Genomic DNA, 57,671 nt, shown 5'->3' with positions numbered 1-57,671 from the left:
GTCGTTGATTGGCCATTGTTTGAATATGATGAAGGTATTCATCGTTGGAAGGCAGCCCACCATCCATTTACCATGCCTAATGAAACAGATGTGCATTACTTAAATGAGGGGGAAGATCCGCATAAAGCGCATGCCCAAAGCTATGATATCGTTTTAAATGGTTATGAACTAGGCGGCGGTTCTATTCGTATCCATACCCGGGAACTCCAAGAGAAGATGCTCAAGGCCTTAGGGTTCACCTTAGAAAAAGCCCAAGATCAATTCGGCTTCTTGTTAGATGCTTTAGATTTTGGTTTTCCACCTCATGGCGGTTTGGCAATCGGTCTTGATCGTTTTGCCATGTTACTATCTGGTCGAGATAATATTCGGGATGTCATTGCCTTTCCAAAGAATTCTAAAGCAACTGAGCCAATGACAAATGCGCCAATGCCTGTGGCAGCAACACAGTTAGATGAATTAGGGATTGAAGTTGAAAAACCACTCAATTAATAAGTAATAATTGTGTCCAATTAGATTGAGCAAAACGCTTCTTTTTATGTGAACAACCAAGTATAATCATATTTGGAGGTGGGTAGATGGCCGACAAAGATATTGAACTAAAAAATAAGTTAACACCTGAACAATATGCTGTGACCCAACAGGCCGCAACGGAACATCCCTTTACAGGAGAATATGATAATTTCTTTGAACCAGGGATTTATGTTGATGTGGTCAGTGGTGAGCCTTTATTTTCATCCAAAGATAAATTTGATGCTGGTTGTGGGTGGCCGGCGTTTAGCAAACCTATTGTTAAATTACAAGAAAAAAGAGATCGTTCTTTATTTGTGGAACGAACTGAAGTGAAAAGCCCTCAAGCCCAGTCTCATTTGGGTCATGTATTTTCCGATGGGCCAATCGATCGGGGTGGCTTGCGTTATTGTATTAATTCCGCCGCGCTAAAGTTTATTCCAAAAAATCAGTTAAAAACCGCTGGTTATGGTGATTACGTCCAACTTTTTGATTAGGGAGATGACAATATGGCAGTAGAAACAGCAATTTTTGCTGGTGGTTGTTTTTGGTGTATGGTCCAACCTTTTGATACCCATCCAGGTGTAATTTCAGTTGTATCTGGTTATACGGGTGGTCATGTGGCTAATCCCACCTATGAACAAGTGACTAGCCACACGACTGGTCATACAGAAGCGGTTAAGATTACATTTGACAATGCCATCATGAGTTATCAAGAACTGGTCGCTATTTATTGGCAAGTGACTGATCCCACTGATGCTTCAGGTCAATTTCAAGATCGCGGCGATAATTATCGCCCGGTAATTTATGTCAATTCTAAAACCCAACGTCAAATCGCCACTGATTCTAAAGCAGCACTTGCTGCCAGCCAACGTTTTACAAAACCAATTGTGACGACGATTGAAGCCGCTCAACCATTTTATCCAGCGGAGACTTATCATCAGGATTTTTATAAAAAAGACCCTATGCGTTACGCGATGGAAGAGTCTGGTGGGCGGCAAGCTTTTATTAACGAACATTGGTCTGACCAAACTTCAAAATAAACGCGCATACTGAATTAAATGCTGAATCATCTGAGTCGTATTAGGTGATTCAGTTTTTTGTGTGGCTGTTAGTTTAGTTAGGGCCAGGAAAAAATGCATCTCACCTAGTTCATGTGATAGAATCAAAGCAAGTTAAAGTTTCACAAACAATATCTTGATAACATAGAATTGAGGCCCTGTATTTTATGGAAGAGCTAGATAGAATTATTCGCAGGCATCAAAATCTCTCAAAAGCCACTAGTGCTTTCTTTTATGCATTATCGGTTGCCTTTGCATTAAATTTCTTTTGGGAACCCGGCGGTATATATGCCTCTGGTATTACTGGGGCAGCGCAATTGGTCTCCACGGTAACTAGTCATAGCCCTATTCACTTATCAACGCCACTGATGATCACAGTTTTAAATGCTCCCTTATTTATTTTAGCCTGGCGGAAAATTGGCCATCATTTTACATTGTTTACAATTTTGTCAGTTGTTTTATCTAGTTTATTTTTAAAAATGATTGCCGTTAACAAATTGACGCCAGATCCGATAATCTGTGCGATTTTCGGGGCTATTTTTAATGGTATCGGGACGGGGTTGGCCCTACGCAATGGCATTTCAACTGGGGGCTTGGATATCATCGGCATTACCCTACGGAAAAAAACCGGCAAAAGTGTCGGCACCATTAATATTGCTTTTAACGTATTGATTTTAATTGCGGCGGGATTTATTTACAGTTGGCCCCATGCGCTTTATAGTGCCTTGGGTATTTTTATCAATGGTCGGGTTATTGATATGATTTATACGAAGGATCGCCGGCTGCAAGTTATGATCGTCACAGGTAAACCTAAAGCTGTGATCACCCAAATTCAAAATGAAATGCCTCGGGGCATCACCATTGTGCACGATGCTGAAGGGGCCTATAAACGCCAAGAAAAAACGATTCTGTTTACCGTTATTTCGCAGTTTGAAATTTATGATTTGGAAAATGCCATGAAGCTGGCAGATGCGAATGCCTTTGTCAGTATTACCAGCGCCGTTAAAATAATTGGACGCTTTATTGAACCCAAGCAGTAATGGGATGAGGAAAGGATAAAAACTAATGATTATAGGCTCACACGTTTCAATGAAAGGCAAAACCATGTTACTAGGGTCTGCCCAAGAAGCTGCCAGTTACCAAGCAGATACGATGATGGTCTACACTGGTGCCCCCCAAAACACCCGGCGTAAAGCAATTGCTGACATGAATATTCCTGCCGGTCAGGCGTATATGGCTAGCCATCATATTCAATCAGTCGTTGTCCATGCCCCTTATATTATTAACCTTGGCAATACAAAAAAACCGCAAAACTATGCTTTTGCGGTTGAATTTATGAAAGCTGAGATCAAGCGAGCAGATGCCCTGGGTGCTAAACAAATGGCCTTTCATCCCGGGGCCCATGTTGGGGCTGGGGCAGCAGCAGCGATTGCCCAAATCTCTAAGGGGTTAAATGAAATTATTACCCCTGAACAAAATGTGCACATCGCTATTGAAACTATGGCGGGGAAGGGGACAGAGGTAGGCCGCACTTTTGAAGAGATTGCTCAAATTATCGATGGTGTTACCTTGAAAGATAAAGTGAGTGTAACCTTTGATACGTGTCATACAAGTGATGCGGGATATGACATTAAAAACGATTTCGATGGGGTCCTGGCTGAATTCGACCGAGTGATTGGCCTAGATAAATTACAACTGGTCCATTTAAACGATTCTAAAAATCCCCAAGGCGCGCATAAAGATCGACATGCCAACATTGGGTTTGGTACCATTGGGTTTGAAGCCCTGAATCACGTGGCCCATCATGATGCCTTAAAGGCGACGCCAATTATTTTAGAGACACCTTATGTGGGTGAAAAACGTGAATTTGCACCCTATGGCTTTGAAATTGCCATGTTGCGTGCCGGTCAATTTGATCCGGACTTATTGCAAAAGATTGCAGATCAAGGTTAATTATTTTCATAGGTATCTAAGTTTAAAGACTCCATGATAATGGTGGCGGTTTCTTCAATGGATCGATGGGCCACGTTAATAACCAAACAACCTAATTTTTTGTATAGCTCATTGGCATATTTTAGTTCCTCTTTAATTCGATCCATATCCGAATACGTTGTGTCAGGATTTAAGCCATAAGCAATCATCCGCTCGCGACGAATGTTATTTAACACTGAAGGATCATTGGTTAAGCCAATGATTTTTTTTGGATCAACTTTCCAAAGTTCATCTGGAATATGAGCCTGGGGTACCAAAGGTAAGTTAGCCACTTTGATATTTTTATTGGCCAAGAATAAAGACAGCGGTGTTTTTGATGTTCTAGAAACACCTAAAAGAACCACATCCGCTTCCAAAAAGCCCTTAGGATCCTTCCCATCGTCATAAAGGACTGCAAATTCCATTGCGGAAATACGGTCAAAATAGCGGGCGTTAAGATGATGAACAGCACCAGCTTCATAAGTTTGGGTCAAACCCGTCCGTTTAGAGACCTCTGTTAATAAAGGGGTAATATAATCAAAAGACACAAGGCCGTTTTGTTCACAAAAGTTGGTGATTTTAGCTGCTAAACCCTTAGTCGCTAATGTGTGTACGACGATGGCATGGTCTGCTTTAGCTTGGTCCAATATTTTGTCTAGTTTTGAATCGGTATTTACAAAAGGAAAGCGACAATAAATGGGCTTAATCTGGGGAAATTGGGCCAGTGCAGCTTGTGCTAAATTAAACCCGGTTTCGCCTACAGAATCAGAGATAATGTAGAGCATGATTCTATTTGGATCAGTTTTGGCATCAGACATTTTTTAGCCTCCAATAGTTATTCTTAATGAAATTTTACCATAGTTTAAAAGAAAGCGTTCACCTCCAGTTATTTTTTAATTATTTCAACGAACGTTTGTTGTTATATCAATCCTTTCATGTAACCGTTAAAACTTTCTGCCAATTATCCCATAAATCTCATTGACCGATAAAGCCTCTTTCGATATAATATACAAGAACGGTTTGCAGGACACTCTTTTGCATAGCGTTACATTCAATTGGAGGGAGGGATTTTCAAATGTCAAAGACAGTGGTTCATAAAAACGAATCTTTAGATGATGCTCTTCGTCGCTTTAAGCGTTCTGTGTCCAAAAGCGGCACACTCCAAGAATACCGCAAAAGGGAGTTTTACGAAAAGCCAAGTGTAAAACGTAAGCTCAAGTCAGAAGCGGCTCGTAAGCGGAAAAAATTTTAAGGATTGAGGAAATGATCCTGTGAGTTTATTAGCTACGTTAAATGAAGATATGAAAACTGCCATGAAGGCCCGGGATAAGGATCGGTTGGCTGTAATTCGAATGTTGAAGACGGCTGTAACCAATGATCAAATCAAATTAGGGCATGATTTAACTTCTGAAGAAGAACTTGTTGTCTTATCGCGTGAATTAAAGCAACGTAAGGAATCTTTAGCTGACTTTCAAAAAGCCAATCGTCAGGATTTAATCGACCATGTAAATCATGAAATTGAGATCGTGGCTGCTTATATGCCTAAACAATTAGCTGATCAGGAAGTTAAAGATTTGGTTTTAGCAACGATTGATAAAGTTGGTGCTAAATCTACGAAGGACTTCGGTAAAGTTATGGGTGCACTAATGCCGCAAGTTAAGGGCAAAGCCGATGGTGGCAAAGTGAATGCTTTTGTGAAAGAAGCATTGACAAATCTATAATTGATTCGTGAATCGATTTGATAGAGACTAACGTAAAAGAGATTTTATGTTAGTCTCTTTTTTTGAACCAATTAAGCCGCAAATTTCTAACATACAATCTGGTATATCTTATGGTATGATACTCGTATAAACTATTGAAGGAGCTTGATGTATTGACAGAAACGTTGAATGCAGAACGGACATTTGAAGTGCCCGATGCGACCAAAACAGCCAGCCTTTTAGGCGTCAATGATCAATATTTAACGCTTATTGAAGAAGGTTTAAATGTAGTATTGCATCCTTTTGGTCCCGCCATTAAGATTTCTGGAAAATCTGATCAGGTGGATCAAGGCTATGCAGTCTTAGACAACTTATATAAAGTTTTAGAAAAGGGCATCAGCATTAGCAGTGCAGATGTAGTTAGTGCGCTGAAAATGGCCACTAAAGGCACCTTAGAGTATTTCCAGGATTTTTATAATCAAGAAATTATTACCGATGCTCGACACCGGGCAATTCGCGTTAAAAATTTGGGCCAGCGGCGCTACGTTGACTCTATTGACCATAATGATATTACCTTTGGTATCGGTCCCGCCGGTACTGGTAAAACATATATTGCAGTGGCTAAAGCCGTCTTAGCACTGAAAAAAGGCCAAGTTCAACGTTTGATTTTGACGCGGCCAGCGGTGGAAGCCGGGGAGAATTTAGGCTTTTTACCGGGGGATCTGAAAGAAAAAGTAGATCCTTATCTCCGCCCAGTCTATGACGCACTTTATGCAATTATGGGTCAAGATCAAACCAATCGCCTGGTAGATCGGGGCACAATCGAAATTGCACCGCTAGCTTATATGCGGGGTCGGACTTTAGAAGAGGCCTTTGTGATTTTGGATGAAGCGCAAAATACCACACCAGCACAAATGAAGATGTTCTTAACACGGCTGGGATTTGATTCTAAGATGGTTATCAATGGTGATATTACGCAAATTGACTTACCTCACAATCAAAAGAGTGGCTTAGTTGAAGCTCAGCAAATTTTAACTGGCGTGAGTCATATTGGGTTTGTTGAGTTTACTGCCAATGATGTGGTCCGTCATCCAGTTGTTGCCAGTATTATTGCGGCTTATGCCGACCAAGATTTAAAACGTCAACATTGAACCGGAGGAAAAGATGAATCTAACAACCTATGATGAAGATCAGTTATTAACAGCAGCCGAAATGAAAATGGTCGTTGAACTGGTGGATTTTGCAGCCACAAAAATTGATTTACCGGCAGATACAGAAATGTCCATCACTTTTGTTTCCCCTGAAGAGATTCAAAAGGTCAATCAAGATTATCGCCAGGTTGATCGACCAACAGATGTGATTAGCTTTGCCATTGAAGATGAAGATGATGGCATTGAAAGTTTAGAAGCACAATTAGGTATTCCTAGAAATATTGGCGATTTAATTATTGCGCCCGCAATTGCCAAAGAGCACGCGACTAATTATGGCCACTCTTATCATCGGGAACTGGGCTATACGGTTGTTCATGGCTTCTTACACCTTAATGGCTATGATCACATCAAGCCTGAAGATGAAAAGAAGATGATCGCCCTGCAAGAGGAGATTCTAGAAAGCTATGGCCTTAAAAGATAAACCCCAAACTAAGAAGAATCATCATTTTTTTCAGTCCTTGAAACACGCTGGTTCGGGTGTTTTATTTGCCATTCGACACGAACGAAATTTACGACGAGACTTAATTGTGGCCGCAGTGGTTTTTATTGCGGCCTATTTGTTAAGATTGCCCGGCACTTCATTTTTATGGCTGGGGTTAGTTATATTTTTAGTTTTTCAGGCTGAACTTTGGAATAGTGTCGCGGAATATTTGGTTGATTTATCAACCAAACGCAAATTCAATCCCTTGGCCAAGGTGATCAAAGATTTATCGGCGGGTATCGTTTTATTAACAGCACTTTTTTCAGTTGTCGTTGGTCTAATTATTTTTTTACCAGCATTACTACAGGTGCTGCGTACACAGTTGGGGTGGTAATTTTTGGAAATAGCAACTTTAATTGCCCAAGCCAAAGCCGTGCGGACAAAGGCATATGTACCATACTCACACTTTGCTGTGGGTGCGGTGGTTTGGACGGATACAGGTCAGGTTTTTGCCGGGTGTAATGTGGAAAATGCGTCATATGGATTAACTATATGTGCTGAACGTAACGCTATTTTTCAAGCTGTGAGTCAGGGACATCAACGGTTGGCGGGTTTACTTTTGATTGGCCCCACAAGTCAATTATTGATGCCTTGTGGGGCCTGTCGGCAAGTAATGTCTGAATTTATGCAGCCTACCGCTAAGATTCACTGTGTTTATGGTACAGATTTGATAAAGACGTATACCATGGCAGAAATATTACCAAACTCATTTAATAAGGAGAACTTAAATTTTGACTGAACAAACAACAGAATTTCACTCTGGTTTTGTGGCTATTTTAGGCCGTCCCAATGTGGGCAAATCCACATTGATGAATCGCATGATTGGTGAAAAAGTTGCCATTATGTCGGACAAAGCGCAAACGACCCGTAATAAAATCAATGGTATTTATACAGACAAGGATGCCCAGATTGTCTTCGTGGACACGCCAGGTATTCATAAACCGAAAAATGACTTAGATGAATACATGGATGATGCCGCTGTTTCCACGTTAAAAGAAGTTGATGGGATTCTTTTCATGGTGGCTGCTGATGATAAAATCGGCCCTGGCGATCGCTTTATTATGAATTTATTGCAGGATGTTAAAACACCGGTTTTTCTATTGATCAATAAAATTGATTTAATCCATCCTGACAATTTACCTGAGATCATCCAAGGCTATACTGATGTTTTAAACTTCAAGAACATTTTTCCAGTTTCAGCCACCATGGGCAATAATGTTCCAGAATTATTACAAGAGGTTAAAGCCTTGTTACCCGTTGGCCCCAAGTATTATCCGGATGATCAATTAACTGATCATCCGGAATATTTCGTCGTTTCCGAATTAATTCGTGAGCAAGTTCTCCATTTGACCCGCGATGAGATCCCCCATGCGGTGGCTGTCGTTTTAGAATCCATGAATCAACGCGTTAATGGTAAATTACAAGTTGAGGCGACTATTTTTGTGGAACGAGACAGTCAAAAGGGGATCGTCATCGGCAAGGGCGGCTCAATGCTGAAAAAAATTGGGATCAATGCCCGCCGTGAAGTCGAAAATTTAGTTGGTGAAAAAATCAATTTAAAACTTTGGGTCAAGGTTCAAAAAAATTGGCGGGATGATCCCTTGTTCTTGCAGAGATCAGGCTATAATCTAAAAGAGTTCAAGTGATGTTATGGCAACACAATCTATTGAAGAATTTAACGGTCTAATTTTATTTCGCCGGGATTATCGGGAAAAAGATTTATTGGTCAAAATTATTACGGACCGTTTTGGAAAAAAGATGTTTTTGATTCGGGGCGGTAAAAAACCAAAGAATCGATTGGCACCAGCAATTTTACCATTCACCTATGGCACTTATATTGGGGATATTCGTGATGGCTTATCTTTTATTCGGACCGCAAAAGATACACAACATTTTTGGAACATCAGTCAAGATATCGGGCTGAATGCATATGCCAGTTATATTTTAGGCTTAGTGGATAAGGCTTTTAGTGATGGTGAGTTATTGGGGGAATGGTATCCCAAAGTGACCAAGGCTTTGCAGTTGATCGATGAAGGCTTTGATGCGCAAATCATCACTCAGATTATGCAAGTTCAATTATTGCGGGTCTTTGGGGTTCAACCAGGGCTTGAAAGCTGTGTGGTCTGTCAAAGGACGGATCGGCCCTTTGATTATTCAGAAGCCTATGGTGGTTTGTTATGTGATATCCATTGGCATTTAGATCCCAACCGGTTTCACGCCAGTCAACGGGCCATTTATTTCTTACGCCTATTTTCGGCTGTTGATTTGTATAAAATTAATTCAATTAAAATGAAAACAACGACTAAAAATGAATTAAAACAGATGATTGATACAATTTATGATGACACAGTGGGTATCTATCTTAAAAGCAAGAAGTTTTTAGATGATATGGCCAATTGGCCGACCAATATTTTGAAGACACCCCCTGAGGATTCATCCAAAACCTAAAGTTTGGTTTGACTTTTAGTAAGAATCTTTGTAACATTACTAAGTAAATATTGACATCGAAGAAAAGGGTAATCATTAGCACAAAAGTTTAGCGATTACGGACTAGTGTAAGCCGTATCTTTTGAATGATTATTGGCATTTTGGAGTCAATTTAATGAAGTGTAGACATTTCTTGTCTGAATTAGGGTGGAACCGCGATAATTCGTCCCTATACTGGTGGACCAGTATAGGGTTTTTTTGTGTCTACAGTTTAAGTCAATATAAAAGGAGAAATTTGAATGACTGACAAATTGACAGTACAAGAGATTGTTCTGAAGTTACAGCAATTTTGGGGCAGCAAAGGTTGTATGTTAATGCAAGCCTATGATACCGAAAAAGGGGCTGGTACCATGAGTCCATATACTTTTTTGCGAGCAATTGGACCGGAACCTTGGAACGCAGCTTATGTTGAGCCTTCAAGACGACCGGCAGATGGGCGTTATGGTGAAAACCCTAATCGTTTATACCAACATCATCAGTTTCAAGTTGTCATGAAACCCTCTCCTGAAAATATCCAGGAATATTATTTGGATAGTTTAAAGGAATTAGGGATCGATCCACTGGAACATGATATTCGCTTCGTAGAAGATAACTGGGAGAACCCTTCAATGGGCTGTGCCGGTGTGGGTTGGGAAGTTTGGCTAGATGGCATGGAAGTGTCTCAGTTTACGTATTTCCAAGTTGTGGGTGGTTTGAGCGTAAAACCAGTGACTTCTGAAATCACTTACGGTTTAGAACGGCTTGCGTCTTATATTCAAAACGTGAATTCAGTTTTTGATTTAGAGTGGGGCGATGGTGTTTTATATGGCGATATCTTCAAAGAACCTGAATATGAACATTCTAAGTATTCCTTTGAAGAAAGTAATCAAGAAATGTTATTGCAGTTTTTTGATGCCTATGAAAAAGAAGCTAAACGCCTAATCAAACTTGGCTTAGTCCATCCAGCCTATGATTACGTTTTGAAATGCAGTCATACTTTTAATTTATTAGATGCTAGAGGTGCCGTCTCAGTCACAGAACGGGCTGGCTACTTATCTAGAATTCGGAATATGGCCCATGCCATTGCTAAAGCCTTTGTGGAAGAACGTGAAAAACGTGGCTTCCCATTACTGAAATATGCACAAGCACAAAAGGGGGAGTCAAAGTGAGTCACGACTTTTTATTAGAAATTGGATTAGAAGAGATGCCCGCCCATGTGGTCTCACCAAGTATTGACCAATTGGCCCAACGGACGCAAGATTTTTTGAATGATCAAAAATTGGAATTTCAAAGTATTCAACCTTATTCAACACCCAGACGCTTGGCGTTACTCATTTCTGGATTGGCTGACAAACAAGCTGATGTTCACGAATCCTTACGGGGGCCGGCCAAACAAATTGCCCAAGATGATACCGGCAATTGGACCAAGGCTGCCCAAGGCTTTGCGCGGGGCCAAGGGGCAACACCAGATGACTTGACCTTTAAAGAAATTAAAGGCAAAGAATATGTCTTTTTAGAAAAAAATGTGCCTGGAAAAGCTGCAGCTACGATTTTACCAGGCCTAAAAGAAATCATTATGGCCATGACTTTCCCAACGCGGATGCATTGGGCTAATTATGATTTTGAATATATTCGGCCGATTCACTGGTTAGTGGCTTTATTAGATGATCAAGTGATTCCTTTTGAGATATTAGATATTCAAACTGGCCGAACAACACAAGGTCACCGTTTCTTAGGCGAAGCGGTCACCTTAAAAACTGCCGATGACTATGAGCAAGCTTTAAAGGATCAGTTTGTGATTGCCAATGCTGATGACCGAAAAGAATTGATCGTTGATCAAATCCAAGAGTTAGCAAGTGATCATAATTGGCAGGTGGATTTGGATGAAGATTTATTAGAAGAAGTTAACAATTTGGTAGAATATCCCACAACTTTTTCGGGTAATTTTGATAAGAAGTATTTACAAATGCCTGATGAAGTTTTGATTACTTCTATGAAAGATAACCAGCGTTATTTTTATGCCCGAAGCCAGTCTGGTGAACTGTTACCAATCTTTATTGGTGTACGTAATGGCAATCGCGTTCATTTGGATAATATCATTGCTGGGAATGAAAAAGTATTGGTCGCCCGCCTAGAGGATGCCCAATTCTTCTATGAAGAAGATCAAAAGAAATCTATTGCCGATTACGTTGGCCAACTTAAAAATGTTTCCTTCCATGATAAGATTGGTTCCATGTATGATAAAATGCAACGCACAAGTCATATCGCCCAATTTCTTGGCGTTGAATTTGGTTTATCCACTGATGAATTGGCTGATTTAAAGCGGGCTGCAGCTATTTATAAATTTGATTTAGTGACTCAGATGGTGGGGGAATTTCCGGAATTACAAGGTATTATGGGTGAAAAATATGCCTTACTTAAAGGTGAAAAGCCAAGTGTTGCCACTGCGATTCGCGAACATTATATGCCGACTAGTGCCACTGGGAAACTACCTACAACTAATGTGGGGGCGGTGTTATCAATTGCTGATAAATTAGATAGTATTTTGAGCTTCTTTGCCGTGGCACTGATTCCAAGTGGTTCTAACGATCCTTATGCTTTGAGACGGCAAGCCTTTGGAATTGTCCGTATTTTAGAAGCCAAAAAATGGCATTTTCCTTTGGCTAAATTTCAATCAGAAATTAAACGTGGCTTAGTCAAGGCTGGCATGCTGGCCAATTTGGATTTAGATGCACATCGTTCTGAAGTGACGCATTTTATGTTGGATCGGGTGAAACAATGGTTTAGCAATCAAAATATTGATCATGACCTTATTGATACTGTGGTGGCTAATCGTCAACAAGACATCGCAGATATGTTCAATGCTGCTCAAGTTTTAAGCAATCATCGCGATGATGCGGACTTTAAAAATACCGTAGAAGCTTTGACACGGGTCATGCGCTTAGCTGAAAAAGCTGATTTTGATATCAGCGCCTTGGATGTGGATCCAAAGCTATTCCAAAATGATACTGAAAAGAATTTATATGTCGCTGTTGAAAAAATTCGGCACACGGCAGCCGATAAATCATTGGAGACCATTTACCAAGAACTAGAAAGTTTACGGCCATTGATCAATGATTATTTTGAAGCCAATATGATTATGGATAAAGATCCTAAGATCAAGGCCAATCGCTTGAAGCAATTAATGATCATTACACATTTGGCGATGACCTTGGGTAACCTGAATGAACTAATCGTTAAATAAGTTTATTGGTTGCAATTATTAATCAAACGTAGTATGATATAAAAGTATTATTATACGTTAATCAAGTCGCATTCATTTATGTATGCGGCTTTTAGTTGCTTAACAGGAATTAAAGGACGTGATGAATTGGCCAGAATTCCTGAATCGGTTATCGAAGATATTCGTGGACAGATTAATATTGTTGATGTAATTAGTCAGTATGTACAGTTAAAAAAGTCTGGTAAGAACCTATTTGGCCTTTGCCCATTTCATGAGGAAACGGCGCCTTCATTTACGGTTTCAGAAGACAAACAGATTTTTCACTGTTTTAGTTGTGGTCGTGGTGGGAATGTTTTTAAATTCATCATGGATATTGATTCCGTGACATTTCCTGAGGCAGTTATCAAAGTTGCTAAATTTGGGAATATTCCAATTGATGCCCAATATCTGCAACAGGACAGTACGCCAGTCAATGAAGCCGATCGCAAATTACGAGATTTATATCAACAAGCCCAACAGCTTTATCATCATGTCTTAGTGAATACGCAATTAGGGCAACCTGCTTTGCAGTATTTGCATCAACGGGGCATGACTGATGAAACAATTGATCAATTTAGCGTAGGTTTTGCACCAAACAATAATTTATTAACCTTATTCTTTAAAGACAAGCAAGTTGATGCTGAAACGTTGGCGGCATCTGGCTTATTAGCCACGAACCGGGAGAATCAATTTTTGGATCGGTTCGTCGAGCGGGTGATGTTTCCTATTAAAGATCAAGGGGGCCAGGTCATTGCTTTTTCGGGCCGGGCGCTGCATAAAGATCCCAACCAACCGAAGTATTTGAATAGTCCTGAAACAGCACTGTTTAATAAACGTAAAGTGCTTTTTAACTATGATTTGGCGAAAGCAGAAATCCGCCAAGAAAAAACAGTCTTGTTATTTGAAGGCTTTATGGATGTGATCTCCGCCTTTCAAGCAGGTGTTAAAAATGGGGTCGCTTCCATGGGGACTAGCTTGACTGACGAGCAACTATACATGTTGCAACGCACCACGAATCATTTAGTGATCTGTTACGATGGAGATACCCCAGGTGTTAAAGCCGCTAATCGGGCTGTAGATATGTTGATGCCACAAAAGAATTTGGATATTGGGGTTATCGTGCTACCGGATTCACAAGATCCAGATGAGTATATTAAGACCAAAGGGGCCCCAGCGTTTGTTAATGTGATTCGCAATTCTGAGCAATCCGCGTTACGCTTTAAATTAGCATATTTAAAGCGGGATGTGAACTTGAGTAATGACAAATTTAAATTTGATTACTTAAGTCAAGCTTTAGATTTGTTGAAAGACCAAGCGACGCCGGCAGAACAAAGTCTGTATATTCAAGAATTAGCGAATGACTTAGGCATTGAAGCTAGTGCCATTAAGACACAGCTGGATGAATTACGACCCAAACATTCGGGTAATGGTTTGACGGCAAAAGGGAAGTTCCAGCGCCAAGTAGAACCGCAACCGGTTGGCACCTTACAAAAGCCAAGTGCTCCGGTGAAATATAGTCAATTAGAACAGGCTGAACGACTGTTGTTATATTACGCTTTACATGATGAAAGTCTGTGCCGCCAGTTGATTAGTGAACCTAATTTTAAGTTTGAACACGATACCTATCAGACGATTTTTGAATTATGGTTGACCTTTTTGACCAACCATGATAATCATTTGGTTTCTGCTTTCATTGACCAATTACCGCCGGATATGCAAAACGTGGTGGCTGATTTAGAAATGAGTGCTTTTCCTGATGCTAGTAATAATTTAGTCATTACCGATTTATTGCAGGTAATGGCGCATCAGGATGCTAAGAAACAATTAAGTGATGCGCAAGCAGCTTTAAAAATTGCCAATGAAACCGGCAACGTTGATGAACAGCTGCATTGGACAAATGAAATCATCAAATTGTCTAGGGATTTGAAGGGAGCTTGATAATCATTGACCAAATGCTTATTAATTGGTTAAAAGTTCTACATTTTGATAAGGGGGAAAACATTTATGGCTAAAGAAAAAGTAACTGCCAAAAATAAAGAATATGATAAAGCCGTCAAAGAACTAATTAAGGCTTATAAACCCAAAAAACAAATTTCGCAAGAAGAGTTAACGACCCAATTGGTCCAACCGTATACGTTGGATAGTGAAGCCATTGATGATTTATATCAAAAAGTAGAAGATCAAGGAATCAGTATTCTTGATAAATTTGGTGAACCCACTGCGATCAGCTTAAAGAAAAATAAAATCACTAAAAAAGAGATGCAAAACTTGTCTGCGCCGACTGGGGTTAAAATCAATGATCCTGTTCGGATGTATCTCAAAGAAATTGGCCGGGTCCCACTATTAACGGCTGATGAAGAAGTCGCTTTGGCTCTTAAAATTGAGCAAGGTGATGAAGAGGCCAAACAACGTTTAGCAGAAGCTAACTTGCGTTTGGTAGTTTCCATTGCAAAACGTTATGTGGGCCGGGGTATGCAGTTCTTGGATTTAATTCAAGAAGGTAATATGGGCTTGATGAAGGCCGTTGAAAAGTTTGATTATCGCAAAGGTTTTAAGTTCTCCACCTATGCCACGTGGTGGATCAGACAGGCCATTACCCGTGCGATTGCTGACCAAGCTCGGACGATCCGGATTCCGGTGCATATGGTTGAAACTATTAATAAGTTGATCCGAATTCAACGCCAATTATTACAAGATTTAGGCAGAGAACCAACACCAGAAGAAATTGGCGCCGAAATGGATATGCCAACTGATAAGGTTCGTGAGATTTTGAAGATTGCCCAAGAACCAGTTTCTTTGGAGACCCCAATTGGCGAAGAGGATGATTCACACCTTGGGGATTTCATTGAAGATGCGGATGCCACTAGCCCTGAAGATCACGCTTCTTATGAGCTGCTAAAAGAACAGTTAGAAAATGTTTTGGATACGTTAACTGATCGTGAAGAAAACGTCTTAAGATTGCGTTTTGGGCTTGATGACGGCCGAACTCGGACTTTGGAAGAAGTTGGGAAGGTCTTTGGTGTAACTCGGGAACGGATTCGCCAAATTGAAGCTAAAGCATTACGGAAATTGCGCCACCCATCCCGTTCAAAACAATTGAAGGATTTCTTAGAATAAAATGATTTAATTTACGCCGGACTCATAAATATGAGTCCGGTTTTTTTGATAATCATTAAGGAAATCGCGATAACTTAGCATTTTCATGTTTTAAAACTTGGTTCTTTGCTATAATGAGAGTTAGAAAAAATGGATGGGAAATTCAATCAATGAAAATATCAAAACGATTAAAACATATTATTGCCTTAGTCCCTAAGCATGCCCGTTTGGTGGACATTGGGTCTGATCATGCTTTTGTCCCTATTAAACTAGCCCAAACCGGTCAAATTGATTTTGCGATTGCCAGTGAAGTTGCGGCGGGTCCTTTAGAAATATCTAAGCAAAATATTGCGGCTCAAGGTGTATCTGCTCAAGTCCAAACTAGATTAGGCAGTGGTTTTGACCCTTTCACACCGGCGGATAGACTTAATACTTTTGTGATTGCGGGGATGGGCGGTGAACTTATGACCAGTCTTTTAGAGGCCGCCGATCCGGCATTATTGCAACCGGCTACGCTGATTTTAGAGCCCAACAACCAGGAGAAATTAGTGCGTCAATGGTTAAACCAACATCAAATGGGGATTAGCCAAGAAGAAATTGTAGCTGAAGATAATCATTACTATGAAATTATCGTTGCGCAACCACAGACCCAAACAAAGCCACTGACAGCAACAGATCTGCAATTTGGTCCCAGGTTACGGCGCCAAAAATCTGCGGTTTTCGTTGAAAAATGGACACATCGCTTACAAGTTGATGAACAAGTTTTAGCGCAACTTAGCGCGGCTAAAACAGTTGATTTTACGCGGGTACGGGAATTAGAATTAGATGTTAAGGCTATTAAAGGGGTGTTAGCTTAAATGACTACTGGACAAGATTTAATTGATCAAATTGAAACATTCGCACCATTAGGTTTAAGGGAACCCAAGGATCCTACTGGGCTACAGTTAGGTGACCCAAACCAAACAATCAAGAAAGTATTAGTGACATTAGATGTGCGTCCTGAAGTCGTCGCCGAAGCCATCGACAAACAAGTAGACTTTATCTTTGCCCATCATCCGGTGATGTTTCGACCAGCACACAATTTAGACACTCGAAATCCCCAAAATAAAATGTATGCGGACTTATTGGCACATCACATTACGGTTTATGCAGCCCATACAAATTTGGATAAGGCTCAAGGGGGAATGAACGATTGGTTGGCGGCGGCACTACATCTCGAAAATATTCAAAATATTCCTAGCAATGAAGCGGATACGTTATACAAGTTCGTTGTTTTCACACCCATTGCTAATGCGGATTTAATGCGCAGTGCTTTAGCTGATGCTGGGGCTGGTGAAATCGGCAATTACAGTCATGCCAGCTATACATTAGCTGGGCAAGGTCGTTTCTTACCAGAAAGTGGTGCTAACCCCACCATCGGTGCACAAGGCAAACTAGAAACGACGCAAGAATCCCGGATTGAAGTCTTGGTTGCTGAGACTAAATTACAGGCTGTGGTCCAAGCCATGCGCCAGACACATCCTTATGAGGAACCAGCTTATGACATTATTCCTTTAAAGAATTCTGCCTCAACCATCGGCTTAGGTCGTGTGGGCGATTTAGCACATCCCCGGAGTATTCTAGAGTTTGCTGAACAAATTAAACAAGATTTTAAGCTGAGCGGCTTACGCATTATCAGTCATAATCGCCAGCAAAAAATTCAAAGGGTAGCAGTTATTGGGGGCGATGGGGGTAAGTTTTACCCTTACGTGTTAACAACAGGTGCTGATATTTTTGTGACCGGCGATATTTATTATCATGTTGCCCATGACATGCTGGCCAATGGTTTGGCGGCCATTGATCCTGGTCATCATATTGAAAGCATTGTTAAACCCCAAATGACAGCTAAGATTCAAACTTGGGGTCAACAATTCGGTTGGGATTTAACAGTCATACCATCTGAACTATCAACGGATCCTTTTTATTTCATATAAATATATTATTTGGAGGTTTTGTAATGTCCGCCTATAAAAATTTAGTGCCTAGATTTTTGCGTTATGTCAAAGTAAATACGCGCTCTGACGAGTTTTCAGATACAATTCCGTCTAGTCCTAGAGAAGTCGCTTTTTTAAAGGATTTAGCCAAGGAATTGACCCAAATTGGGTTAAGTGAGGTTAATTATAACCCTGAGAATGGTTATGTTACCGCCCTACTACCAAGCAATACCACAGCCGTCGTCCCAACCATTGGGTTTATTGCCCATGTGGATACGGCAGACTTTAACGCAGAAGGCGTCAATCCCCAAATTCATGAAAATTATGATGGCACTTCTGTTATCAAGTTAGATCCAGCGGGTAAATATGTATTAGATCCTGCGGAATTTCCCAATTTAAAAAATTATCAAGGACATACCTTAATTACCACTGATGGGACGACCCTGCTTGGTGCAGATGACAAAGCCGGTGTGGCTGAAATCATCACTGCTATGGAATATTTGATCAACCATCCTGATATTTTGCATGGTGATATTAAGGTAGGATTTGGTCCAGATGAAGAAATCGGGACAGGCGCTGATCATTTTGACGTGCAAGCTTTTAATGCCGATTTTGCGTACACCGTAGATGGGGGACCCTTGGGACAATTGGAATTTGAGACCTTCAATGCCGCTGGTGCCCATGTGGTCATTGCTGGTAAAAATGTGCATACTAGTGCGGCAAAGGGGGTCATGATCAACGCTATCCAATTGGGTATTGATTTTCAAAATGCCTTACCTCAAGATCAAACACCTGAAACGACTTCTGGCAGGGAAGGTTTTTACCATTTGATGCGTTTTGAAGGTACCGTCGAACAGACGACCCTGGATTATATTATTCGTGATTTCAAAAGAGATGGTCTTGAGACCCGTAAAGCTATCATGCAGCAAGTTGCAGATGATTTGAATCATCAGTATCAAAATAGAATTCAACTCACGTTAAAAGATCAATACTATAACATGGTCGATATTATTAAAGAACACATGAGTGTCGTAGAAATTGCCGAAGCAGCCATGCAAGCTTTGAATATTACACCTGATGAAACACCGGTTCGCGGCGGAACAGATGGGTCCAAACTATCGTTTATGGGCTTACCAACACCTAATTTATTCGCCGGTGGTGAAAATATGCACGGCCGCTACGAATATGTATCCACGGATACCATGGAAAAGGCCACTGATGTTATCTTGAAAATTAGTGAACTAAATGTGCAGCAACACTAAATTACGCTAACTTGCACCATTTTAGCGTTAAAAAATAAGCGTAAAAATGGACCAGCTCATCTGATGAACTGGTCCATTTTAGAAAGTGGGAATGATCGTGAAATCTGACGGTTATCTGGTAAAACCCTTAAAGTCTACTCAAGAGATCAACGACCTATTAAGTGCCATTGATACCATGACTTTTGCCAAACGTAATCGTTTTTTGTTTTTGCTGGGGATCAATACGGGCTTGCAGGCCAGCGACTTGGTCCGTATGCATGTTAGCGATATATTATATAGCTCAGCACCTATTGTTTTTGAAGAAACAACGCGGCGCCCCCGACAATTACATCTAGAAGCAATTCAGGCACAAATCAAAACCTATACTCAAGGCATGGCCCCAAGTTATTGGCTCTTTCCATCTCGTAAGCGCAATAAACAAGGCTATGTGGATCATATCAAAGTTCGGGCAGTCTATCAGATGTTTCAAGTACTGGCTAAATTGACTGACCGCCAGGACCTCGGTACTCAGACAATGCGGAAGACCTATGGCTACTTTTATTATTTGCGGACTAAAAATTTAGCCAATTTGCAACAGCAATTCAATCAGTCTACAGCCGCCTATACGTTACAATATATTGATTGGCAGGTTGAAGATGAGGCTAAGAGCCAAGCTTTAGATTTGGGGCTTTAAAGATTAGTGTCGGTTTTAAAATTTAAAGGTGAGAGATCACAAGCTTTGATCAACAAGTCACTGTATAAGTTGGCCATTTCCGTCTTAGCATAGTGGCTGTTGGCAAAGCTGGCCTGGGTACAAATTTTAGCGGCAGCTGCCGTATCTTTTGCTACTTTTAATGCTTGATCAGTTTTAGCAATGCTATTTAAAAAATGACTGAGCGTTTTATTTTGCAAAGTGATTAAACTGGGCATAAATTGACGGAAATGGCTGTCAATCAGCACACTTAATTGTTTGGCCTGCCAATACGCCGAATTAGCATCAAACTGTAAGACGCCTGTTTGATAATCTGGCGGTGTTTGGGTCAAACCTGCAAAGAAGGGAACAAATAAACTTTGAGCAGCCACCCCCATGGCTAGCCAATGGATATCTCCCACACCGGCTTGACTGGTTGGCCGCATTTGTAAAATATGCGCTTCTTGCGTTTTGGCTAAGCTGATTGGTCGAAATTGATGCTGCTCAGAGGTGCCTAATGCGCCAGTCGGGTCGTATTTTGTTTCGTCAAAGTGACTGCTTAACACATGGATGGCATCTTCTACGTAAAGGGGCCGATTGGCTTTTTGAATAAAAGGTAGGCGATCTTGGGGGTTGTGGGCTAATGTTGGGCTTAAGTAGCGTTGGCCATCCCAAACCCGCGGTGTATTATAAACCCGATCAGTCGCATCATCAGTGCCGAAAATCTGTCTAAAGTTAAAACTGGTATGCTTTTGCCAAAGCTGATGCGTTAGACAGAAATCTCGGATAGTTGGGGCAAATAAAAAGTCAGCAGATTCAAAATCAATCGTCTCAATGGCCAGTTGGTTAGCGACCACGGCATAACTGTCATCCGGGATGCGTTGGGCGACCCATTGGTGACCGGAACCGGTTTCTAGATACCAAGCTTCTTGTTGGTCAGCAAATAAAATGCCATTAGACTCACTGGTCCCATAAGTTTCTACTAATTGACCCAGTCGTAACACGCCAGCTTTAGCGGACTTAACAAAAGGTAAAACGACGGTTACCATTGCTTCTTCAGCAATCCCTGTGGGCACTAGAGGATCGAAGGCTAAAACCCGGGGATTAGCATAAGCACTTTCTGTGGCGCTCATAGCAACGCCATATTCATTAATACCATCTTCTTCAAAAAGGCCATAAGTCGATGTCCATTCTGGCGTAGCGGTATATTTGGCCCAACTTTTTGGCAAAGTTAGTTTCAACCCTGTATCCTTTGATTCAAATACCTGTGGCTGTGGGTATTCTTCATGGGGATGGACCACAAAGTGTTTGGGCCAAGCGGCCTTGCTATCTTCATTGCGGCCAATTAAAATACTGCCATCGCCAGTGGCTTTTTTGCCAATTAAAATACTAGTACAACTAGAAGGGTTAATCACGAGAAAAAACACGTCCTTTGATAAAATTTATTATAAAGCATAGAGTCTATGCGTTAAAAACGGTATAATAGTAAAAACAAAAAAGGAGAGATATATCATGCCATTAATTCATGTTGATTTATTAGAAGGGCGCACACCAGCGCAATTAAAGAACTTAGTTAAAGAAATGACTGAGGTTGTCACTAAAAATACCGGTGCGCCTGCAGAACATATTCATATCGTTTTAAATGAAATGAAAAATGATCATTACGCTGTCGGTGGCGTATTGCATAGTGATGAAAAGTAGAGGTAACCAATGACATATTATCATTACGGGACCATGCAAACAAATGCCCAGCATCATTTGGAAATTGGCGGCGTAGATACCCTGGACTTAGCCCAGACGTATGGGACACCGCTTTATGTTTATGACGTAGCCTTAATTCGCCAACGTATTCAGGCCTTTAAAAAAGTATTTGAAGATCGTGGTCTTGATTATCATATCAGTTATGCCAGCAAAGCATTCTCCGTCTTGGCCATGTATCGCTTGTTAAAAGAAGCGGGAATTGGCGCTGATGTGGTTTCTGGTGGTGAGATTTACACAGCCCAGCAAGCTGGTTTTGAGATGAGCCAAACGTCTTTTAATGGCAACAATAAAAGCCGCGCTGAATTGGTCCAGGCTGTTGAAGCAGGTGTGGGCCATATTATTTTAGATAACTTTCACGAAATCGATCTGTTAGAAGAAGTATTGACTGCTGCTGATACTAAAATGAAAGTTTTATTGCGTTTAGCACCAGGCATTTCGGCCCATACCCATGAATATGATATGACCGGTCAAATTGATTCTAAATTTGGTTTTGATATCCAAAGCGGGCAAGCTGAAGCTGCTTTGACCAAAGTGTTAGCGGCTAAACATTTAGTGTATCAAGGTATTCATGCCCATATTGGCTCGCAAATATTTGAAACAGTTGGTTTTGAAAAAGCGGCAGATGCCTTAATCAAAATGGCAGTTTTGTTCAAAACTAAATTTGATGTGACCACTGAAGTTATTAATGTGGGGGGCGGCTTTGGGGTCCGTTATTCCACGGCGGATACACCCTTAGCCCCACAAACTTATGTTGAAGATATTGTCGACGAAATTAGCAGACAAGTTAAGGCTAATGATTTGACCATGCCAGCTATTTGGATCGAACCTGGCCGTTCGATCGTCGCTGAAGCAGGGACAACCCTTTACACGATCGGTTCTAGAAAAGACATCCCCGATGTACGCAGTTACTTAGCTGTCGACGGTGGCATGGGAGATAACATTCGCCCCGCGTTATATCAAGCTAAGTATGAAGCTGCCCTATGTAATGATCCTGAGGCACAACCTACGCAGACGGTTTCTATTGCCGGGAAGTATTGTGAGTCTGGAGATATGTTGATTTGGAATCAGCCACTACCCCAGACTAAACCTGGAGACGTATTAGCGACTTTTGTAACTGGTGCGTATGGTTATGCCATGGCGAATAATTATAACCGTAACCCCAGACCTGCAGTGGTATTTGTGGAAAATGGGCAAAGTCAATTAGTCGTTCAAAGAGAAAGTTTCGCAGATTTGATTCATTTAGATAAGTAACAAGCAAATTGTTAGTGCGCGTTGCGGCTGGGTTGTCTGGGCGCAACGCTTTTTATGTCAAAAAAAGTCACAGCCAAATTGGCTGTGACGAGGATTATCATTATAAGTTAGTTGGCAACGTAATTGGAAATCGTGACATTGTTACCAGGAATCCATTGGTTCAGCCCTACGTTATACCAAGTCGTGCCATCATGGGCCGTGGTAACTTGTAGTGCCTGCCAGCTAGTACCTGTATTTAAAACTTGGCTAGTGGCATAACCGCCAGGGATCATATAGACTGTTGTTGGTGTATTGACGGTAACAACAGCGTTATATTCGAAAGCAACACCATTATCATAAACGCGATCACTCTTATTGACCATAAAGTCTGCATTGACCCATTGACTGTCACCAACCTTGAACCAAGTGCCTACTTTTGGATCGTAGTTTGTGTCTTGAATTTTCCAAGCAGAGCCAGTTGGCAGATATGCGCCAGTTTTGTCACCGTTAGGGGATGCATAAACCGGAATACCTTCGCCAGGGATATAGTTGACATAACCAACTTGCTCTGCCGCTTGAACGGTACCGGTCGTATTGCCAGCACCAAAGCCGACAATACCTAAGCTAAAACCAACGATACCCATTAAAATCAGTTTGATCATTTTGTTTGTTTTCATAATATATCCCTCCTATCTATCTGTAACTTAATTGTAACATTAATGTCTTAATAATGTAATGACAATTTTGTCACATCCTTTATCTTTAACAATTCTTAAGATTTTGGTTTTATAAAGCGCTATCAAAATATCCGAGATAATCGTTGTACTTTCGGCTAAAAAAAAGTTATACTTACTAATAGATATTAAAGGAGGTTTTCACATGGCAGAAGAAGACAAAAATGAAGTAACCCCTGAAGCTGAAACGACTACTAGTGCTGATATCAAAGATCGTATTCTAAGTGCCCTTGAGACCGTTATTGATCCTGAATTGGGATTAGATATTGTGAACTTAGGCTTGATCTATGATATCAATTTAGATAAAGATGGGTTTTGTACCATCAACATGACACTAACGACAATGGGTTGTCCCTTATCCGATTTATTGACTGAGCAAATTCATCAGGCCTTGGCTGCGGTACCAGAAGTTAAGGATGTTAAAGTTGAATTAGTTTGGTATCCACAATGGACAACAGAACGCATGAGCCGTTATGCACGAATCGCTTTAGGGATTCGTTAAACCAACAGGTTAGGACTGGGTGCAAATTTGCGCCCAGTTTTTTTCATGGTCTTATTCACAAAACTTGTCAGTAGATTTAAGATTTCCTATACTGTAGAAGTAAGACCCTTCAAAATTTCATTTTATAAGGAGTTTTTTTCTTGAAAAAAGCAGCATGTACTTCTATTTTAATTGGTAAAAAAGCCAGTTTGACTGGTTCAACGTTAATTGCTAGAAATGATGATACCTTCTTGCCAATCTCGCCCCAAAGATTTTATATGCACCCTGCCGTTAAAAATGAGCCTGGCCGAATATTGAAATCATATTTAAATGACTTTCAAGCTGAACTACCCAGCAATGGTTATCGGTATAATGCGGTTCCAAACGTCAACTACAAAGTAGAGGGCTATTATGAAGAAAGTGGCATCAATGAAAAAAATGTTGCCATGAGTTGTACAGAAAGCACTTACGGTAATGAACGCACATTGGCTTATGATCCGTTGAATCAAACCAGTGGTTTAGATGAAGACTGCATGCAAAACATGGTGTTGCCCTTTGTAGACTCAGCCAGAGATGCTGTGGCTTATTTGGGCAAACTTATTCAGAAGTTTGGTTCTGCTGCTGGCAATAGCGTCTTGTTCAGTGATGTCAACGAAGTTTGGTATATGGAAATTGTGACGGGGCACCACTGGCTAGCCCAACGCATTCCGGATGATTGTTATGCGGTGGCTGCCAATCAAGTGGCGATCCAATGGGTTGATTTTGATGACCAAGCTAATTTTATGTATTCCGAAGGCATTGAAGCATTTGTGACCAAGCATCATTTAAATCCAGATTTCATTGGGTTTAATTTCCGGCATATTTTTGGGACAGATACGCAAAAAGATCGGCACTATAATACACCCCGGGTGTGGTATGCCCACCATTTGTTTGATGCGCAATTTCCTGAAATGCCAGAATCTAGTGAATTACCTTTTATCGTCAAACCAAAACGTAAACTAGGTATTGAGGATATTGAAAGACTATTGGGGTCTCATTACAATGAAACTCGCTTTGATCCTTTGGGTCAAGGTAGTGAACATGATAAGTTATTGTACCGCCCAATTGGGTTAAATCGGACGCAAAATAGTCATATTTTACAAGTTCGTCAAAATGAGCCTGCTTTGATGTGGTTAAATCTGGGGATGCCCGCATTTAGTCCTTACGTACCATTTTATTGTGATGCCAATGATACGGCACCCAGTTATGAACAGACGCCAATGACTTGGGATATGAAGAGTGCTTATTGGTTATTTAGAACATTATCCATGTTAGTGGAAGCCCATCACGCTGAATTTATCCAACAAGATATTGATTATCTAAAGGAAGTTAAACGGCGTAGTCATGCGTTAATTGCAGAAATTGATGCCAAAGCTGCTGATTTGACCGGCGAGGCATTAACGGCATTTTTAACACAACAAAACTATCTCATCGTGGATACTGTGTTTACTATGACGCAGGATTTAATTGGCAAACTCGTGATTAACGGGTTGGAATTATCTAAATTGACTTTTAATATGGATAAAAATCTTTAAGCATTAAAAAAAGACCATAACTGAAATTGTGATTTCACCATGGCCTGATAAATAACTTAACGTTAATTGCTGTTCATAAATTTCATAAGCTTATCCGTTTCTTCAGGAGTCGCTTGCTTTTCCCCAGACTTTAAATCATGAATTCGTTCAACGGAAAAATGACTAGAGAAGGCAAATTGAGCATCGCTCATGGATGTTCGCTCTTGAAAATGAATGATAGCTTTGGCGAGATTATTTAAATCTGACAAATTGAACACGCTCCAATCTTTGAACTTATGTACCAACACCTTAAGCATAGCATTATTACAATGATTTGCAAAACGTTTGCAATATTTTAAGGAGGCAATCGCATGGCTGATGACAATGACGCGTTGAAGGACTTTCCTTCACAAGAATTCAATGCTTTTTCAACGACTAAAATGGCTAAATTCTTGCTTTATACCAAGAATACATCTATGGCCCAGTTGCGAGAATTTTTCGGCCGGGATTTTAATACCGTTGTTAAGTTTAGAGCAGCGCAATTATTTATTTTTGAGAAATCAAAACAAATACCGGTTGAAATGAATAAAATTATTGTGCAATTTCCAAATCGCAGCTATAAAGTAATTGATGCTGATTATTATCATAAAAATTTTAATGAACCTTTAGTTTAGCAGAAACAAAAAAGTTGACCAAAATTGATCAACTTTTTTTGTTTTAGAAAACAGCAAATTTGGTTACCGGCCAGTACCTAAATTTCACGATACCAACAATATCAGCTCGTTTGATGGTGCCAATCATCCGACTATCTTTAGAGACACTGCGGTTGTCACCCATGACGAAATATTGATTTTTGGGGATGTGATCGCCTTTGTTGAAGAGCCCTTGGTATGTAAAGTCATTGGTGAATAAAGTACCAGTGGGTAGTTTGTTCTTATAGGCATTTAAGTAGGGTTCCTTCAGCTTTTTACCGTTGATATACATGGTATCATTTTTAGAAGCCACGTTGTCACCAGGCAGGCCAATAACTCGCTTGATATAAAAGAAGCCAGGTTCATCAGGAGCTTTTAAAATTACAATATCACCCCGTTTGATGGTGCCGTGGCGCAGGGCCATTACCCGATCCCCAGATTCAAAGGTAGGTGCCATGGAAGGGCCTTCAACCATATGCTTGGCAAGGACCTGGGTCATTAAAAGCCGGCCAATTCCGAAGAAAACCAAAAGTAATATCACCATTTCTAGAAAAAAACGCCAAAGTGGGATGTCATCAGATTTGGAAGTTTTCTTTTTCAAATCTTTGCGTTTCAAAAACAAACAGCTCCTCTACAATTAACTAGTTACGTAGTTTTCATATTACGCTAACTGAGGGTCAATGAAAAGAGCCAATCATCAAAAGATAGTTAATTGATTCAGCGGCCAGTAACGAAATTTGACGACTCCAATGATAGCCGATTTCTTGATGGTACCCAACATGCGACTGTCTTTAGAAATATTGCGATTGTCCCCCATAACGAAATATTGATTTTTAGGAATGTGATCGCCTTTATTAAAAAGACCTTGGTATGTAAAATTTTGAGTGAATAGGGTGCCTGCAGGTAATTTTTGTTTATAGGCATTGAGGTAAGGTTCTTTAAGTTTGTTGCCATTAACATAGATAGTGTCGTTTTTGGCAACCACATTGTCTCCTGGTAAGCCAATGACGCGTTTGATATAAAAGAAACCAGGTTCATCGGGGGCTTTTAACATCACGATACTGCCGCGTTTGATGGTGCCATGGCGTAGAGCCATGGCACGATCGCCATCAGCAAAGGTGGGGGCCATAGATGCCCCCACAACTTGCCGTTCTGCTATCACATAAGTTGTTAGTAGACGACCAATTCCAAAAACGACTAAAAAGACAACGACTATTTCTAAGAAGAAGCGCCAAAGTGGGATATCAGTAGTTTTTAAATTAGATTTTTGCTGTTTTTTTAGTTTCAATATCATCCCATCCTTAATTAAAATTAATCATGACATCATTATTCTAATCATACCTGAATAAAGCGCTTCCGAAAAGCCTTTTTTGGTCATCAAAAAACGACCCACAATTGTGGATCGCTTGAACAAAATGCGCCCTATCAAAAGACGGTAAATTTATTAAGTGGCCAATAACGTAATTTGACGACCCCGATGATGTCCGATTTCTTAATGGTACCCAACATCCGGCTATCTTTTGAAACATTACGGTGATCACCCATCACAAAGTACTGGTCTTTAGGAATATAATTTCCCTTGTTAAACAGGCCTTGGTACGTAAAGTCATTGGTGTAAAGGGTGCCGGCAGGGAGTTTTTTCTTGTAAGCATTTAAGTAAGGTTCCTTCAACTTCTTGCCATTGATATACATGGTATCATTTTTAGAAGCAATATTTTCACCAGGCATCCCCACGACCCGCTTGATATAAAAGGCACCCGGTTCGTCAGGGGCTTTTAAGATGACGATATCCCCTCGGTTAATACTGCTGTGACGATTAGCAATGATCCGATCACCGGATTCAAAGGTGGGTTGCATGGAGGGGCCTTCGACCTGTTCATTGGCAAAGACAAAGGCCATTAACAACTTCCCAATACCAGCGAAAACTAATACTAAGACAACCAATTCAAGGAAAAAGCGACCTAAGGAAGCATCATCTTCTTTTTTCACTGGTTTTTTGGTAGTTTTACGATTCAAAAATAGTCACGTCCTTAGTGAGTTAAAATATTTAATACAGTTGGTGCCATTTGAGCCACAGAAATTGTTTGATCAAAGCGAACTTTAGCCCGTTTTAAATGACTGATGTTTTTAGGGACCGGCAAGCTGATAACATTTGAAACAGCTTGGATGGCCTCAAAGCCGCTTTCAAGTGGTTTATGAGCGGTTAATGCCCACAAAACTGTTTCAGGGAACTTATAAGGATTGGCGGTGGATAAAATCACCATTGGGGCTGTATCTTTGGTATCCTTGAGATAGGCCATTGCCCCATGGGTGGCCACGGCAGTATGGGGATCGATGGTATAATTAGCTTGGGTTTGCGTTTGCCGAATGGCCGCTAGGGTTTGGGCTTGGTCAGTGTCATAAGCCACAAAGTCAGCGAGTTTGGTTTTGGCAGTTGTCGATAGGGTAGCACTGCCGGCAGTTTCAAATTCTTGCATAAAGGCGCTCAGGGCAGTAGGGTCTTCATCTAAGACTTCAAATAACAAGCGCTCCAAATTACTAGACACTAAGATATCCATTGACGGGGAGCTAGTGACGTGAAAGGCGCGTTTCTTATTATACTGACCTGTGTGGAAAAAGTCAGTTAAGATGTTATTCTCATTTGAGGCACATAGCAAGCGTTTGATTGGCAAACCGAGTTTTTTAGCATACCAGCCAGCCAGAATATCCCCAAAATTACCTGTTGGCACACTAAAGACAACCTCATCATTTAATGCGATGGTTTTATTTTGAACCAGTTGGCCATAGGCAGCAAAATAATAAACAATTTGCGGGATCAAGCGGCCAATGTTAATGGAATTGGCAGAAGAAAACTGAATATTTTGGGTGGCCAATTGGGCTTGAATAGCGCTATCGTTGAGAATGGCTTTAACGTTGCGTTGGGCATCATCAAAGTTACCATCGATGCCCAGTACGTTCACATTGTCGCCGGTTTGGGTGACCATTTGTTGTTTTTGAATGGCGCTGACACCATCTTTGGGATAAAAAATGATGATGCGGGTATTAGGTACATCCGCAAAGCCAGCCATGGCCGCTTTACCGGTGTCCCCAGAGGTTGCGGTTAAAATAGTGATTTGGCCATCATAATTATTTTTTGTCATGGCCGTGGTCATTAAGTGGGGTAATAATTGCAGCGCGATGTCTTTGAAGGCCAGGGTTGGCCCATGATAAAGTTCTAAGTAGTTCACATTGCCAGCTTGATGGACGGGGGTGATCAAGTTAGTATCAAATTGATCCCCATAAGCAGCAGTGATGCAGGCTTTTAACTCCGCCTCAGTGTAATCGTCTAAAAACAATTTTAAAATTTGTAGTGCCAAATCCTGATAGCTTAAACCTACTAAATCTTTTAAGGGTGTGGTCAGTTTTGGAAAAATGACGGGTACATATAAACCACCATCAGGTGCCAAACCTTGTAAAATAGCCTGTGAAGCTGTTAAACTATTACTTTCATTGCCACGGGTACTACGATATTGAAGGGTCATGCCATAAACCACCTTATCTTTAATCTAGTCAGACAAAAATTAGTCTTTGATTAATTTTACAATACTTTTGTTTATTTTGATATTGTTTCAAGGTATCTTTATAATAGATATGACATAAAATTTCGGAGGTCAACATGGATATAGAAGACAAAAAGAAAATGGCAGCCTTAGCTGCTTTGGATCGAATTCAAGATGGCATGATTATTGGCTTAGGTACGGGGACCACCGTGCAGTACATGTTGGAAGGTTTAGCCACGCGAATCAAAAACGAACATTTGGACATCACTGGTATTTCGACGTCTGATCGGACCACCAACGCGGCCAACGAATTAGCTATTCCAATGCATGATCTGGATGATGTGCCTTATATTGACTTAACCATTGACGGTGCGGGGGAGATTGATAAGCACTTCCAAGGCATCAAAGATGGGGGGGCTGCCCATGAATATGAAAAAATGGTGGCGATTTCGTCTAAAAAGAATTTTTGGATCGTAGATGATTCCAAATTAGTAGATACTTTGGGCCATAATATTCCGCTACCCGTTGAGGTTGTGCCTTATGGATCCACAAAAGTTTTCAAACGTTTAGAAAATGAAGGCTTAAATCCTAAATTTAGAATGGTGGATAAAGACCATTATTATTTGACCCATGAACATAATTATGTAATTGACTTACATTTACAATCAATTGTCCATCCCCATCATTTGGCCGAGTGGTTGGCCCATCAAGTAGGTGTGTTAGAGCATGGCTTGTTTTTAGACATTGTGGACGAAGTATTTGTCGGCACGGACAAGGGTGTTAAGAATTTAGTACCTAGTCGTGAAAAGCGTTATTAAAACCGATGACAACTGATATTTTTGCCAGCGGCTACTTGCAACAACTGAAAAAGTTTCGGCAATTATTTCAAACTATTCCGGCTATTCAACAGCAAATTGATGTTATATTTGGTGTTTGTTTGAATCTGAGTCAACGGCAATTGCCAAATCAAAGCTTACCTTTTTTAGGCTTGAGCCAAAGTACTTATCTTGAGGCCTTGGTGGCGCTGGGGCAAAATTTGACCTGGCAGCAACGTGCTTACGACCAACAAGTCCAACAAGTTCGCCAATTAGATCATTTACTGCGGAATTTTCGTGATTTTATTGAAAACCAATTTGGTATTTGGTCATTACAGACACAAAGCTTGTTACGTCGCTGGGTGCAGTTGTTTCCAGGTTTAAGTTATCTTGAGGTGATGGCTGGCAATGCGTTGTTTTCTTATGGGATGACTCAACTGCAGCAAAAAGTCGTTACAACAGATGATTTAAGCTGGGGCAAAACCAGCCCCACCGGCCGCCAACCTTGGGTACCTGTACAGTCTTTAGATGCGGTTGAAGCTGTTAAAACTTATGGTCCCAAAGTCGATGCGCTGGTTATGATTTGGAGTCAAGATAAGAACCCCATTGATGTCGCTGTTTTACAGGCATTTAAACAATATATGGCCCACAAAAGCTTTTTTGTGTTGGGTGAATATCTTGGCGCCACCAATAGTCTTGAGTTTTGGCGGACAGCACCTTTTGTCAACGATAAGGCGATTGTTCGCTTAAATCAAATTTATCCCAGATTTGATTTAATTCAAGATAAAATTTTTTTAATACGATAAAATGACCCCGGGGTCAGATAATCGGAGGTTAACGGTTTGTTCAAACGCAGAGTGCTCCTTGGTTTTTTAATTGCACTGGTTTATTTTGCCACGCTTTGGTTGATGGGGCAACATGATCGCAGTACGTATCAGATTCAATTAGATCATGGTGGTTTAAGCGAAGACGCATTAATATTTAACGCTAAAAGTAATTTAAATATGCAACAACTTGTTAAAAAATTATCTCAGCGTAATTATGATAATTATCAAGTACAATTTATCGATCCGGCTCAAGAACAGGTGAGCTACATCTATGCTAAGCACCCTAAAACCAATATTTCTATGATCAGCGGTCGAAACTTCAATACCAGTGATTATAACTCACCATTGCCTTTTGCCATTGTAGGGCAAGATTGGGTGGATAATTTATATAAACCCCAGGTCCAAGCTTATTTGTTTGATCATGAACGCTATGTTGCGGTGATTGGTCAAGTGGGGACGTCCGGGGAGTCATCTTTGAATAATCACCGTTTTATTTCTGTTTCCCCACTACAAACCACCAATGTAACGCCGATTAAAAGCCTAGAGGTAATTGCGGATGGTACGTTGGTTAAGCAGCATCGCCAAGCATTTTTAAAATTAGTTCAAGCTAAGCGGGCTTCGACCTATGTGCCCAAACAAGATGATCAGCAACAAGCCCAACACTGGAGCAGTCGCATTATATTATGGGCCTTATACGGGGGAACTTTTGTCTTAATAAGTTTATTGACCCTGTTATTTTATGGGACCTTTAGACCTGCACTAAAAAGTAGCGACTTAGATAAAACGTTAGATCGAAAAATGAAATGGGGCTATTTACGCCAATTTAGCCTGTATTTACTCGTCAGTGGGGCAATTGGTTATTTTGTGGGCTTATGGCAAACCTATTTAATTAGTTATGAACTCACCACGTATTACATGATCGGCTTGGCCGGTTATGCCATTATTTTAATGGCAATATTATTGTTTACAACTAAGGGCAAACCAACGACGTTTGCCAGTTAAGGTTTCAAATCAAGGAGGTCAGTCGTGAATTTACCCGACGCATTTATCGAAAAGTATCAACAACTGTTGGGCGCTCAAAGTACCGCTTTTATAACCAGTTTTAATCAGCCTGCGGGTAAAGGTTTTCGGATTAATCCAACAAAGCTAGACGCTGTTAAACCTTTGGTAAACACCAAAGCACCCATTGCTTATGTTGAAAATGGCTATTATGGGGCTATTCGTGGGCGCGATATTGTGCACACCAGTGGTGGAGTGTATTCTCAAGAGCCCAGTGCCATGTACGTGGGCGCGGTGGTCCAAGCTAATCCCGGGGAGATGGTCTTAGATTTATGTGCGGCCCCTGGTGGCAAGTCCACGCATATCGGCAGTCAATTGGCTGGCGAGGGGCTATTGGTTGCTAATGAAATTAATCCCAAGCGGGCTAAAGTTTTGGCCGAAAACATTGAACGTTTTGGCTTGCGGAATACGGTGGTGACCAATAACAGTCCTGAACAGTTAGCAGCGGTGTGGCCGCAAAAATTTGATAAAATTTTAGTGGATGCCCCTTGCTCTGGGGAGGGGATGTTTCGCAAAGATCCAGAAGCAACCAAATATTGGCATACCACCTATCCAGCTGAGTGTGCCCGGCGCCAAAAAGATATTTTACAAAGTGCCTTGACCATGTTAAAACCCGGGGGGACCTTAGTGTATTCCACCTGTACCTTTTCTCCGGAAGAAGATGAGCAGGTAATGGCCTGGTTATTAGCCACTTATCCTAGTTTAACGGCCCAGACAATCGAGAAATTTCCAGGGATGGTTGCGGCTAACCCGACTTGGGCCGATGGTAATCCAGATATTCAAAAGGCAGTGCGTCTATGGCCCCATTTGATCCGCGGCGAAGGACATTTTATTGCCAAATTCCAGTTGGCCAGCAATACAACGGCACCTATAGCCTTAGCCAAAAAGACGCCCAAAAAACAACAAGTTAACGGACAACCCACTAAGGCACAAATGGCTATTTTCAATGATTTTGTGGCTCAAACTTTCAAACAAGATCCCTTTACTTGGGGTCATTTAAAGCTGCAGGGCGTTTATCTCCATGAAGTTTCAGATGCGGATTTACCGTTACAGGGCGTTAAGGTATTGCGTAATGGTTTGAATCTAGGGACATTTAAGAAGAATCGGTTTGAACCTGATCATGATTTGGCCGTCACTTTACCTCAAAACAGTTTCAAAGTTCAACACGAAGTGGATGAGGTCGCCTATCAGCAATATTTACATGGTGATATTTTGACATTGCCAAAACCTATTGCTGATCACAAAGTTTTTGGGTTGTTGACCCATGAAGACCTTGGCTTTGCTTTAGGTAAATTTGTAAATCAGCAGGTCAAGAATTTTTATCCTAAAGGTTTAAGACAGTAACTAGCAACAATTTAATTCAAACAAAACCGCCCCCTGAAACTGGTCTTGATAATGGTCAGCTTCAGGGGGCGGTTTACATGTTTATGATGGCGTCACTGGGTTAGTTCAAGTTTAAATTTAATAAAATTGAACCAACTAAAATCAAGCCAGTACCGATGATGGCGCTGGTCGACATTGGCTCATGCCAGATAACGACAGTTAATATGGCGGTGACGACAATGCCAACGCCAGCCCATAAAGCGTAGGCGGTGTTTAGATTGATTGTTTTCATAGCCAGTGACAGCAAGTAAAAGCACATGACATAGGCCAGAATTGCGCCCAAAGCCCAAGTGAGTTTTGTAAAACCATTGGATGCTTTCAGCAAGTTGGTACCCAGTAATTCGCCTAAAATGGCGCCAGCCAAGTAGACATATCCCATAATTTGAACCTCCATTTTAAAAATCAGTCAGTGTTGGTTGTCAAAATTGAGGGATTTCCACTTGGTTGCCCAAGCAACGGCAAAAGCCCAAGTATAGTCTAATTTTTTCATATTGATATTATAGCATTGAAAATTAAATACAGTCAGCTAATACCACTTGGTTTTGTTCATCAATTCTTTGATGTCCGCATAACTGGGATAAGTTGAGGCGCCATCTTTTTGGAAGATTTCAGTTTCATATTGGTTGAACTGATCTGCCAAGTAGTAAGCACTTAAATATTGGATCAATGCCCGTTTTGAAATAGCTTGGGGGTTTTCATCCGCTTTAAAATTTAAGTCAGCTACAACCAGTTTGGCAAAATTTTGTGGATCAATTGTTAAGGGGGTGTCATTTTCTGATATCATTATTGGGTCACCTTTCTATCTGGTTGCTGTTCACGGATTTGATAGCCACTAAGGGTCACGAAAAAATCATCACTGCCAAAACGGTGGCCGGCTTTATCAAACCAGACCCCATGTTCACCAGTGGTTTTGATGATAAGTTGGTAATGGCCCTCAGGTAGCTTGGGGGAAATATAACGTTGGCCTGTTGAAGCCACTAGACTATAAAAATCGATGGTCGTATTTTGAAGTTGTTGACCGGTCGCGTTCTTTAAAATAAATTGACCATAACCACCATGGGGCGTGGTACTACCAGAAACGATGATGCCCGTGCCAGCAAAATTCAGGTCAATTGTTTGCTGAGCTTGATTGCAGTTAAAATTAAGGGGGATAATTTTTGATGTGGGTTTGACGGGGGTTACTTGCTGCCAGTCCCAGTTTTCCCAATAATGGGGAATACTAAGGTGGTTAGCATTAACGGTCAGGGGTAACCAAACCTGGGTGGCACTGGCAGCTTGTTTTGGGAAAGACCAGCGATCGCCCATGTACATGGGGATGATGCCTTTTTTAGTGGCTAGTGGGAAAACAAAGGAGCTTTGGGAATTATAGGTCAGCGATCCCCTGGGACAAAAGGTGCCTTGCAGATGCCAAGGTCCATGAATATTGGTGGCTGTGAGGTAATAGTTGTCGTTACGTTCCCAGCTGGTTTTATTGGAAAATAAGGCAAAGTAATAGTTGCCTTGATGGAACATTGCCGGGGATTCACCCCCAACAGCGATGTTTTCAGCGACGCATTCGACGACGGATTGATAATCGGCTGCCAGTCGGTAAATATTGCCTTCATGGGTCAATAAGTACGCGGTGCCATCCTGATCCACAAAGGTACCCATGTCCCATTTACGGACGGGTTGGCCTTGGTATAAAAGTGGCCCTAAAAATGTAAACGGGTGGGCGAGATCATCCGTGACCGCCACGCCAATATAAGGATCGCGATAGCCCAAATCGTCTGTATGCATCAGCATCACAAATTGATTGGTATTTGGATTCTTTAGCACTTTGACCCGTTCACCAATGCGATTAGGTCCCAGTAAGCCAGACTTTTGTAACGGCAAAGCTAAGCCTTCATAGCGCCAAGTCGCCAAGTCAACGGAAGTATAATGGGAAAAACCAATGAAATGATTGACATCATCGGTTTTATATTCCCCGAAAAGATGAAACGTATCATGAACCTTGATTAAACAGCCCGCTTTGGCATTGACCGGATTATTATGTTGATCATACCAAGGGACGCCATTTGCGATGACTGTTGCCATTAGATCAGAACCTCTTTTATTTTTTGATTTAAAATGGATCAGTTATTGCCCCGTTCAGGAACAACCTTAGGGCGTGTTAGTTTTTCAGACAGTGTATCAACAATTTGGGCATGTTTTTCTTCGGTGAGTTTGACTTTCCATAAGAAGATAATTAAAGAAATCACCATCAAAATTGCAGGTACAACAAAGGCTAGCAGATGAAATGTCTGGATATTTTGGGTGCTCAGATCGGTCGCTTTATTGGCATTGCTCATATTTGCGGCGATGACAATGAAACCAACAATGCCACTGGATAATGAGCCGGCGATTTTATCTAAAGAACCGTGGACGGAAACGGTGACGGCTTCATTACGAATACCGTGTTTTAACTGCTCATATTCGATGGAATCAATAGCGATCATCATGGTAACTAAGGCAATGAGTTGTTGCGGTAAGAAGAATAAAACGGTTGCAATAACCACTAAAACAAGATTTTTCCCGGAGAAGATAAAGAGTAATTCTGCCAGCAGCATACCAGAAATTGCTAACAGATAAACGCGCTTGCGGGAAATCCATTTACATAGGATTGGATAAAAAGGTACGGAAAAAATCCCGCAAAAAGCTGAGGCAGCTCCCACAACCCAATACCAAGTCGGCCGGGCTAGGACATAGTTATAGACATAAAAGATGGATGGTTTGGAGGTGACATTACCAATGGCGAAAATCAAATAGGTCAAGGACACCCACATAAGTTGATCATTTTGAAAAATTGATTTAAAAATATCTTTGATATTGGCGCGTTTGCGACTTTCCCGAATAATACTGGTATTTTCCCGAACGTTCATCATGGAAATTGTCATGGTAATCATGCAATAAATAGCTAAGATTAACCCTAACCAAAACCAGCCTTGAATCCCCTGTTGGTGTTGACCGGTCATTAAGTAAGTAAAGAAGACCACGGCTGGGATCATAAATAGGGGCACAATATCGCCGCCACCTAAGGCAGCGCCGATGCGGGCATAAGACGTGATGATACCCCGTTCTTTAGAATCCACACTCAAGGCTGGTACCATCCCTGCAAAAGAGGTGTCTTTGACGGTATAAATCAAGTCGATCAAGGCATAAAAAACGATGACGGTGGCCGCTAGTAAGGCGTAATTTTTATCGAGAAAACGTAAAAATCCCGAGTATAAAACGATTAATAGGAGTGAGTGAAGGATCGTTGCCCCCCAAGCCCAAGGGCGGAATTTACCAAAACGGGTGGTTTTACGATTGTCGATAAATCCGGCAATCAGAGGATCAAAAAAGATTTCACATAATCTGATGACAACAATAGAGCTGGTCAATAGGGCAATTAGTTGGTTGGCATTTTTTAGCCCCGCAAATAAAGAAGTGGTGGCGTAAATAATGAAAAGATTGGCCATCATGTTATAGGCCATATCATGACCAGCTTCACCAATTGTGTAAGAAATACGTTGTTTGTATTTACTTGGTGTGGCATGTTCTCTTGACATGATTTTCCCTCGCTTAATGAATAGATTTTAAAACTGGTAGATCATCCAGGAATCCCGAAATACGTTTGCTAGTAAACAAGTACAGCATAAGCTGTAAACGGATACAATTATATACGGATTTATGGGGAAAATATGCAAATTTGATTTTTTATGCTAATATTATTTTTATTTAAACGGTGTCATGACGCTTATATTAAATATAATGAGGTCAAGAATATGCGAATTCACTTTACGAATATCAATCAAGATCTACCGCTGTTTTGCGAGAATATTGGCTATGACTGGCACCAAGAAAATGTACAGCGACCTAAGGGCTATTATTATTACCATTGGTTACAGTCGCAAACCGGGACGGGTATTTTCATGGTGGATAATCAGCGTTTTGTATTAGGCCCGAATCAGGGAATTTTATTAGAGCCTAATGTTCCCCACAGTTACCAAGCTAAGGTAGGGGAGACTTGGCAGACGAGTTTCTTAGTTTTTTCAGGGGCCATTGCCGGGAATATGATGACCTATTTGGGGGTTAATCGTTATTTATATGTGCGTCATATTCAATTGCAATTAAGCCAGTTCATTCAGAAGTCATTTGGTATTTTTGAAACAGAGGATTTAGAGAGCACGTACGCCCAGTCGGAAAAGCTGTATGAATTTCTGCTGTTATTAAAGCGCAATGTGCAACATCAAGCGACTTCAAGTCTGGTGGCGGCAATTGTCCAGCCAATTATCAATTATATCAATATCAATTATGCCAATAAAATCACCAACAGCGACTTGTCCCGGTACACAGGTTATTCGGTGGCTTATCAGAATAAAATTTTTTTAGAATATTATCAACAAACACCGCTACAATATTTGACGGCTTACCGTTTGCGTAAGGCAAAATCATTTTTATTGGTCCATCCTGAATGGCCGATTCAAACCATTGGCAATCGGGTGGGCTTTGACGATATTTCTCATTTTACCCAATACTTTCGCCAGTATACTGGAAAAACACCCAGTGCCTTTCGCAAGGACCGTTGATCAGGTGCGACGCTGGCCATTTGTCGCGATGATAGGATGGTGGCAAGTCATAATTCTCAATTAGTAGCATTCGATAATTCAACACAACCAACAGACAAACCTTAAACAACGTAAAAAAACTGATCCAATGCACTATTGCTAGTTCAAAGAATCAGTTTTTTATCTGATTAAATATACGGCGTTGCCTAATTTAGGCCTTGGTTTTAGTTCCAAATAATTCGGCTGGGGTTTGATCTTGGAAGAAACCGAAGAAATGATAGGCATTGTTATAAGCAATATCTTGAACGATTTTACCTAAGTAAGCTTCATCATCGGGTACCCGACCTTGCTCAGCGAGTTCCCCATAGAAATTGCACAAAACCCGCCGGAAATACTCATGACGGGGGTAAGATAAGAAGCTGCGGGAATCCGTTAACATCCCCACAAAATTAGGCAGCGAGCTTTGTTGGGCAAAAGTCCGCAATTGTTCGTGCATGCCTTCAGCGGTGTCGTTGAACCACCAACCGGCCCCTAATTGCATCCGCTGTATGCCACCTTCTAAGAAGCAAGCCATCATCGTGGCCAATTCCAGCCAGTCATTTGGGTTTAAGGAATAGAAGATGGTCTTAGGGATATCATTAGTATCCCGCATTTTAGTGTAAAGTTTTTGCAGATGTAAAGCGATATCTGGTTGGGTCCCAATGGCATCATAACCAGTATCTGGCCCTAATTGTTTAAACATTGGTCGGTTGATATCGCGCACAGAATTGACATGCCATTGCATGGTCCAGTCAAATTCTGTATTTAATTTCATCAAATTTTCCAATAGCATGGTTAAGTATTGATCGATCTCAGTTTGTGTTAAAGCTTCATTGGCGATGCCCTTAGCCAAAATAGTGTCCAGGGTTTCAGGTGTGGCTTCTTTAAAGTGATAGGTCAATAGGGAGTGATCAGACAAGCGGCCACCCATTTCATGAAAGAATTCAAAGCGTTGGTGTAAAGCTTTGATCAGGTTGTCAAAATTTGTAATGGTGACACCGGATACGGCACTCAAGGTTTTTAAGTAAGCGCCAAAGCCATCGCGATCAATTTGAATTAATTTATCTGGGCGCATGGCTGGCAAGGTTCTAAAGCCATTTTCAGATTCTTCAGCTTTCAATAGCTTATGGTACTTTAAATCGGATGCTGGATCATCAGTGGTACAAACAGCTTGAACATTTGAGTTGCGAATTAAGCTTCTTGGTTTAAAACCATCAGTTTGTAACAGTGCATTGGCCCTTTGCCAAATTGCTGGGGCCGTTTTTGTATTGAAGGTCTCATTGATCCCAAAAAAGCGGCGTAATTCCAAATGAGTCCATTCATATAGTGGATTGCCGGCTGAGTGCTCGATAGTCTTGGCCCAAGCCAAGAATTTCTCGTAATCGTCCCCATCACCGGTGATGAGGTCTTCCGGGATCCCATTAGCCCGCATCAAACGCCATTTGTAATGATCACCATAATGATCTTCATTGATCCAAATCTTAGTAATATTGGGATAGTTCTTATTTTCATAAATTTCGTTGGGATTTAGATGACAGTGAAAATCAATGATGGGCATATCTTTAGCGTAGTCATTGAATAATTTTTGACTCATTTCGTTGTTTAATAAAAAATTCTTGTCTAGTAATGCCATAATACATGCGCTCCTTAAATTATTGATTTATTTTTTAATATCTTTATCGCCAATTTTACCTTTTTCCCAAACACCATTATCTAGATCAGCAGCAATTTTTGTGTAACGATCATCAGTTAATTTATATAAGAAACCGACGACGACGGCGGCAATCAATAGACAAACCCCGGGATAAAGCGTCATAGCAGCTTTAATGCCGGTGAGGGTCCTAGGGGTTTGGTGGGCATTAGCCACATAGCCCGTTATTGCCAAGACACCGGCACTAACCAGGGCTGCCAGGGATTGGGCAAGTTTTCTAGAAAAGTTAAAGGCTGCATAAGTAAGGGCTTCTTTACGCATGCCAGTGTGCCACTCACCATAATCAATCACGTCAGAGACAAAGGCCCAAGTGATCCCATTGGGAATAGCTAGGGCGGTGTAGCCAATGGTCACGAGAATAATAAAGGTCGCAATATTTGTAGGTAGGATGAAATTTAAAATATTAGCAGCCGCACCTACAATGAAACTGACCATCGCCGTTTTGCGTTTGCCAAAGTGTTTGGTGAGGGTAGGGATCATGAATACACCTACAATTGAAGTACCCATCATAATAGCATTGACAATGGGTTGTAACCCAATATGGCCTAGATTGTATTGGGCAAAGAAAACCATCATTTGGTTATTGGTATTCATAGCGGAAATGGTGAAAATTGTCATCAAAATAATAGCAAAAAGCGGGCCATTGGTAAAAATAACCTTAAAATAATCCTTGAAGCCCTCAGGTTGGGCACCTTTATCACGATGGACTTTAACATTTTCGCGAGTACCTAAATAACAGATGATAAACATGACAACACCTAGAATCGCAAAAATAGAAGCAGCGATTAAGTAACCATGACGTTCATTGTTACCGCCAAACATGGTCATCAGTGGAATAAAAGCAATCCCCGTTAAGAATTGGGCGCCTACAGAACCAACTTGCCGTGAAGTGGCTAAGAAGCTACGATCTTGAACATTTCGAGTCATGACGGAAGCCAATGAGCCGTAAGGATCATTGGTAAAAGAATAAATAGCACCCCAGATCATGTAAACCACATAAGCATAGATGATTTTACCTGTAGGTGATAAGTCAGGCATCGTAAAAGTTACGATTGTCATGATACCAAGTAGGAATGACGAAATTAACATAACAGGTCGAAACTTACCAGCTTTGCCTATTTTTTTGCGGTTGTCAATAACGGAACCGGCAATCGGATCCATGAAAGCATCAAATATCTTTGTAAAGCCAAATATTCCTGCAACCGCGCCAGCTCCAATACCTGCAGCGTCAATCCAAAATTTCGTCAAGTAGGCTTGACCTAAATCAAACATAAAACCATTCCCAAAGTCACCAAAACCGTAAGCGATTTTCTGTCGTAGTGGGATGCGCTTGCTATGATGACCATCGGTTAATTCCTGTGCTAATGTTTTCTGCCGCTTAGCAGTGGCGGCGGTTCTGTCTTCTGCCATGTTTTTAACTCCCCTTTATGTTCAGCAGCTTTGTTGTGATAGCTAAAGAAATCAGTTGATTTTAAAAAAATAAAGGCATTAAGTAAGCGGTAACATGTTAACGATTTCATAATATTGCTATTTAGCATCGGTGTCAACTATATATTCAATAATTCACAAGGATTATCACCAAATAACCAGCGATTAAATGCTTGTTAACGATAATGTTGTTCAAAAATAATCATATGAGGAACCATTTTTCTTAAGATTAGGTAAATAGGGGATAAACCGGTGTTCAAGGCTGATATATCCTGTTTGGTAATATCAATTAATTGTGAAGCAACTGCTTTTTAGGGTTGACATTTCTTATAATAATTCATATTATGAAATCGTTAACACGGACTTATTTTGTATTTAGAACATCGTTTAAAATCGTTACGAAATTTGCACAAGGCAATACTTGGTATGATTAAAAATTGGAGGCTATCTCATGACACAAGAAACACTGAAGCAATTAGATAACACATTTCGTAAATTGCCCCGATATCCTACGAAAGTTATTCAATTCGGGGAGGGTAATTTTTTAAGGGCATTCGTAGATTGGCAAATCCAACAAATGAATAAACACGGCTTGTTTCAGGGGGGTGTCGCCGTTGTTCAACCGATTGATCGGGGCATGACCAAAATGTTGGATGAGCAAGATGATCTTTACACAGTGTTGTTGGAAGGCAAATTGGCCGGTAAAAAGGTGCAAGAACATGAGATTGTTGAAAGCATTAATGAAACGATTCGGCCCTATGAGGATTATCAGGCCTACCTTGATCTAGCTAAGAATGATGCTATTCAATTTATTTTTTCAAATACAACTGAAGCAGGTATTGCTTTTGACCCACAAGACACATTAACTGCACGACCTCAGAATTCCTATCCTGGCAAACTAACTGCTTTATTGTATGAACGTTTCAAACTGGGTAAAAAAGGTTTTCAAATTATTCCATGCGAGTTGATCAATCATAATGGCAATACTTTAAAAGAAATCGTTCTGAAATACGCTAAACTTTGGGACCTTGGGCAAAACTTTGTAGATTGGATCAACACCGACAATGATTTTTATGCGACGCTTGTTGACCGTATCGTACCCGGTTATCCTAAAGATCGGGCGACAGATTTAGAAAGGGCATGGGGTTATCATGATAAGTTAATTGTTAAAGCAGAACCTTTTCTTATCTTTGTCATCGAAGGCAACAAAAAACTAGAAAAGTTGTTACCGTTAAAAGACGCCGGTTTAAACGTGGTTGTGACCGATGATATGCAGCCTTATCGTAATCGTAAGGTATCGCTATTAAATGGTCCCCATACGACGATGAGTCCCATCGCTCGGCTGGCGGGCATTGATACGGTGGGCAAAGTGATGCAGGACAAAGATTTTTACAAATTTATCAACGATGAAATGTATCAAGAAATTATTCCCACCGTGGCACTGCCTAAAAAAGAGTTAGTAGCCTATGCAGAAGGGGTCAAGGAGCGCTTTGAGAATCCTTATGTCAACCATGAGTTGAGTTCGATTGCGTTAAACAGTATTTCCAAATTCAAAGCCCGCTTATTACCGACCTTTAAACGTTATGTAGCTACCAATCACAAACTCCCACAACGAATTACCTTAGCTTTAGCCAGTTATTTAAAGATCTATGGCGGAAGAGCTGATTTTGAGCCCCAGGATACCCCGGAAGTCTTAGCAGCATTCAAGACTTTAGTGCAAAATGACGACTATGTGACCGCTGCCTTAGCTGATGCGAAATTATGGGGAGAAGATTTAACTCAATATACTGGTTTAGTGACGCTGGTCAAACAAGATCTTCAAAGCCTTGATCAAGGTGGTGCCCGTCAAGCTGTTCAGCAGATCAATCAAAAAGGAGACTAGCGCATATGAATTGCTTTATTATTTTAAATCCCAAGGATTCCGTGGGTGTGGCCTTGCAGGATTTACCAGAAGGTACGAAAATACAACTGGCTGATGGGACTTTCTTGGGTCTAAGACAACCAGTTAAGCGGGGCCATAAGTTTGCGCTAAAGGATATTGCAGCAGATGAGGATGTTCTTAAATATGGCTATCCCATTGGGCATGCCACTGCAAAAATTGCCAAGGGGGCTTGGGTGCACACCCATAATCTGAAGACGAATCTATCTGGTGAATTAAGTTATACTTATCAACCCATTCAAATTGAACGACATATTGCGAAGGATACGCGGACTTTTATGGGGTATCAGCGACCAAATGGGAAAGTTGGGATCCGCAATGATTTGTATATTATTCCCACGGTGGGCTGTATCAATCCGCTCTTAGACATTATTGTGGAACAGTTTAAGGCGTTGTATCCGGACAATGGCTCATTTGATAATATCGTGGTATTAAAACATCCTTATGGCTGTTCACAGTTAGGGGATGACTTTGAACAGACTCGCAAAATTTTAGTAGATGCCGCACTGCAGCCCAACGCTGGTGGCGTCTTGGTATTTGGCTTAGGTTGTGAAAACAACCAAATGGCAGGTATGAAAGTCGAAATCGAAAAAATTGGCGGCCCAATTGATCCAAATCGGATGAAATTCTTAGTTTCCCAAGATGTGGATGATGAATTAGGAACGGCTTTAGAGATGTTAGAAGCACTTAACAGGGCGGCTGCTGATGATCGACGTAGTGCACAGCCACTGAGTGAATTAAAGATTGGGTTGAAGTGTGGCGGCTCTGATGGCCTTTCTGGCGTCACTGCCAATCCATTATTAGGGCGTTTGTCAGATTTTGTTACGGCTCAAGGGGGCTCGACCGTATTGACTGAAGTGCCAGAAATGTTTGGTGCTGAAACAATTTTGATGTCCCGGGCAAAGGAGAAAACAACATTTGAAAAAACAGTTGACTTGATCAATGATTTTAAAGCTTATTTCGAATCATTCCATCAGCCCATTTATGAAAATCCATCCCCAGGCAACAAGGCAGGGGGGATCACGACCCTTGAGGATAAGTCTTTAGGCTGTACACAAAAGTCAGGTACCTCTGCGGTCAATGATGTCTTGCAGTATGGTGAAAAGATTAAAACCAGGGGTTTGAGTTTGTTACAGGCACCTGGCAATGATTTAGTATCTTCTTCTGCTGAAGCTTCAGCGGATTGTCAAATGGTGTTGTTTACTACCGGAAGGGGCACACCATTTGCAACATATGTGCCAACGGTTAAAGTGGCTTCTAATTCTTATATTGCCAATAAAAAACCCCGTTGGATCGACTTTGATGCTGGACAGCTCATGCAAACTTCGATGGCTGCATTAACAGATCAATTTATTCAATACATCATTGACGTGGCCAGTGGCCAGAAAACAAATAACGAAAAGTACGGTATTCATGGCCTAGCTATTTTCAAAACTGGCGTCACAGAATAAAGCACAACAAAAAAGACAGATCATGACATGTTTAGTCGTGGCCTGTCTATTTTAATCATAATTTAGTTGTGATTTTAGTTACGGCGATCATAAACGGAACCCCGGACGATAATTTCTGGAGCAATATTTTGTTTATCTGGTTGTACTTGTTCAGTCGTGTCGTTTAAAAGGGCCGTTAGCTTGGTGATACCCAAATTAATGATTTGCCCTGTGGGTTTACGAACTGTCGTCAAACCTGGCAGCATGTATTTGGAATAAGCCATATCATCATAGCCAATAAAAGAAATATCCTCTGGCACCTGGAAACCTAATTCTTTACAGGCGTTAATTGCCCCAATGGCCATATCATCATTCTCACAAAAAACACAGGTGGGAATTTTACCAGATGTTAAAATCTGACGCATGGCCACATTGCCGCTTTTAGGTTTGTAATCGCCTTGTTTCACTAATTCTGAATCGATGGTTAGGCCATGTTGGTGTAATGTATTAAAGAAGCCCCTTGTACGTTGAGTGGTAGACTCAAAACTAGGGACGCCTTTAATCAAGCCAAAATTTTGATGACCCATCCGGATGGCATAAGCTACGATATTCTGGGCGCCAATGAAGTCGTTAACGCTGTAATTGGGAATATCATCCCGGGCAATCGGTCGGTTTAAAACCACAATGGGCATTTGGCGATCGTGGACTTCAGCAATAAAGTTATCATCTGACCGCGACTGGCTGAGTACAATGATACCGTCGTAGTTGTGTTCTAAGAGAGTTTGGTTATTGCGGGTGTTATTGATATCGTTGATAGCCAGGGCATAGCCACTGGGTAAAATGTGTTGAGCTTGGCTGATAACATCGGTTAAGAAGCTGGCCGACGTCCCTGTGGAAAGATCTGTAAAGAAGATCCCAATCATATACGAGCGCTTGGTAACCAAGCCCTTTGCGGTTAAGTTAGGCACATAGCCAACTTGTTTGGCAATTGCGCGAATTTTAGCTTTTGTTTCTGGACGAACTGCGGGACTATCGTTTAATGCCCGGGATACTGTTGTATGCGATACCTGTGCCATTTTGGCAATCGTTTTAAGCGTAACCTCTTGTTTTGGTATTGACCCCATAATTAAACCGCCTTTTCAAAAAATACCTATGAAATATATGATAAAGCACATTCCCGTTCTGTCAATATTTATAATCTGAGTAGCATTTTAGTCACATCAAAAAGTAGCATTCAATATTTTTTCAAAAAAAGAAGGGACAAAAAATGACCAATCAACCCCTAAATCTACAAATTGCCCCAGCAACCCTGGCAGCGACTCACTTAACCTTAATATGGCAAAAGCCTGGAGCCTATCAGCACATTGCCGGTTACATTATCTATCAAAATAACCAGGAAATAGGCCACCAGCGTGGCGCCGGCAAAACACATTACCTGGTATCAAATTTACAACCTAGTACCACATACCATTTTGAGGTTGTGACTATCTTAAAGCCCAATAAGGTCGCTGAAGCTGCGACTATCACTGCTGAGACGCCCAAAGCAGGGCAATTACGGGATGTGACAAAAGCACCATATTTTGCCGATCCAACGGGCCAACAATTGGCCACCGATCAATTGCAACAGGCGATCAATGATTGTCAAAAGGGGGATACTGTTTTGATTCCGAAGAACACCACCCTTTTGACCGGCGCCATTGATTTAAAAAGTAATATGACACTGCAAGTAGAAGGTATTTTAAAGGGCAGTTTAGATCCAATAGACTACACAATCCTACCCAAAAAACGGGCAGCCTATGGGGGACAGGTTAATGGGGATGGCCTAATTTTGACCCGCTATGAAGGCTGGGAAATGTATTGTTACCGGAGTTTAATCAACGGGGGCTATCTAGATCCGGCCAATCGACATAAAGTGACTTGTCAAAATATTCGAATTAGTGGGACTGGGCGTATTATCGGTGGTGGCAATACCTTAGGCACTGCCATGAAACAAATCTATGCCGATAAAGCCCGCTATCCCAAATATGTTTCTGATGGCATCGGTGGTCGGCGCGTCCGTGGCCGCTTATTAGGTTTCATTCAATGTGCCAATTTAGAGTTAACGCAAATTAGCGTTGAAAATCCACCTTGCTGGACGATTCATATGATTTACTGTGACACCGTAACGACCCATGGTATTCATATCCAGTCTCAAGGTATTGATAATGGAGATGGTTGGGATCCGGATTCCTCGAGAAACATGCTGATTTTTGACACAACTTTTGATACGGGTGACGATTGTATCGCCATTAAATCTGGCAAAAATCCAGAAGGTAATACAATTGCTATGCCCAGTGAAAACATTCGTATTTTTGACTTAAATATGCTTGGAGGTCATGGGATGGCCATTGGCAGTGAAGAATCCGGCGGTGTTTCTAATGTCACCATTCAGGATTGTCAAATCCAAAATACAACTTATGGCTTAGAGCTCAAAGCCTCAGCCAGCCGTGGTGGGTATATTCAACATATTAACGTCCAAGATTGCCTCGCTGATCGCTTAACAGTACGCAGTGTTGACTACAATGATGATGGTCCAGCAGCGTCCACGTTGCCCTACTTCCAAGACATTACAATTAGCCATACAATATTCAACGGTAGCGGTCCAGCTATTCAATTAACCGGCTTTACCAATGACAACCAGCCTGAAGACCACAACCACTATGTCCGCCGGGTCAAATTGCAAGCTATCACCCTGGATTTAACAAAGGGTAATACCAGCGAAATATATCTTAAAGCCTGTGAGGATTTACAATTTAAGGATATTAAAACCAACTTAGGGCAAAATCCAATCTATAAAATTGATACTAATACAGTATTTAATTTTACGGTTGATGCTGTCAAAAAAGCTTGAAAAAAAACAACCTTCTCAAGTCTAAGTGACCAAGAAGGTTGTGATGCAATTTATTAGCCAATTTGGCGATGAAATTTCTTAAAGTGAAACAGTTCATCGATCCGTTGATAATATTCTTCTGGAATATTTAAATCTATTGCTTTTAAATTATTATTCAATTGACTAGGCTTGCTAGCACCAGTAATTAAACTGGAAATTCTTGGATCGCGCAATGCCCAAGCCAGTGAGAAGGTTGCCAAGTCAGTATCTAACTCATTAGCCATCTTAACAAGTTCTTCAACTTTATCTAAATTGTCGTCGGTTAATAGCGCTTTGATTTGATCTTGATAGGTTGCACGCGAGCCTGCTGGAATTTTTTGACCCTTACGATATTTACCAGTTAGTAAACCTTGTGATAGCGGTGAGAAGGGCACAACACCTAGTCCAAGTTTTTCGCAAACATCCAAGGCCTCATTTTCAATATAACGGTCAAAAATATTATATTGGGGTTGGATCACAGACATCGGATGTAATCCGTGGGCCTGGATAACTAATTGGGCTTCTAAAATTTGAACAGGTGTCCATTCGCTGACGCCATAGTATAAGATCTTTCCTTGATCGACTAAATCACTTAAAGCTTGTAGCGTTTCTACTAAAGGTGTTTCGGGATCGAAACGATGGCAGAAATACAAGTCCAAGTAATCTGTTTGCATATTTTCCAATGAATGGGTAATGGATTCAAAAATATGTTTACGTGACAGGCCACGATCGTTGACACCCTTACCAACTGGGAAGAAAACCTTACTAGATAATACTAGTTCTTGACGGGGAAATTCCTTTAATGCTTTACCTAAGAAACGTTCAGCAGCGCCACCACTGTAAGCATCCGCACAGTCAAAATAATTAATGCCATGTTCATAGGCCAACTTGATACTTTGATCCGCCAAATCCTGTTTAGCTGTATCGCTGACATCAGTCATCCAGCTACCTAATGCTAATTCACTTACTTTAAGACCTTGCTTGCCCAAATGCCGATATTTCAAAAGTCAACACTCCTTGTCATTTATGATTGTCTCAACCATAGCACTTCAAGCACACTTGAAGTAAAGCGTTTTAGGAAAGAAAATAAAAATAGCTTTTATTTGAGGCGTTAGTTAACGCATCGGTTAAATCATTAAAATCATCATACTATTTTTTAGGTACGCCTTGTCTTCGCAGAAGTGGGAGACATAGACGCACTTTTTTGTTCCAGCTAAATAGTGCTCAAGTATGACTGGTGATCAACAAATAATCGCTTATTAAAATTGACGCTTTCGACAAAACTGTTCAGACGTAATGCTTAAATATAATTCTGATAGCTCAGGATATATACCAGAAAAACTATTTTTTTGCTTAACAGTTAACGATATATTGATTATTGCCTCTGCAAGGAGAAGTCATTACCATAGCCAATGAACATCGTGTTAATTTGAAAGGCGGTCTTTAAATGTTAGTCAGTGAATGGAAATATTTATTAAAGCATCGAATGATGTTAGTTGTGCTTTTGATGATTGCACTGATCCCGGCAATTTATTGTTTTATCTATCTTGCTTCTATGTGGAATACCTACGGCAAGATGGCTAACTTACCTGTAGCTATTGTCAACCATGATCAAGCAGTCAATTATCAGCACCGCCATCTGGCCATTGGCCGTAATTTGACAACCAATTTGGTGAAATCCCAGTCCCTTAATTTCAAACACATATCCGCAAGAAAAGCTAATACAGGTTTAAAATCAGGTAAATATTATATGGTGTTAACTATACCAACAAATTTTTCCAAGGATGCCACCACGATTTTATCTGCCCAGCCAAAGACCATGGCATTGTACTTTAAATTCAACTCTGGTCAAAACTTCATTGTATCAAAGATGACCAGCGGTGCAGCCACCGCAATCAAAGCCAAAGTTTCAGCCCAGGTCACAACACTTTACACCCAGATTGTTCTGAATGGACTAGGTGCTGCAAAAAATGGGATGGTCCAGGCGGCGCTGGGAGGTGCTGCCTTAACAACTGGGAGCCAAAAGCTCTTGGCAGGTGAATCGCAATTGAATAGCGGCACTACTGCATTATCTTCCGGGCTAAACCAGGTTAAGGCGGGGAATGACAAATTATTACAAGGCAATCAGACACTCACCAATGGGTTGACCAAATTAACAAGCCGTGCCCCGCAACTAGCAGCGGGGCAAACACAAATTCAAAATAGTTTGGTCAAGCTTAGACAAACTACTCAGCCTAGCAGCGCTGCGGATCTTGCCAACCTATTGGCAAGTTCACAGCAATTAGCAACTGGTTTTAAGGTCTATACCCAAGGTGTCACTAGCTTGGCAAGTGGTAATGCCAATATGGGCCAGGGTCTGCAGACGTTGGCAACTAGTTTACCCGCGTTACAAAAGGGTAGTGGGCAACTAGCAGCGGGCACCCAGACATTGACCCAAGGGACGCAGCAACTGTTAACCGGTAGTCAGACACTTACCACTGGTTTAACAGCCGGTGTGCAAAAATTACAAATCTTACACACAACATCCTTAAATGCCACCACCATGGCCCAACCGGTCAAAGCCCATAGCAGTGATATTGCCAAAGTGCCTAATAACGGCACCGGTATGGCACCCTTTGCCATTGCCATCGGTCTATATGTGGGGGGGATTGCCATTGGCACCATGTATGATGCTTTTTTACCCCACAAAAAGCCCAAATATGCCTTAACTTGGTGGGGGAGTAAGGCCTCAGTAGTGGGTTTAGTCGGTATCCTACAAGCCGTATTATTATTTTGGTCATTGACCCAAGGCAATCACTTACAAGTTGCCCAGCCGCTGCAACTTTTCTTAGTCATTTTGTTAGGTTCCTGGCTGTTCTTATCGTTGATCTTTGCTTTGCGCTTACTATTGGGCGGTTTTGGCACCTGGTTGATTTCAATTGTTTTAGTCCTGCAACTGGCTGCTTCGGGTGGACTTTACCCAACATTTTTAGTCAACCATTTTGCCCAGTCCTTAAATACTTGGCTACCAATGACCTATTTAATCAATGCGCTACGTAGCGTTATTTCAACCCATCAAGCCCTTCAAGGAGATATCTGGCTGATGGTCTTGATCATGATCGGGTTAAACTTGGCCATCATCTTGCGGTTTCAATTAAGCTTGCACCGCTTTGCTGAATTTGCATCGTAAAATGAAGGGCATGATGAAGATGTTTTTAAACAATAATAATCCAATTGGTATTTCGCAAGAAATAACAGCCAATAGTCGGAAAAAAGTTAAACAGGCTAGAATATTGTTGATACTTAATTTGGTGGTCTATACGGGTATTTCCTTAGCTGAGATGATCGTGGGGCATGCAGATCATACGACGGCACTAATTGCGGATGGCCAAAATAATTTGACCGGCATTATTTCAGTACTTTCTTTAATCGTTGGCTTAACTTTCGCCATCAAACCGTCTGATAGCTATCATCTAGAGGGACATTGGCAGTTTGAAAATCTTGCTGTTTTTCTTTCAGGTTTAATCATGTTTCTGGTTGGTTTAGTCTGTATCTGGAACGGCAGCACCAAAATAATGACTTTAGTGTTAGGTGAACAAACAATAGCACTAAAGGGGACAGCAGCTATTATGGCAGCCATTTCGGCACTTGTTATGGTTACACTGAGTCTTGTTAATCAATTGATCAGCCGTAAACTTCATAGTGCGGCTTTAAATGCCTCCGCCCGTGATTTTCTAAGCGATGCGCTAACTTCAACAGGCACTATGATCGCCATTGCAGTGGCTGCAATTTTTAGAATTAATTGGATCGATCCCTTAGCTGCCATTATCTTAGGTGGATTTATCGTTTATAACGGCTGTCGTATTTTAAGTGCGAGTGCTGAAAAGTTATCTGATGGGTTTAGTACAATCATTAGAACAAAAATTATTAGAAGCATCAATAGTATGAGTGATGTTCAAGCAATTACCTTTGTGAATTGCCGTTATTCGGGCAGTAATATTATCGTTGAAGCTGAGATTGTGCTGTCTGATTTATTGAGCTTGCAACAAGCCTATGGCATTTGTCAACGCATTCAAAAGGAATTAGAAATGCAGTATCCAATTTTGTATTGCTGTATTCAAGTCAAACCCTCCAAAAAATCTATGGTTGCCATTGAACAACCAGCCAAAATATTGTTCAATAGATTTTGAAATAAGCAGTCTGTTCATTTAGAGGAGGAACAATTATCGAAACGAATACAAAGATGCTTGAAACTGAAATAAAAATTCAGAAAGCTTTTGTTCAAATCATTCAAGAACAGAGTTTTGATAAGTTAAGTGTCCAACAATTAGCAAAAACAGCCCATATCAGCCGTGGTACCTTTTATCTCCATTACTTGGATAAGTATGATTTGTTGACCCATTATGAAAATGAAATCGTCACTGATATTACGGGTATTTTTAATCGTTTTCCAAAACCAAGAGATACCGTGGCGATAGCCACTGGTTTTGAGAACAATGCTTTTTATCAATTATTTAAATATTTATATCGCCAACGGGACTTGGCGGGTTTACTGCTTAGGGAGCCTGCCGCTGACTTGGTTAAAAAAGTGCAACAACTTATTAACACGGTTTTGCCCCAAACAAGCGCAGCAATTGGTAAATCTCCTGATTTTCCAGTATCCTTTGCCCAAGAAATTGTCACCAGAGGTATCATTGATTTCATCATCTTTTGGTTGACACAACCACCTATTCTGGCACCAAAGCCTGCTTACCTTATCTTTCAAAAAAGTCGTACCCTTACACCTAAACAGTTGACAGATATCGTCATTCAAGCAAAACAAGGGCACTAATCAAAAAAACTAGTCATTATTGGCTAGTTTTTTTGATTAGTAGCTGGTTGTTCAGCTTCAGACTCAGGGATAAAACTTTTACGCACAATTAATGTCGAGTCCAATAAGATGGTTTTGTGCGAAGTATCAGGAAAGGTGATGACCTCCCGTAATGTATCAATGGCAACTTGTCCTAGCTCAAGCAGATCAATTTTGAAGGTCGTTAATGGCGGAGAAACATATTTGGCGATATCTAAATCGTTGACACTGATCACAGCCGTATCTTGGGGCACCGTGATTTTGTTTTCATTAAAGGCTTGTAAGACACCCACAGCCAGTGGGTCTGAGCCAATCAAGAAGCCTTGAGGCAGCCAATCCCGCCCTAGTTGCTGAACGACTTGCATGCCAAGATTATAGCCACTTTCTACCGAGAAATCTGGACCAATAAAGGTCAGGCGATTATCAAAAATATTCAACTGCCGCATATAACTTTCAAAATATTTACGGCGAACATCACCTACTGGGTTAGTTCCTGTACTGACATTCCAATACTTACCACTGATCAAACCAATGGTTGTTCTACCGGCCATCCGAAACAAATCAATCGCATGTTCCGTTATATATTCCAAATTAGGTTGCACGGAAGTGAACTGGTGGGGATCTGGATTAGAATCTACGAAAACGATATTGCCAGACAAGTGTTTTATTTTATTAAGTTCTGCCTTTGAAAAACTACCTACTGCTAAAATACCATCGATATTATTGGGCACCTCATTAAGATCTCTAAATAAAGTCATCACCATATTGGCGGTGGCGCCAGAAGTTAAAATGTTTTGACGTAAATTGCTGTAATAGGCGTCTTCTAATTCCTTTCTGGGGGTAACAGAGAAAATAACGGCAACTTTAAATCCTGGCCCCTTCATTGATTTATTTTGATAATAATTTAAATTCCGCGCCGTTTTCAAAATACGTTCTTTAGCCGTATCAGAAATTGAAAAGGTGGGGTCATCATTCAATAGGCGTGAGACAGTAGCTGGTGAATACCCAGATTTTGCTGCAATTTCGCGAATTGTAGTCATTATAAGGACTTCCTCTCAGAAAATATTACTAAAATCAGTTCAGTTATTTGGTTACGTTTTAATTGTTTAACTGCTAATTAAAGCCAAAAGTTGGTAGCCCTGATGGAACGGCTTAATATTAAGTTTGATAGTATAGTGCTATTATAAACGAATTTAAACAAAGTAAACAGTGTTTAAGTTAGTTTACCAATATTTAGTAATTTAATTTACAAAATCGCTTACATTTTTGGTAAAAAGGGGTTATCCTTTAGAAGGAGTCAATTGCGTCTACTATATTAAAAATATGTCATATCATATTAGGAGAGAAAATTATGTCTGATACACAAGCAATCACTGTCGAATCTTTAAAAGCAGATTTTAAAACCCAATTCAATACCAATTCGGTTGGCACCTATTTTGCCCCAGGGCGCATCAATTTAATCGGGGAACACACCGATTATAACGGTGGCCGGGTTTTCCCATGTGCCATTAGCTTGGGGACTTATGCGGCCGTTGCCCCTCGGACTGATCAAACCGTGCGGCTTTATTCCGCCAATTTTCCTAAATTAGGAATTATTGAATTTGATTTAACAAATTTGAGTTATGATAAAAAGGACAATTGGGCGAACTATCCTAAAGGCGTTTTTCACTTCTTTAAAGAACATGGCTATCAATTAGACCATGGTTTTGATATTTTTGTAAATGGAAATTTGCCTAATGGGTCTGGTTTATCATCTTCTGCATCGATTGAGATGCTGTTTGGTAAAATTTTGACGGATCAATTTAATTTAACCATTGATCAAGTTGATGTGGTCAAAATTGGCATGGAAGTTGAAAACAAATTTATCGGCGTTAACTCCGGTATTATGGACCAATTTGCCGTTGGGATGGGCCAAAAAGATCATGCCATTTTATTAGACACCAATACGTTAAAATACGAATTGGTACCAATTAAATTGCAAGATTATAAAATCATTATCATGAATACCAACAAACGCCGGGAATTAGCTGATTCTAAATACAATGAACGGCGTAGCGAATGTGAAGAAGCCTTAAAACGTATCAATACCGTATTCAAAGTTGATTCTCTAGGGGCGCTTAATAAAGATACCTTTGATGAATATACCTATGCCATTAACGATGACACCTTGATTCGGCGGGCTCGCCATGCTGTTTTTGAAAACCAACGCACTGGTTTGGCCACCGATGCCCTAAAGGCAGGGGATCTTAATACTTTTGGTAAATTAGTCAACGCTTCTCACGTTTCTTTAGAATATGACTATGAAGTTACTGGTAAAGAATTAGATACGCTCGCGCATAGTGCTTGGCAAAACGGTGCCTTGGGTGCCCGGATGACCGGCGCTGGTTTTGGCGGTTGTGCGATTGCCATCGTTAAAGAAGATCATATTCAAGATTTCATCGCCAATGTTGGTCAGGCTTATAAAGCGGCTATTGGTTATGATGCTGATTTCTACATTGCAGAAATTGCAGATGGTCCTAAAAAACTGGCTTAGTTTCTTAAAATTATAAGGGGGTTCTTTTAATGAGTATTTTAGTACTTGGTGGAGCTGGTTATATCGGCTCACACACAGTGGATCGTTTAATTGAAAAGGGTTATGACGTGGCGGTCATCGATAATTTGATCACCGGCCATCGCCTGGCCGTTAATTCCAAAGCCCGGTTTTACCAAGGTGATGTGCGGGATCGTAATTTTTTGGAACAGGTTTTTAACGCTGAAAAAGTTGATGGGGTGATCCACTTTGCGGCCTTCTCCATCGTCCCTGAATCCATGAGCGACCCGTTGAAATACTTTGACAACAACACTGGGGGCATGATTACTTTGCTAGAAGCCATGCAGGCCCATCATATCAAGCGGATCGTCTTTTCTTCCACGGCAGCCACTTATGGTGAACCTAAACAGATCCCCATTAAAGAAACGGATCCCCAAGTGCCTACTAATCCCTATGGAGAAAGCAAGTTAGCCATGGAGAAAATTATGAAGTGGGCCGATGCGGCCTATGGCATCAAGTTCATTGCCCTGCGTTACTTCAACGTAGCTGGCGCCAAAGCCGATGGCAGTATCGGAGAAGATCATCATCCTGAAACTCACTTGATCCCCATCATTTTACAAGTGGCCCAGGGCAAACGGGATAAACTCAAGATCTTTGGCGACGATTATCCCACCAAAGACGGCACCAACGTGCGGGATTATGTCCACGTGGTGGATCTAGCCGATGCCCATATTTTAGCCATTCAACGTCTGTTGGACGGCGGAGCTTCTGACGCCTTTAACTTAGGGTCTTCCACGGGTTTTTCCAACAAAGAAATTTTGGAAGCTGCCCGCAAGGCCACTGGCCAAGCTATTCCCGCTGAAATGGCCCCAAGACGGGCTGGGGATCCCAGTACGTTGATTGCTGATTCCACCAAGGCCCGCAAAGTACTGGGCTGGCAACCCCAATATGATGACGTTGAAAAAATCATCGCCACAGCTTGGAACTGGACTAACAGTCATCCAAAGGGGTATGGAGATAAATAATGACAGAAAGAAATCTAGCAGAATTATTTGCTGATCAAATTATTGCATTGAAAACAACCTTTGCCCCAATGGACCGTATTTATTTGATCAATCAAATTTACCGTTTAGTGGGCGAAAAAAATTTAACCGTTACCCCAGACTTGCAAACACCGATAGATGTTGCCCAAGCACTGGTCCAAAGCGCCATTCAAAATGATAAAATCACTGACAGCACTTCTGGTCAAGAAATCTTAGAAGCCGAATTAACAGACTTTTATACCCCAAGACCGGCACAGGTCAATCATGAGTTTTGGAATGATTATCAAATCAGCCCTGAAAGGGCGACAGCCTATTTCTACGATATCAGTCGCCGTAATGATTATATTAAAACAGCTGCTATCGCCAAGAACATTAGCTATGATGTGCCCACAGAGTATGGGGATTTGGAAATTACAATTAATCTGTCTAAACCTGAAAAAGATCCTAAGGAAATTGCCAAGGCTAAGAACATGCCTAAAACAAACTATCCCATGGATCAATTGAGCATGGCTAATGAAGGTTATCAAGGCCGCAGTAATTTCCCAGCCCGGACAAATCACCGGATTATTCGCTTAACTTTAGGCGGTGAGACCTGGGGCTTCCAATATTCACCTTATGCGTATTTTGGTGAGCATTGTATTTTCTTATCTGATATTCAGCGGCCCATGCATATTGACACGGCAACTTTTTCAAATTTATTCGAAATTGTGCGCTTGCTACCTCATTATTTTGTGGGGAGTAACGCTGATTTGCCCATTGTCGGCGGATCAATGTTGAGCCATGATCATTATCAAGGTGGCCGGCATGATTTTCCAATGGCCAAAGCACCGGTGAAATATCCCTTTACCTTACCAGGTTTTGAAGATTTACAAGCTGGTATTGTGGCTTGGCCAATGTCGGTTATCCGCCTTGCCGGTAAAGACGTCCAACGTTTGATTGCGGCTAGCGGTCATGTCTTAGATGTTTGGCGCCATTATACCGATGACAGTGTCTCGGTCAGAGCTGAAGTGGATGGCCAGCAGCACCATACCATCACGCCGATCGTCCGTAAACGCGCTGATAATTTTGAAATCGATTTGGTTTTACGGGATAACCAAACTTCGGCTCAGTATCCAGATGGTATTTTTCACCCCCATCAAGATGTTCAACATATCAAGAAAGAAAACATTGGTTTAATTGAAGTTATGGGTCGCGCTATTTTGCCGGCACGTCTCAAATCCGAACTACATGAAGTGGAGAAGTACGTGTTAAACCAAGCCAATGATATGAAAGCTTATCATAAAGCTTGGGCTGATGACTTAAAGCAACGCCATGAGTTCACAGCAGACAATGTGACGGCTATCGTTGAACAGGAAACTGGTCTAGTCTTTAAACGGGTCTTAGAAGATGCTGGCGTCTTTAAGACTGATGAAGCCGGTCAAGCGGCTTTTAAAAAATTTGTAGAAGCACTATAAACCAAAGCTATCTCCGGGTGTTTCCATATACCGGAGATATTTTTTTGAAGGGAAGTACAAAT

The 57,671-nt window shown here is 41.0% G+C and carries 57 protein-coding genes (1 of these 57 cut by a window edge); 40 read left to right on the top strand and 17 right to left on the bottom strand.

Annotated features, from left to right (window positions below; all coding sequences use genetic code 11):
* The 5 genes from aspS to FC83_RS08205 form a co-directional block, all read left to right on the top strand.
* A protein-coding gene (gene aspS, locus FC83_RS08225; RefSeq protein WP_035454247.1) for an aspartate--tRNA ligase crosses the window boundary here: on the top strand, positions 1 to 489 show its 3' portion. The gene continues 1,287 nt to the left of window position 1, outside the view; the window shows 489 of its 1,776 coding nt (coding positions 1,288-1,776); its start codon lies beyond the left edge, outside the window; it ends in the stop codon at positions 487 to 489.
* Between the two features lie 86 nt (positions 490 to 575).
* Positions 576 to 1,004, top strand: coding sequence for a peptide-methionine (R)-S-oxide reductase MsrB (msrB, locus tag FC83_RS08220; RefSeq protein WP_035454245.1), 429 nt, complete (start codon positions 576 to 578; stop codon positions 1,002 to 1,004).
* A gap of 12 nt (positions 1,005 to 1,016) precedes the next feature.
* The gene (gene msrA / locus FC83_RS08215; protein WP_035454243.1) at positions 1,017 to 1,550 is read left to right on the top strand and encodes a peptide-methionine (S)-S-oxide reductase MsrA; all 534 of its coding nucleotides are present in this window, start codon (positions 1,017 to 1,019) and stop codon (positions 1,548 to 1,550) included.
* Between the two features lie 185 nt (positions 1,551 to 1,735).
* The gene (locus FC83_RS08210; protein WP_035454240.1) at positions 1,736 to 2,608 is read left to right on the top strand and encodes a YitT family protein; all 873 of its coding nucleotides are present in this window, start codon (positions 1,736 to 1,738) and stop codon (positions 2,606 to 2,608) included.
* Positions 2,609 to 2,633: 25 nt separating this feature from the next.
* Positions 2,634 to 3,521 (top strand): deoxyribonuclease IV, encoded by an 888-nt coding sequence (locus FC83_RS08205; protein WP_057002627.1) that lies wholly within the window; start codon positions 2,634 to 2,636, stop codon positions 3,519 to 3,521.
* Here FC83_RS08205 and FC83_RS08200 read toward each other — a convergent pair.
* Positions 3,518 to 4,357 (bottom strand): pyruvate, water dikinase regulatory protein, encoded by an 840-nt coding sequence (locus tag FC83_RS08200; RefSeq protein WP_035454237.1) that lies wholly within the window; start codon positions 4,355 to 4,357, stop codon positions 3,518 to 3,520. The genes FC83_RS08205 and FC83_RS08200 overlap by 4 nt on opposite strands.
* Positions 4,358 to 4,614: 257 nt before the next feature.
* Between FC83_RS08200 and rpsU the strand changes: the two genes are divergently transcribed.
* From rpsU to FC83_RS08120, 16 genes are all read left to right on the top strand, one after another.
* A complete protein-coding gene (gene rpsU, locus FC83_RS08195; RefSeq protein ID WP_035454234.1) occupies positions 4,615 to 4,791 on the top strand; it encodes a 30S ribosomal protein S21 in 177 nt (58 codons plus the stop codon).
* 19 nt (positions 4,792 to 4,810) lie between these two features.
* Entirely contained in the window at positions 4,811 to 5,260 is a 450-nt protein-coding gene (locus tag FC83_RS08190) for a GatB/YqeY domain-containing protein (RefSeq protein WP_035454231.1), read from the top strand.
* Positions 5,261 to 5,412: 152 nt separating this feature from the next.
* Positions 5,413 to 6,390 (top strand): PhoH family protein, encoded by a 978-nt coding sequence (locus FC83_RS08185; protein ID WP_081763134.1) that lies wholly within the window; start codon positions 5,413 to 5,415, stop codon positions 6,388 to 6,390.
* 13 nt (positions 6,391 to 6,403) lie between these two features.
* Complete coding sequence (gene ybeY / locus FC83_RS08180; RefSeq protein ID WP_035454228.1) at positions 6,404 to 6,871, top strand: rRNA maturation RNase YbeY; 468 nt, start codon at positions 6,404 to 6,406, stop codon at positions 6,869 to 6,871.
* A complete protein-coding gene (locus tag FC83_RS08175; protein ID WP_035454225.1) occupies positions 6,855 to 7,265 on the top strand; it encodes a diacylglycerol kinase family protein in 411 nt (136 codons plus the stop codon). The genes ybeY and FC83_RS08175 overlap by 17 nt, the downstream gene beginning before the upstream one ends.
* A gap of 3 nt (positions 7,266 to 7,268) precedes the next feature.
* Positions 7,269 to 7,670: a cytidine deaminase gene (locus FC83_RS08170; protein WP_035454221.1), complete on the top strand. Its 402-nt coding sequence runs from the start codon at positions 7,269 to 7,271 to the stop codon at positions 7,668 to 7,670.
* Entirely contained in the window at positions 7,663 to 8,577 is a 915-nt protein-coding gene (gene era / locus FC83_RS08165; RefSeq protein ID WP_035454219.1) for a GTPase Era, read from the top strand. Before FC83_RS08170 ends, era begins: the two co-directional genes overlap by 8 nt.
* 4 nt (positions 8,578 to 8,581) lie before the next feature.
* On the top strand, positions 8,582 to 9,379 hold the full coding sequence (gene recO / locus FC83_RS08160; protein ID WP_035454216.1) for a DNA repair protein RecO: 798 nt from the start codon (positions 8,582 to 8,584) through the stop codon (positions 9,377 to 9,379).
* Between the two features lie 278 nt (positions 9,380 to 9,657).
* Complete coding sequence (gene glyQ, locus FC83_RS08155) at positions 9,658 to 10,566, top strand: glycine--tRNA ligase subunit alpha (protein WP_035454213.1); 909 nt, start codon at positions 9,658 to 9,660, stop codon at positions 10,564 to 10,566.
* Positions 10,563 to 12,641, top strand: a complete 2,079-nt coding sequence (gene glyS / locus FC83_RS08150; protein ID WP_057002626.1) for a glycine--tRNA ligase subunit beta — start codon at positions 10,563 to 10,565, stop codon at positions 12,639 to 12,641. The genes glyQ and glyS overlap by 4 nt, the downstream gene beginning before the upstream one ends.
* Positions 12,642 to 12,767: 126 nt before the next feature.
* Positions 12,768 to 14,597 (top strand): DNA primase, encoded by a 1,830-nt coding sequence (gene dnaG / locus FC83_RS08145; protein ID WP_162260654.1) that lies wholly within the window; start codon positions 12,768 to 12,770, stop codon positions 14,595 to 14,597.
* 66 nt (positions 14,598 to 14,663) lie between these two features.
* Complete coding sequence (gene rpoD / locus FC83_RS08140; protein WP_035454210.1) at positions 14,664 to 15,776, top strand: RNA polymerase sigma factor RpoD; 1,113 nt, start codon at positions 14,664 to 14,666, stop codon at positions 15,774 to 15,776.
* Positions 15,777 to 15,925: 149 nt separating this feature from the next.
* Positions 15,926 to 16,612, top strand: coding sequence for a tRNA (adenine(22)-N(1))-methyltransferase (locus tag FC83_RS08135; RefSeq protein WP_035454207.1), 687 nt, complete (start codon positions 15,926 to 15,928; stop codon positions 16,610 to 16,612).
* Positions 16,613 to 17,728, top strand: a complete 1,116-nt coding sequence (locus FC83_RS08130; protein WP_035454204.1) for a Nif3-like dinuclear metal center hexameric protein — start codon at positions 16,613 to 16,615, stop codon at positions 17,726 to 17,728.
* A 23-nt stretch (positions 17,729 to 17,751) separates the two neighbouring features.
* The gene (gene pepT, locus FC83_RS08125) at positions 17,752 to 18,990 is read left to right on the top strand and encodes a peptidase T (RefSeq protein WP_035454201.1); all 1,239 of its coding nucleotides are present in this window, start codon (positions 17,752 to 17,754) and stop codon (positions 18,988 to 18,990) included.
* Between the two features lie 97 nt (positions 18,991 to 19,087).
* A complete protein-coding gene (locus FC83_RS08120) occupies positions 19,088 to 19,663 on the top strand; it encodes a tyrosine-type recombinase/integrase (protein ID WP_161633807.1) in 576 nt (191 codons plus the stop codon).
* On the opposite strand, the gene FC83_RS08115 is transcribed toward FC83_RS08120, so the two are convergent.
* On the bottom strand, positions 19,660 to 21,072 hold the full coding sequence (locus tag FC83_RS08115) for a C69 family dipeptidase (protein ID WP_035454273.1): 1,413 nt from the start codon (positions 21,070 to 21,072) through the stop codon (positions 19,660 to 19,662). The two genes, FC83_RS08120 and FC83_RS08115, sit on opposite strands and share 4 nt — an antisense overlap.
* Positions 21,073 to 21,172: 100 nt before the next feature.
* Here FC83_RS08115 and FC83_RS08110 point away from each other — a divergent pair, with 100 nt between their 5' ends.
* A complete protein-coding gene (locus FC83_RS08110; RefSeq protein WP_035454195.1) occupies positions 21,173 to 21,361 on the top strand; it encodes a 2-hydroxymuconate tautomerase in 189 nt (62 codons plus the stop codon).
* A 9-nt stretch (positions 21,362 to 21,370) separates the two neighbouring features.
* On the top strand, positions 21,371 to 22,672 hold the full coding sequence (gene lysA, locus FC83_RS08105) for a diaminopimelate decarboxylase (protein WP_035454192.1): 1,302 nt from the start codon (positions 21,371 to 21,373) through the stop codon (positions 22,670 to 22,672).
* A 107-nt stretch (positions 22,673 to 22,779) separates the two neighbouring features.
* Here the strand turns inward: lysA and FC83_RS08100 are convergent, their stop codons facing one another.
* A complete protein-coding gene (locus tag FC83_RS08100) occupies positions 22,780 to 23,328 on the bottom strand; it encodes an SLAP domain-containing protein (protein ID WP_035454189.1) in 549 nt (182 codons plus the stop codon).
* Positions 23,329 to 23,530: 202 nt separating this feature from the next.
* Between FC83_RS08100 and FC83_RS08095 the strand changes: the two genes are divergently transcribed.
* Together FC83_RS08095 and FC83_RS08090 are read left to right on the top strand one after the other, a co-directional pair.
* Positions 23,531 to 23,887 (top strand): metal-sulfur cluster assembly factor, encoded by a 357-nt coding sequence (locus tag FC83_RS08095; protein ID WP_052004826.1) that lies wholly within the window; start codon positions 23,531 to 23,533, stop codon positions 23,885 to 23,887.
* 140 nt (positions 23,888 to 24,027) lie between these two features.
* Positions 24,028 to 25,440: a C69 family dipeptidase gene (locus FC83_RS08090; RefSeq protein WP_035454187.1), complete on the top strand. Its 1,413-nt coding sequence runs from the start codon at positions 24,028 to 24,030 to the stop codon at positions 25,438 to 25,440.
* A 62-nt stretch (positions 25,441 to 25,502) separates the two neighbouring features.
* Here the strand turns inward: FC83_RS08090 and FC83_RS08085 are convergent, their stop codons facing one another.
* Positions 25,503 to 25,688: an LBP_cg2779 family protein gene (locus FC83_RS08085; RefSeq protein ID WP_035454184.1), complete on the bottom strand. Its 186-nt coding sequence runs from the start codon at positions 25,686 to 25,688 to the stop codon at positions 25,503 to 25,505.
* A 102-nt stretch (positions 25,689 to 25,790) separates the two neighbouring features.
* Between FC83_RS08085 and FC83_RS08080 the strand changes: the two genes are divergently transcribed.
* A complete protein-coding gene (locus FC83_RS08080; RefSeq protein ID WP_035454181.1) occupies positions 25,791 to 26,093 on the top strand; it encodes a hypothetical protein in 303 nt (100 codons plus the stop codon).
* 43 nt (positions 26,094 to 26,136) lie between these two features.
* On the opposite strand, the gene lepB (FC83_RS08075) is transcribed toward FC83_RS08080, so the two are convergent.
* The 4 genes from lepB (FC83_RS08075) to thrC form a co-directional block, all read right to left on the bottom strand.
* Positions 26,137 to 26,655, bottom strand: coding sequence for a signal peptidase I (gene lepB, locus FC83_RS08075; protein WP_081763135.1), 519 nt, complete (start codon positions 26,653 to 26,655; stop codon positions 26,137 to 26,139).
* Between the two features lie 153 nt (positions 26,656 to 26,808).
* Positions 26,809 to 27,405: a signal peptidase I gene (gene lepB / locus FC83_RS08070; protein WP_057002624.1), complete on the bottom strand. Its 597-nt coding sequence runs from the start codon at positions 27,403 to 27,405 to the stop codon at positions 26,809 to 26,811.
* A 131-nt stretch (positions 27,406 to 27,536) separates the two neighbouring features.
* Entirely contained in the window at positions 27,537 to 28,100 is a 564-nt protein-coding gene (gene lepB, locus FC83_RS08065; protein WP_035454264.1) for a signal peptidase I, read from the bottom strand.
* A 41-nt stretch (positions 28,101 to 28,141) separates the two neighbouring features.
* A complete protein-coding gene (gene thrC, locus FC83_RS08060) occupies positions 28,142 to 29,632 on the bottom strand; it encodes a threonine synthase (RefSeq protein ID WP_035454177.1) in 1,491 nt (496 codons plus the stop codon).
* 134 nt (positions 29,633 to 29,766) lie between these two features.
* On the opposite strand from thrC, the gene rpiA reads away from it, so the two are divergent.
* Genes rpiA through FC83_RS08040 form a run of 4 tightly spaced genes read left to right on the top strand, consistent with a single transcriptional unit; the run spans position 29,767 to position 33,695 of the window.
* The gene (rpiA, locus tag FC83_RS08055) at positions 29,767 to 30,468 is read left to right on the top strand and encodes a ribose-5-phosphate isomerase RpiA (protein ID WP_035454174.1); all 702 of its coding nucleotides are present in this window, start codon (positions 29,767 to 29,769) and stop codon (positions 30,466 to 30,468) included.
* Positions 30,469 to 30,473: 5 nt separating this feature from the next.
* Positions 30,474 to 31,271, top strand: coding sequence for a hypothetical protein (locus FC83_RS08050; RefSeq protein WP_035454170.1), 798 nt, complete (start codon positions 30,474 to 30,476; stop codon positions 31,269 to 31,271).
* A gap of 36 nt (positions 31,272 to 31,307) precedes the next feature.
* A complete protein-coding gene (locus FC83_RS08045; RefSeq protein ID WP_035454167.1) occupies positions 31,308 to 32,294 on the top strand; it encodes a hypothetical protein in 987 nt (328 codons plus the stop codon).
* A gap of 24 nt (positions 32,295 to 32,318) precedes the next feature.
* On the top strand, positions 32,319 to 33,695 hold the full coding sequence (locus tag FC83_RS08040; protein WP_057002623.1) for an RsmB/NOP family class I SAM-dependent RNA methyltransferase: 1,377 nt from the start codon (positions 32,319 to 32,321) through the stop codon (positions 33,693 to 33,695).
* 100 nt (positions 33,696 to 33,795) lie between these two features.
* On the opposite strand, the gene FC83_RS08035 is transcribed toward FC83_RS08040, so the two are convergent.
* The 4 genes from FC83_RS08035 to FC83_RS08020 all read right to left on the bottom strand — a co-directional run bounded on the left by FC83_RS08035 (position 33,796) and on the right by FC83_RS08020 (position 37,300).
* The gene (locus tag FC83_RS08035) at positions 33,796 to 34,113 is read right to left on the bottom strand and encodes a DMT family transporter (RefSeq protein WP_035454164.1); all 318 of its coding nucleotides are present in this window, start codon (positions 34,111 to 34,113) and stop codon (positions 33,796 to 33,798) included.
* A gap of 147 nt (positions 34,114 to 34,260) precedes the next feature.
* Positions 34,261 to 34,518 carry a hypothetical protein gene (locus FC83_RS08030; protein ID WP_035454162.1) on the bottom strand — a complete coding sequence of 86 codons (258 nt, stop codon included), beginning with the start codon at positions 34,516 to 34,518 and terminating at the stop codon, positions 34,261 to 34,263.
* Entirely contained in the window at positions 34,518 to 35,807 is a 1,290-nt protein-coding gene (locus tag FC83_RS08025) for a family 43 glycosylhydrolase (protein WP_057002622.1), read from the bottom strand. The genes FC83_RS08030 and FC83_RS08025 overlap by 1 nt, the downstream gene beginning before the upstream one ends.
* A gap of 38 nt (positions 35,808 to 35,845) precedes the next feature.
* Positions 35,846 to 37,300 (bottom strand): glycoside-pentoside-hexuronide (GPH):cation symporter, encoded by a 1,455-nt coding sequence (locus FC83_RS08020; protein ID WP_052004816.1) that lies wholly within the window; start codon positions 37,298 to 37,300, stop codon positions 35,846 to 35,848.
* A gap of 216 nt (positions 37,301 to 37,516) precedes the next feature.
* On the opposite strand from FC83_RS08020, the gene FC83_RS08015 reads away from it, so the two are divergent.
* On the top strand, positions 37,517 to 38,320 hold the full coding sequence (locus FC83_RS08015) for an AraC family transcriptional regulator (RefSeq protein WP_057002621.1): 804 nt from the start codon (positions 37,517 to 37,519) through the stop codon (positions 38,318 to 38,320).
* 190 nt (positions 38,321 to 38,510) lie between these two features.
* Here the strand turns inward: FC83_RS08015 and uxaC are convergent, their stop codons facing one another.
* Positions 38,511 to 39,971 (bottom strand): glucuronate isomerase, encoded by a 1,461-nt coding sequence (uxaC, locus tag FC83_RS08010; RefSeq protein ID WP_035454160.1) that lies wholly within the window; start codon positions 39,969 to 39,971, stop codon positions 38,511 to 38,513.
* 27 nt (positions 39,972 to 39,998) lie between these two features.
* Positions 39,999 to 41,459, bottom strand: coding sequence for a glycoside-pentoside-hexuronide (GPH):cation symporter (locus tag FC83_RS08005; protein WP_035454157.1), 1,461 nt, complete (start codon positions 41,457 to 41,459; stop codon positions 39,999 to 40,001).
* A gap of 469 nt (positions 41,460 to 41,928) precedes the next feature.
* On the opposite strand from FC83_RS08005, the gene FC83_RS08000 reads away from it, so the two are divergent.
* Complete coding sequence (locus FC83_RS08000; RefSeq protein ID WP_169790837.1) at positions 41,929 to 43,359, top strand: tagaturonate reductase; 1,431 nt, start codon at positions 41,929 to 41,931, stop codon at positions 43,357 to 43,359.
* 5 nt (positions 43,360 to 43,364) lie between these two features.
* Positions 43,365 to 44,867: a UxaA family hydrolase gene (locus tag FC83_RS07995; protein ID WP_057002620.1), complete on the top strand. Its 1,503-nt coding sequence runs from the start codon at positions 43,365 to 43,367 to the stop codon at positions 44,865 to 44,867.
* A gap of 74 nt (positions 44,868 to 44,941) precedes the next feature.
* Here FC83_RS07995 and FC83_RS07990 read toward each other — a convergent pair whose 3' ends face one another.
* Positions 44,942 to 45,970 (bottom strand): LacI family DNA-binding transcriptional regulator, encoded by a 1,029-nt coding sequence (locus FC83_RS07990; RefSeq protein ID WP_035454154.1) that lies wholly within the window; start codon positions 45,968 to 45,970, stop codon positions 44,942 to 44,944.
* A 143-nt stretch (positions 45,971 to 46,113) separates the two neighbouring features.
* On the opposite strand from FC83_RS07990, the gene FC83_RS07985 reads away from it, so the two are divergent.
* The gene (locus tag FC83_RS07985) at positions 46,114 to 47,736 is read left to right on the top strand and encodes a glycosyl hydrolase family 28 protein (protein WP_057002619.1); all 1,623 of its coding nucleotides are present in this window, start codon (positions 46,114 to 46,116) and stop codon (positions 47,734 to 47,736) included.
* 53 nt (positions 47,737 to 47,789) lie between these two features.
* Here the strand turns inward: FC83_RS07985 and FC83_RS07980 are convergent, their stop codons facing one another.
* Positions 47,790 to 48,758: an aldo/keto reductase family protein gene (locus FC83_RS07980; RefSeq protein ID WP_035454151.1), complete on the bottom strand. Its 969-nt coding sequence runs from the start codon at positions 48,756 to 48,758 to the stop codon at positions 47,790 to 47,792.
* 443 nt (positions 48,759 to 49,201) lie between these two features.
* Here FC83_RS07980 and FC83_RS07975 point away from each other — a divergent pair, with 443 nt between their 5' ends.
* From FC83_RS07975 to FC83_RS07965, 3 genes are read left to right on the top strand one after another with little or no spacing between them, the layout of a single operon-like run.
* Positions 49,202 to 50,923, top strand: coding sequence for a YhgE/Pip family protein (locus FC83_RS07975; RefSeq protein ID WP_035454149.1), 1,722 nt, complete (start codon positions 49,202 to 49,204; stop codon positions 50,921 to 50,923).
* Between the two features lie 10 nt (positions 50,924 to 50,933).
* Positions 50,934 to 51,923 (top strand): cation diffusion facilitator family transporter, encoded by a 990-nt coding sequence (locus FC83_RS07970; protein WP_235184320.1) that lies wholly within the window; start codon positions 50,934 to 50,936, stop codon positions 51,921 to 51,923.
* Between the two features lie 53 nt (positions 51,924 to 51,976).
* Positions 51,977 to 52,564: a TetR/AcrR family transcriptional regulator gene (locus FC83_RS07965; RefSeq protein WP_235184319.1), complete on the top strand. Its 588-nt coding sequence runs from the start codon at positions 51,977 to 51,979 to the stop codon at positions 52,562 to 52,564.
* 23 nt (positions 52,565 to 52,587) lie between these two features.
* On the opposite strand, the gene FC83_RS07960 is transcribed toward FC83_RS07965, so the two are convergent.
* A complete protein-coding gene (locus FC83_RS07960; RefSeq protein WP_057002618.1) occupies positions 52,588 to 53,622 on the bottom strand; it encodes a LacI family DNA-binding transcriptional regulator in 1,035 nt (344 codons plus the stop codon).
* 329 nt (positions 53,623 to 53,951) lie between these two features.
* Between FC83_RS07960 and FC83_RS07955 the strand changes: the two genes are divergently transcribed.
* The 3 genes from FC83_RS07955 to FC83_RS07945 are packed head-to-tail and all read left to right on the top strand — an operon-like array spanning position 53,952 to position 57,609.
* Positions 53,952 to 55,115 (top strand): galactokinase, encoded by a 1,164-nt coding sequence (locus tag FC83_RS07955; protein ID WP_420805629.1) that lies wholly within the window; start codon positions 53,952 to 53,954, stop codon positions 55,113 to 55,115.
* A gap of 29 nt (positions 55,116 to 55,144) precedes the next feature.
* Complete coding sequence (galE, locus tag FC83_RS07950; RefSeq protein WP_035454140.1) at positions 55,145 to 56,137, top strand: UDP-glucose 4-epimerase GalE; 993 nt, start codon at positions 55,145 to 55,147, stop codon at positions 56,135 to 56,137.
* Entirely contained in the window at positions 56,137 to 57,609 is a 1,473-nt protein-coding gene (locus tag FC83_RS07945) for a UDP-glucose--hexose-1-phosphate uridylyltransferase (protein WP_057002617.1), read from the top strand. Before galE ends, FC83_RS07945 begins: the two co-directional genes overlap by 1 nt.
* The last annotated feature ends 62 nt before the right edge of the window (positions 57,610 to 57,671 follow it).

Source organism: Agrilactobacillus composti DSM 18527 = JCM 14202 (assembly GCF_001436375.1).
GTDB lineage: Bacteria > Bacillota > Bacilli > Lactobacillales > Lactobacillaceae > Agrilactobacillus > Agrilactobacillus composti.
Note: the sequence above shows the minus strand (reverse complement) of the source record. Positions and strands in the feature narration are given on the sequence as shown.

What these genes read in the sequence shown, in the direction of transcription:
- FC83_RS07960 (WP_057002618.1), bottom strand. Translation starts at nt 53,622, where the DNA reads ATGACTACAATTCGCGAAATTGCAGCAAAATCTGGGTATTCACCAGCT.
- rpiA (WP_035454174.1), top strand. Translation starts at nt 29,767, where the DNA reads ATGGATATAGAAGACAAAAAGAAAATGGCAGCCTTAGCTGCTTTGGAT.
- FC83_RS08025 (WP_057002622.1), bottom strand. Translation starts at nt 35,807, where the DNA reads ATGGCAACAGTCATCGCAAATGGCGTCCCTTGGTATGATCAACATAAT.
- FC83_RS08050 (WP_035454170.1), top strand. Translation starts at nt 30,474, where the DNA reads ATGACAACTGATATTTTTGCCAGCGGCTACTTGCAACAACTGAAAAAG.
- FC83_RS07995 (WP_057002620.1), top strand. Translation starts at nt 43,365, where the DNA reads ATGAATTGCTTTATTATTTTAAATCCCAAGGATTCCGTGGGTGTGGCC.
- FC83_RS08005 (WP_035454157.1), bottom strand. Translation starts at nt 41,459, where the DNA reads ATGGCAGAAGACAGAACCGCCGCCACTGCTAAGCGGCAGAAAACATTA.
- FC83_RS07975 (WP_035454149.1), top strand. Translation starts at nt 49,202, where the DNA reads ATGTTAGTCAGTGAATGGAAATATTTATTAAAGCATCGAATGATGTTA.
- msrB (WP_035454245.1), top strand. Translation starts at nt 576, where the DNA reads ATGGCCGACAAAGATATTGAACTAAAAAATAAGTTAACACCTGAACAA.
- FC83_RS08015 (WP_057002621.1), top strand. Translation starts at nt 37,517, where the DNA reads ATGCGAATTCACTTTACGAATATCAATCAAGATCTACCGCTGTTTTGC.
- FC83_RS08095 (WP_052004826.1), top strand. Translation starts at nt 23,531, where the DNA reads ATGGCAGAAGAAGACAAAAATGAAGTAACCCCTGAAGCTGAAACGACT.
- FC83_RS08135 (WP_035454207.1), top strand. Translation starts at nt 15,926, where the DNA reads ATGAAAATATCAAAACGATTAAAACATATTATTGCCTTAGTCCCTAAG.
- lepB (WP_057002624.1), bottom strand. Translation starts at nt 27,405, where the DNA reads ATGATATTGAAACTAAAAAAACAGCAAAAATCTAATTTAAAAACTACT.
- FC83_RS08200 (WP_035454237.1), bottom strand. Translation starts at nt 4,357, where the DNA reads ATGTCTGATGCCAAAACTGATCCAAATAGAATCATGCTCTACATTATC.
- msrA (WP_035454243.1), top strand. Translation starts at nt 1,017, where the DNA reads ATGGCAGTAGAAACAGCAATTTTTGCTGGTGGTTGTTTTTGGTGTATG.
- FC83_RS08210 (WP_035454240.1), top strand. Translation starts at nt 1,736, where the DNA reads ATGGAAGAGCTAGATAGAATTATTCGCAGGCATCAAAATCTCTCAAAA.
- glyQ (WP_035454213.1), top strand. Translation starts at nt 9,658, where the DNA reads ATGACTGACAAATTGACAGTACAAGAGATTGTTCTGAAGTTACAGCAA.
- FC83_RS08020 (WP_052004816.1), bottom strand. Translation starts at nt 37,300, where the DNA reads ATGTCAAGAGAACATGCCACACCAAGTAAATACAAACAACGTATTTCT.
- rpsU (WP_035454234.1), top strand. Translation starts at nt 4,615, where the DNA reads ATGTCAAAGACAGTGGTTCATAAAAACGAATCTTTAGATGATGCTCTT.
- uxaC (WP_035454160.1), bottom strand. Translation starts at nt 39,971, where the DNA reads ATGGCATTACTAGACAAGAATTTTTTATTAAACAACGAAATGAGTCAA.
- FC83_RS08130 (WP_035454204.1), top strand. Translation starts at nt 16,613, where the DNA reads ATGACTACTGGACAAGATTTAATTGATCAAATTGAAACATTCGCACCA.
- ybeY (WP_035454228.1), top strand. Translation starts at nt 6,404, where the DNA reads ATGAATCTAACAACCTATGATGAAGATCAGTTATTAACAGCAGCCGAA.
- FC83_RS08035 (WP_035454164.1), bottom strand. Translation starts at nt 34,113, where the DNA reads ATGGGATATGTCTACTTGGCTGGCGCCATTTTAGGCGAATTACTGGGT.
- lysA (WP_035454192.1), top strand. Translation starts at nt 21,371, where the DNA reads ATGACATATTATCATTACGGGACCATGCAAACAAATGCCCAGCATCAT.
- rpoD (WP_035454210.1), top strand. Translation starts at nt 14,664, where the DNA reads ATGGCTAAAGAAAAAGTAACTGCCAAAAATAAAGAATATGATAAAGCC.
- lepB (WP_081763135.1), bottom strand. Translation starts at nt 26,655, where the DNA reads ATGGTGATATTACTTTTGGTTTTCTTCGGAATTGGCCGGCTTTTAATG.
- FC83_RS08080 (WP_035454181.1), top strand. Translation starts at nt 25,791, where the DNA reads ATGGCTGATGACAATGACGCGTTGAAGGACTTTCCTTCACAAGAATTC.
- pepT (WP_035454201.1), top strand. Translation starts at nt 17,752, where the DNA reads ATGTCCGCCTATAAAAATTTAGTGCCTAGATTTTTGCGTTATGTCAAA.
- galE (WP_035454140.1), top strand. Translation starts at nt 55,145, where the DNA reads ATGAGTATTTTAGTACTTGGTGGAGCTGGTTATATCGGCTCACACACA.
- thrC (WP_035454177.1), bottom strand. Translation starts at nt 29,632, where the DNA reads ATGACCCTTCAATATCGTAGTACCCGTGGCAATGAAAGTAATAGTTTA.
- FC83_RS07965 (WP_235184319.1), top strand. Translation starts at nt 51,977, where the DNA reads ATGCTTGAAACTGAAATAAAAATTCAGAAAGCTTTTGTTCAAATCATT.
- recO (WP_035454216.1), top strand. Translation starts at nt 8,582, where the DNA reads ATGGCAACACAATCTATTGAAGAATTTAACGGTCTAATTTTATTTCGC.
- FC83_RS08175 (WP_035454225.1), top strand. Translation starts at nt 6,855, where the DNA reads ATGGCCTTAAAAGATAAACCCCAAACTAAGAAGAATCATCATTTTTTT.
- FC83_RS08205 (WP_057002627.1), top strand. Translation starts at nt 2,634, where the DNA reads ATGATTATAGGCTCACACGTTTCAATGAAAGGCAAAACCATGTTACTA.
- FC83_RS07985 (WP_057002619.1), top strand. Translation starts at nt 46,114, where the DNA reads ATGACCAATCAACCCCTAAATCTACAAATTGCCCCAGCAACCCTGGCA.
- FC83_RS07990 (WP_035454154.1), bottom strand. Translation starts at nt 45,970, where the DNA reads ATGGGGTCAATACCAAAACAAGAGGTTACGCTTAAAACGATTGCCAAA.
- FC83_RS08100 (WP_035454189.1), bottom strand. Translation starts at nt 23,328, where the DNA reads ATGAAAACAAACAAAATGATCAAACTGATTTTAATGGGTATCGTTGGT.
- FC83_RS07945 (WP_057002617.1), top strand. Translation starts at nt 56,137, where the DNA reads ATGACAGAAAGAAATCTAGCAGAATTATTTGCTGATCAAATTATTGCA.
- FC83_RS07970 (WP_235184320.1), top strand. Translation starts at nt 50,934, where the DNA reads ATGATGAAGATGTTTTTAAACAATAATAATCCAATTGGTATTTCGCAA.
- FC83_RS08000 (WP_169790837.1), top strand. Translation starts at nt 41,929, where the DNA reads ATGACACAAGAAACACTGAAGCAATTAGATAACACATTTCGTAAATTG.
- FC83_RS08110 (WP_035454195.1), top strand. Translation starts at nt 21,173, where the DNA reads ATGCCATTAATTCATGTTGATTTATTAGAAGGGCGCACACCAGCGCAA.
- FC83_RS08030 (WP_035454162.1), bottom strand. Translation starts at nt 34,518, where the DNA reads ATGATATCAGAAAATGACACCCCCTTAACAATTGATCCACAAAATTTT.